53 protein-coding genes and 4 tRNA genes (2 of these 57 running past the window's edge) are annotated in these 57671 nt (G+C 42.2%); 27 read left to right on the top strand and 30 right to left on the bottom strand.

Features of this window, described 5'->3' with window-relative positions:
- From J4G44_RS04100 to J4G44_RS04055, 10 genes are all read left to right on the top strand, one after another.
- Positions 1–247: the 3' portion of a patatin-like phospholipase domain-containing protein gene (locus tag J4G44_RS04100; RefSeq protein WP_131261096.1), read on the top strand. The gene continues 833 nt to the left of window position 1, outside the view; the window shows 247 of its 1080 coding nt (coding positions 834–1080); its start codon lies beyond the left edge, outside the window; its stop codon occupies positions 245–247.
- 126 nt (positions 248–373) lie between these two features.
- A complete protein-coding gene (gene hisIE / locus J4G44_RS04095; RefSeq protein ID WP_004975893.1) occupies positions 374–1156 on the top strand; it encodes a bifunctional phosphoribosyl-AMP cyclohydrolase/phosphoribosyl-ATP diphosphatase HisIE in 783 nt (260 codons plus the stop codon).
- Between the two features lie 22 nt (positions 1157–1178).
- A complete protein-coding gene (locus tag J4G44_RS04090; RefSeq protein WP_004975892.1) occupies positions 1179–2681 on the top strand; it encodes a UvrD-helicase domain-containing protein in 1503 nt (500 codons plus the stop codon).
- 16 nt (positions 2682–2697) lie between these two features.
- On the top strand, positions 2698–4071 hold the full coding sequence (locus J4G44_RS04085) for an AAA family ATPase (RefSeq protein WP_154321107.1): 1374 nt from the start codon (positions 2698–2700) through the stop codon (positions 4069–4071).
- 607 nt (positions 4072–4678) lie between these two features.
- Complete coding sequence (locus tag J4G44_RS04080; RefSeq protein WP_096901338.1) at positions 4679–7516, top strand: monovalent cation/H+ antiporter subunit A; 2838 nt, start codon at positions 4679–4681, stop codon at positions 7514–7516.
- A 4-nt stretch (positions 7517–7520) separates the two neighbouring features.
- A complete protein-coding gene (locus J4G44_RS04075; protein ID WP_004975886.1) occupies positions 7521–7886 on the top strand; it encodes a Na+/H+ antiporter subunit C in 366 nt (121 codons plus the stop codon).
- Positions 7886–9694 (top strand): monovalent cation/H+ antiporter subunit D, encoded by a 1809-nt coding sequence (locus tag J4G44_RS04070; RefSeq protein WP_104852960.1) that lies wholly within the window; start codon positions 7886–7888, stop codon positions 9692–9694. The genes J4G44_RS04075 and J4G44_RS04070 overlap by 1 nt, the downstream gene beginning before the upstream one ends.
- Positions 9695–9696: 2 nt before the next feature.
- On the top strand, positions 9697–10230 hold the full coding sequence (locus J4G44_RS04065; protein WP_004975882.1) for a Na+/H+ antiporter subunit E: 534 nt from the start codon (positions 9697–9699) through the stop codon (positions 10228–10230).
- Positions 10227–10502, top strand: a complete 276-nt coding sequence (locus tag J4G44_RS04060; RefSeq protein WP_004975880.1) for a monovalent cation/H+ antiporter subunit F — start codon at positions 10227–10229, stop codon at positions 10500–10502. The genes J4G44_RS04065 and J4G44_RS04060 overlap by 4 nt, the downstream gene beginning before the upstream one ends.
- 11 nt (positions 10503–10513) lie before the next feature.
- Positions 10514–10912: a Na+/H+ antiporter subunit G gene (locus J4G44_RS04055; protein ID WP_004975877.1), complete on the top strand. Its 399-nt coding sequence runs from the start codon at positions 10514–10516 to the stop codon at positions 10910–10912.
- Positions 10913–11033: 121 nt separating this feature from the next.
- On the opposite strand, the gene J4G44_RS04050 is transcribed toward J4G44_RS04055, so the two are convergent.
- From J4G44_RS04050 to tpiA, 10 genes are all read right to left on the bottom strand, one after another.
- The gene (locus tag J4G44_RS04050) at positions 11034–11438 is read right to left on the bottom strand and encodes a ribosome-binding factor A (RefSeq protein WP_004975876.1); all 405 of its coding nucleotides are present in this window, start codon (positions 11436–11438) and stop codon (positions 11034–11036) included.
- Positions 11438–14164 (bottom strand): translation initiation factor IF-2, encoded by a 2727-nt coding sequence (infB, locus tag J4G44_RS04045; RefSeq protein ID WP_178866000.1) that lies wholly within the window; start codon positions 14162–14164, stop codon positions 11438–11440. Before infB ends, J4G44_RS04050 begins: the two co-directional genes overlap by 1 nt.
- A gap of 10 nt (positions 14165–14174) precedes the next feature.
- A complete protein-coding gene (gene nusA, locus J4G44_RS04040; RefSeq protein ID WP_154321110.1) occupies positions 14175–15659 on the bottom strand; it encodes a transcription termination factor NusA in 1485 nt (494 codons plus the stop codon).
- Between the two features lie 35 nt (positions 15660–15694).
- On the bottom strand, positions 15695–16219 hold the full coding sequence (gene rimP, locus J4G44_RS04035; RefSeq protein WP_004975871.1) for a ribosome maturation factor RimP: 525 nt from the start codon (positions 16217–16219) through the stop codon (positions 15695–15697).
- Between the two features lie 322 nt (positions 16220–16541).
- Positions 16542–16618, bottom strand: a tRNA-Met gene (locus tag J4G44_RS04030).
- A gap of 134 nt (positions 16619–16752) precedes the next feature.
- Positions 16753–16829, bottom strand: a tRNA-Met gene (locus tag J4G44_RS04025).
- Between the two features lie 77 nt (positions 16830–16906).
- A tRNA-Met gene (locus J4G44_RS04020) sits at positions 16907–16983 on the bottom strand.
- 49 nt (positions 16984–17032) lie between these two features.
- Positions 17033–17117 (bottom strand) — tRNA-Leu (locus J4G44_RS04015).
- 53 nt (positions 17118–17170) lie between these two features.
- The gene (gene secG / locus J4G44_RS04010) at positions 17171–17500 is read right to left on the bottom strand and encodes a preprotein translocase subunit SecG (protein ID WP_004975868.1); all 330 of its coding nucleotides are present in this window, start codon (positions 17498–17500) and stop codon (positions 17171–17173) included.
- 13 nt (positions 17501–17513) lie between these two features.
- Positions 17514–18305, bottom strand: a complete 792-nt coding sequence (gene tpiA, locus J4G44_RS04005; protein ID WP_019836081.1) for a triose-phosphate isomerase — start codon at positions 18303–18305, stop codon at positions 17514–17516.
- 277 nt (positions 18306–18582) lie between these two features.
- Between tpiA and pilB the strand changes: the two genes are divergently transcribed.
- From pilB to coaE, 4 genes are read left to right on the top strand one after another with little or no spacing between them, the layout of a single operon-like run.
- On the top strand, positions 18583–20295 hold the full coding sequence (gene pilB / locus J4G44_RS04000; RefSeq protein WP_179996326.1) for a type IV-A pilus assembly ATPase PilB: 1713 nt from the start codon (positions 18583–18585) through the stop codon (positions 20293–20295).
- Between the two features lie 30 nt (positions 20296–20325).
- Positions 20326–21552 (top strand): type II secretion system F family protein, encoded by a 1227-nt coding sequence (locus J4G44_RS03995; protein ID WP_004975864.1) that lies wholly within the window; start codon positions 20326–20328, stop codon positions 21550–21552.
- The gene (locus J4G44_RS13600; RefSeq protein WP_004975862.1) at positions 21552–22412 is read left to right on the top strand and encodes a prepilin peptidase; all 861 of its coding nucleotides are present in this window, start codon (positions 21552–21554) and stop codon (positions 22410–22412) included. Before J4G44_RS03995 ends, J4G44_RS13600 begins: the two co-directional genes overlap by 1 nt.
- Positions 22413–22421: 9 nt before the next feature.
- Positions 22422–23021 carry a dephospho-CoA kinase gene (gene coaE / locus J4G44_RS03985; RefSeq protein WP_004975860.1) on the top strand — a complete coding sequence of 200 codons (600 nt, stop codon included), beginning with the start codon at positions 22422–22424 and terminating at the stop codon, positions 23019–23021.
- A 5-nt stretch (positions 23022–23026) separates the two neighbouring features.
- On the opposite strand, the gene J4G44_RS03980 is transcribed toward coaE, so the two are convergent.
- The 3 genes from J4G44_RS03980 to ppnP all read right to left on the bottom strand — a co-directional run bounded on the left by J4G44_RS03980 (position 23027) and on the right by ppnP (position 25261).
- Entirely contained in the window at positions 23027–23905 is an 879-nt protein-coding gene (locus J4G44_RS03980) for a DMT family transporter (RefSeq protein ID WP_042068576.1), read from the bottom strand.
- A gap of 94 nt (positions 23906–23999) precedes the next feature.
- Positions 24000–24749: a 23S rRNA (guanosine(2251)-2'-O)-methyltransferase RlmB gene (rlmB, locus tag J4G44_RS03975; protein WP_004975856.1), complete on the bottom strand. Its 750-nt coding sequence runs from the start codon at positions 24747–24749 to the stop codon at positions 24000–24002.
- 188 nt (positions 24750–24937) lie between these two features.
- Positions 24938–25261: a pyrimidine/purine nucleoside phosphorylase gene (ppnP, locus tag J4G44_RS03970; RefSeq protein WP_004975854.1), complete on the bottom strand. Its 324-nt coding sequence runs from the start codon at positions 25259–25261 to the stop codon at positions 24938–24940.
- Positions 25262–25753: 492 nt separating this feature from the next.
- Between ppnP and recN the strand changes: the two genes are divergently transcribed.
- Positions 25754–27415 (top strand): DNA repair protein RecN, encoded by a 1662-nt coding sequence (gene recN, locus J4G44_RS03965; protein ID WP_004975853.1) that lies wholly within the window; start codon positions 25754–25756, stop codon positions 27413–27415.
- 61 nt (positions 27416–27476) lie between these two features.
- Here the strand turns inward: recN and J4G44_RS03960 are convergent, their stop codons facing one another.
- Genes J4G44_RS03960 through J4G44_RS03945 form a run of 4 tightly spaced genes read right to left on the bottom strand, consistent with a single transcriptional unit; the run spans position 27477 to position 30918 of the window.
- Positions 27477–28463: a CsgG/HfaB family protein gene (locus tag J4G44_RS03960; protein WP_004975851.1), complete on the bottom strand. Its 987-nt coding sequence runs from the start codon at positions 28461–28463 to the stop codon at positions 27477–27479.
- 56 nt (positions 28464–28519) lie between these two features.
- A complete protein-coding gene (gene lpoB, locus J4G44_RS03955; RefSeq protein WP_004975849.1) occupies positions 28520–29122 on the bottom strand; it encodes a penicillin-binding protein activator LpoB in 603 nt (200 codons plus the stop codon).
- A gap of 13 nt (positions 29123–29135) precedes the next feature.
- Complete coding sequence (locus J4G44_RS03950) at positions 29136–29537, bottom strand: DUF1425 domain-containing protein (protein ID WP_004975847.1); 402 nt, start codon at positions 29535–29537, stop codon at positions 29136–29138.
- Positions 29538–29553: 16 nt separating this feature from the next.
- The gene (locus J4G44_RS03945) at positions 29554–30918 is read right to left on the bottom strand and encodes a COG3014 family protein (protein WP_154321119.1); all 1365 of its coding nucleotides are present in this window, start codon (positions 30916–30918) and stop codon (positions 29554–29556) included.
- Positions 30919–31538: 620 nt separating this feature from the next.
- Between J4G44_RS03945 and J4G44_RS03940 the strand changes: the two genes are divergently transcribed.
- The 3 genes from J4G44_RS03940 to J4G44_RS03930 all read left to right on the top strand — a co-directional run bounded on the left by J4G44_RS03940 (position 31539) and on the right by J4G44_RS03930 (position 33462).
- Positions 31539–32093, top strand: a complete 555-nt coding sequence (locus J4G44_RS03940; protein WP_004975844.1) for a YqgE/AlgH family protein — start codon at positions 31539–31541, stop codon at positions 32091–32093.
- Positions 32086–32529, top strand: coding sequence for a Holliday junction resolvase RuvX (gene ruvX / locus J4G44_RS03935; protein WP_104852952.1), 444 nt, complete (start codon positions 32086–32088; stop codon positions 32527–32529). Before J4G44_RS03940 ends, ruvX begins: the two co-directional genes overlap by 8 nt.
- A 150-nt stretch (positions 32530–32679) precedes the next feature.
- Positions 32680–33462, top strand: coding sequence for an IclR family transcriptional regulator (locus J4G44_RS03930; protein WP_167845729.1), 783 nt, complete (start codon positions 32680–32682; stop codon positions 33460–33462).
- 89 nt (positions 33463–33551) lie between these two features.
- Here J4G44_RS03930 and J4G44_RS03925 read toward each other — a convergent pair whose 3' ends face one another.
- On the bottom strand, positions 33552–34169 hold the full coding sequence (locus J4G44_RS03925) for an alpha-ketoglutarate-dependent dioxygenase AlkB family protein (protein ID WP_179996325.1): 618 nt from the start codon (positions 34167–34169) through the stop codon (positions 33552–33554).
- Between the two features lie 142 nt (positions 34170–34311).
- On the opposite strand from J4G44_RS03925, the gene J4G44_RS03920 reads away from it, so the two are divergent.
- Positions 34312–36114, top strand: coding sequence for an ABC transporter ATP-binding protein (locus J4G44_RS03920; RefSeq protein WP_154321120.1), 1803 nt, complete (start codon positions 34312–34314; stop codon positions 36112–36114).
- A gap of 49 nt (positions 36115–36163) precedes the next feature.
- Here the strand turns inward: J4G44_RS03920 and pgsA are convergent, their stop codons facing one another.
- The 3 genes from pgsA to uvrC all read right to left on the bottom strand — a co-directional run bounded on the left by pgsA (position 36164) and on the right by uvrC (position 39675).
- A complete protein-coding gene (gene pgsA / locus J4G44_RS03915) occupies positions 36164–36751 on the bottom strand; it encodes a CDP-diacylglycerol--glycerol-3-phosphate 3-phosphatidyltransferase (protein WP_004975835.1) in 588 nt (195 codons plus the stop codon).
- Positions 36752–36856: 105 nt separating this feature from the next.
- Positions 36857–37651, bottom strand: coding sequence for a thioesterase family protein (locus tag J4G44_RS03910; RefSeq protein WP_096901351.1), 795 nt, complete (start codon positions 37649–37651; stop codon positions 36857–36859).
- Positions 37652–37875: 224 nt separating this feature from the next.
- Positions 37876–39675 (bottom strand): excinuclease ABC subunit UvrC, encoded by a 1800-nt coding sequence (gene uvrC / locus J4G44_RS03905; protein WP_207973873.1) that lies wholly within the window; start codon positions 39673–39675, stop codon positions 37876–37878.
- A 185-nt stretch (positions 39676–39860) separates the two neighbouring features.
- On the opposite strand from uvrC, the gene J4G44_RS03900 reads away from it, so the two are divergent.
- On the top strand, positions 39861–40925 hold the full coding sequence (locus tag J4G44_RS03900; protein ID WP_179988504.1) for an AAA family ATPase: 1065 nt from the start codon (positions 39861–39863) through the stop codon (positions 40923–40925).
- A gap of 90 nt (positions 40926–41015) precedes the next feature.
- On the opposite strand, the gene J4G44_RS03895 is transcribed toward J4G44_RS03900, so the two are convergent.
- Both J4G44_RS03895 and lpxO read right to left on the bottom strand, forming a co-directional pair.
- Positions 41016–41432, bottom strand: a complete 417-nt coding sequence (locus tag J4G44_RS03895) for a PH domain-containing protein (RefSeq protein ID WP_004975829.1) — start codon at positions 41430–41432, stop codon at positions 41016–41018.
- A gap of 114 nt (positions 41433–41546) precedes the next feature.
- On the bottom strand, positions 41547–42461 hold the full coding sequence (gene lpxO, locus J4G44_RS03890; protein WP_207973872.1) for a lipid A hydroxylase LpxO: 915 nt from the start codon (positions 42459–42461) through the stop codon (positions 41547–41549).
- Positions 42462–42945: 484 nt separating this feature from the next.
- Here lpxO and fadB point away from each other — a divergent pair, with 484 nt between their 5' ends.
- Both fadB and fadA read left to right on the top strand, forming a co-directional pair.
- Positions 42946–45099, top strand: a complete 2154-nt coding sequence (gene fadB, locus J4G44_RS03885; RefSeq protein WP_179993495.1) for a fatty acid oxidation complex subunit alpha FadB — start codon at positions 42946–42948, stop codon at positions 45097–45099.
- Between the two features lie 12 nt (positions 45100–45111).
- A complete protein-coding gene (gene fadA / locus J4G44_RS03880; protein WP_004975824.1) occupies positions 45112–46284 on the top strand; it encodes an acetyl-CoA C-acyltransferase FadA in 1173 nt (390 codons plus the stop codon).
- Between the two features lie 145 nt (positions 46285–46429).
- On the opposite strand, the gene J4G44_RS03875 is transcribed toward fadA, so the two are convergent.
- Positions 46430–46702, bottom strand: a complete 273-nt coding sequence (locus J4G44_RS03875; protein WP_004975814.1) for a hypothetical protein — start codon at positions 46700–46702, stop codon at positions 46430–46432.
- 108 nt (positions 46703–46810) lie between these two features.
- The gene (locus tag J4G44_RS03870) at positions 46811–47560 is read right to left on the bottom strand and encodes a hypothetical protein (RefSeq protein ID WP_104852942.1); all 750 of its coding nucleotides are present in this window, start codon (positions 47558–47560) and stop codon (positions 46811–46813) included.
- 253 nt (positions 47561–47813) lie between these two features.
- On the opposite strand from J4G44_RS03870, the gene J4G44_RS03865 reads away from it, so the two are divergent.
- The gene (locus tag J4G44_RS03865; RefSeq protein WP_004975810.1) at positions 47814–48515 is read left to right on the top strand and encodes a DsbA family oxidoreductase; all 702 of its coding nucleotides are present in this window, start codon (positions 47814–47816) and stop codon (positions 48513–48515) included.
- A 171-nt stretch (positions 48516–48686) separates the two neighbouring features.
- Here J4G44_RS03865 and J4G44_RS03860 read toward each other — a convergent pair whose 3' ends face one another.
- Complete coding sequence (locus J4G44_RS03860) at positions 48687–48887, bottom strand: dodecin family protein (protein WP_004975809.1); 201 nt, start codon at positions 48885–48887, stop codon at positions 48687–48689.
- A 374-nt stretch (positions 48888–49261) separates the two neighbouring features.
- Between J4G44_RS03860 and J4G44_RS03855 the strand changes: the two genes are divergently transcribed.
- From J4G44_RS03855 to J4G44_RS03840, 4 genes are all read left to right on the top strand, one after another.
- Positions 49262–49426 carry a hypothetical protein gene (locus tag J4G44_RS03855; protein WP_019836107.1) on the top strand — a complete coding sequence of 55 codons (165 nt, stop codon included), beginning with the start codon at positions 49262–49264 and terminating at the stop codon, positions 49424–49426.
- A gap of 327 nt (positions 49427–49753) precedes the next feature.
- A complete protein-coding gene (locus J4G44_RS03850; RefSeq protein ID WP_104852940.1) occupies positions 49754–49933 on the top strand; it encodes a hypothetical protein in 180 nt (59 codons plus the stop codon).
- Between the two features lie 10 nt (positions 49934–49943).
- A complete protein-coding gene (locus J4G44_RS03845) occupies positions 49944–51440 on the top strand; it encodes a hypothetical protein (protein WP_207973871.1) in 1497 nt (498 codons plus the stop codon).
- 94 nt (positions 51441–51534) lie between these two features.
- The gene (locus J4G44_RS03840; RefSeq protein WP_207973870.1) at positions 51535–52680 is read left to right on the top strand and encodes a hypothetical protein; all 1146 of its coding nucleotides are present in this window, start codon (positions 51535–51537) and stop codon (positions 52678–52680) included.
- A gap of 140 nt (positions 52681–52820) precedes the next feature.
- Here J4G44_RS03840 and htpG read toward each other — a convergent pair whose 3' ends face one another.
- From htpG to J4G44_RS03820, 4 genes are all read right to left on the bottom strand, one after another.
- Positions 52821–54737: a molecular chaperone HtpG gene (gene htpG / locus J4G44_RS03835; RefSeq protein WP_207973869.1), complete on the bottom strand. Its 1917-nt coding sequence runs from the start codon at positions 54735–54737 to the stop codon at positions 52821–52823.
- Positions 54738–54831: 94 nt separating this feature from the next.
- Entirely contained in the window at positions 54832–55176 is a 345-nt protein-coding gene (locus J4G44_RS03830; protein ID WP_136144750.1) for a lysozyme inhibitor LprI family protein, read from the bottom strand.
- Positions 55177–55347: 171 nt separating this feature from the next.
- Positions 55348–55959: an OmpW/AlkL family protein gene (locus J4G44_RS03825; RefSeq protein WP_207973868.1), complete on the bottom strand. Its 612-nt coding sequence runs from the start codon at positions 55957–55959 to the stop codon at positions 55348–55350.
- 573 nt (positions 55960–56532) lie between these two features.
- Positions 56533–57671 carry the 3' portion of a Na+/H+ antiporter family protein gene (locus J4G44_RS03820; RefSeq protein WP_207973867.1) on the bottom strand. Its footprint extends 238 nt past the window's final position, so the window shows 1139 of its 1377 coding nt (coding positions 239–1377); the start codon falls outside the window, past its right edge; the stop codon is at positions 56533–56535.

Genomic DNA, 57671 nt, shown 5'->3' with positions numbered 1-57671 from the left:
GAAGCATCGTAAAGCCAATCCTGAAAATCAGGCCCGGACACTCTTGCTATCACCTTCGGCAGAATATTTAAGCAGCTTGCCTTTAGGCCGTTTGCCCGATCGTAAAGACTTCACCTTAAAAGGTTTAGATCAGGCACAGCGCATTCGCTTATGGAAACAATCGGTGGCAGAAAGTCAGCGTTTGGGCGATGAATTTCTGGAAATGGTGGAAAAACAAAACTTCCCTCAATTTATGCAAACGCTTTGACAGTACAAATCTGGCAAGATAATTTAGGTAAATTGTCTTGAATCACGTACACTATAGGGACGATGCAAAATCGTGCGCTCAGAAAATAGCGTCCATACAATTTAAATTAATTTTGGTGAACAACTCATGAATAACTTGCAATGGCTCGATGAAGTAAAATTTAACGAACAAGGATTAGTGCCTGCCATTGCACAGCATCATCAAACAGGACGTGTGTTGATGGTGGCGTGGATGAACCGTGAAGCCTTGGCACTGACTGCCGAAAAAAATCAGGCGGTGTATTTTTCACGTTCACGCAATAAATTGTGGCACAAGGGTGAAGAATCTGGACACTTTCAAACTGTGCACGAGATTCGTCTGGACTGCGATGCCGATGTGATTATCCTGCAAATTGAACAACATGGTGGAATTGCTTGCCACACAGGGCGTGAATCTTGTTTCTATCGCAAACTCACCGCCAATGGTTGGGAAATTGTAGATGCACAGCTGAAAGACCCGAATCAAATTTATGGTGAACAAGCCGCCAATGCTCACACCTTAGCCATGAGCCAATCAAAGGCACAAGCTGAACAGGTTGAAGTTTTGGCTTATTTAGGGCAAATGATGAGCGAGCGCAAAACCGCTAATCCTGACTCATCTTATGTAGCCAAGCTATACCATAAAGGCTTGAATAAAATTTTGGAAAAAGTCGGTGAAGAAACCGTGGAAGCAATTATTGCCGCCAAAGATTTCAACACCGAAGCCAATGCCAACAACAAAAATGACCTGATTTATGAAGTGGCCGATTTATGGTTCCACAGCATTGTCATGTTGGGTTATTTCGATATTGAACCGCAAGTGGTACTGAATGAATTGGCTCGTCGTCAAGGTTTATCAGGCTTGGTTGAAAAAGCCAACCGTAGCCATTAACGCGAAAAGCCAACCCTGATCTGTGTCTGTAATCACCAAGCCTCGCCCGACCTATGAGCAAGCCACTGCTATAGATAATGCACGTCTGGGCAAATCTTTTAAAGTGATTGCCTATGCAGGTACAGGTAAAACCACGACCTTACAAATGATCAGTGATGCCATGCCAGAACGGCGTGGCATGTACTTGGCATTTAACAAAGCCATTGCCGCAGAAGCACAAAGTAAATTTCATCGTCAGGTCGATTGTCGTACATTTCACTCGCTTGCATATCGCAGCGTTCCACGTGGAGTCACCGACAAATTACGCCTACCCCGTTTAAGTCCAAGTTTTATTGCCAAAGAGTATCGTTTAGAACCGATTACCCTTAGACGTATGATGGGCGGACGCTATGAAAAATATGTGTTGATGCCAAGTCGTTTAGCCAGTTTGGTGGCCAATGCCGTGAGTCATTTCTGCTCGACCAGTTCGCAATACCCTGCCCCACGACATTTACAAGCACCCAGTTGGTTGCATCCAGATGACATCGACACCTTACAAAAGCATCTTTATCCTGCGGTAGAACGACGCTGGTTGGAGTCAATTGACCCGAATCATCAGGCAGGCATTGGACACGATATTTATCTGAAACTTTGGGCCTTGTCTGAACCCAACATTCCTGCCGATTATGTGCTGTTTGACGAAGCTCAAGATGCCGACCCGCTCATGCTGGGCATTTTACTCAAGCAACGTAATACTCAAGTGATTTATGTGGGCGATGCGCATCAGCAAATCTATGCTTGGCGTGGTGCAATCAATGCCATGCAGCAATTACCTTTGCCTGAATCACGACTGACCACATCGTTCCGTTTTGGTGAAGAAATTGCCCTGACCGCCAATGCCATTTTAGGTGGGCTGAATGAAACCGTGCCACTCTTGGGCAATCCAGAATTACATTCCAAAGTGGTCAACAAACCGCATACCAAAATGCGTGATGCGATTTTATGCCGTACCAACGCCCGTGCCATGGAACTGCTACTGGCAGGTTTAGTGCATGGCGATAAAGTCAGTCTGCAAGCCGACCATGTGCGCTTAAACCGTTTTGTGGATGCTGCCGCGATGCTCAAACAAGGCAAACGTGTGACCGACGTTCCAGAACTGGCATGGTTTAACTCTTGGCATGATGTACATGAATATTGTGAAACCAACGATGGCAGCGACATTAAACCTTTGGTCAAACTGGTGGATGATCATGGTACTAATCCACTCAAACGGGCGTTGGCAAAAATCACCCCAATTGACCAAGCCGACTATATTATTTCGACAGCGCATAAAGCCAAAGGTTTAGAATGGAATCGGGTACATATTGAAGACGACTACCAATTTAAACTGAACGACAAAGAGCATAAAATTAGCGATGAAGAATTAAGATTACTGTACGTGGCATGCACACGTGCTAAAGTCAGTTTAAATATTCATCATATTTACGATTTGGTACAACAACTGAAAATAAAAATGCCGACATCGTTACGCAAAGCGGTGGGGTAATTGCAGCAGGTGCGCTATGAAAATTACATCGGTTCATTTCAGACACATCACCCATTTTGCAGACCTAAAACTCGAACTCAATTATCACGACCTGCCCATTACGCTTATTTTGGCAGACCAAAGCGCGGGTAAAACCTCGCTGTTACGATTTAGTTATCAAGCACTGACTTGGTTTGCCGCTCGCTATAAAGACTTACGCACTGCGGGTTTGGTGATGCAAGATCAAGATATTTTGTTCAACCGCTTGCAAGCTAAAATTGATGTTTGTGTGGAAATTCCAGCAGAAATAGGCAGTTTGGCAGAATCAAGCAACACGCAAATTGAAAGCACCCAACATTGTGACTGGCAATTATATAAAACCCTGAATAGTAGCGGCGTAGGAGTAAGCAAAGCAGAAACCGCCAAGCTTGAAAAAATGGTGCAGCTCTATCAACACGCCATTAAACATGACCCGATGCAAGGTCTACCGCTGATTGCCTACTACCCTGCAGAACGCTTCGTGAATGAAGTTAATTTACTCAATAAAAATAATCCGCTGATTTTACAACCTGGACATGCCTACGAAATTGCTGCGATTCCATTCACGACATTTACTCGTTTTTTTGAATGGTTGCGGGAAATTTCCGATATTGAAAATGCCCAAAGTGCGCAGCTTTTACACAAGCTATATCAGCAACAACAAAGCGAACTCGCACAAACCCTGAATCAGTCCTTATTGCATGCCTATACCCAAATGCATGCACCGAGTTTACAAGCACTGAAAGATGCCTTACAAATCGTGCTGCCTGAAATTGAAGACCTATATCTACAACATCTGCCTAAATTACAACTCATGGTGCGCTGTCAGGGCAAAGATATGCTGTATCAGCAATTGTCGAACAGTCAGCGCAACTGGATTGCTCTGGTAGGCGATATTGTACGTCGCCTCTGTTTGCTAAACCCAAACAGTTTGTATCCGTGTCGCGAGGGAGATGGTATTTTGTTGATTGACCAGATTGATCATCAGCTCGATCAACAACAGGCCGCACAAATACTGACCCGTTTACATCAAGCTTTTCCGCGCTTACAAATTATTGCCACAGGCAACCGCAGCGAACTTTTGGAACAAGCGGAACGCTTTCAATGTTTAAAACTGGAACATCAACAGCTGCATCCCATCGCATGGCAAAGTTTACAACCGCAGTTTGCAGAAATTTATGCTGATGTGCTAGAAACCACTCACACGACAGAAGACGTCAGCCTACAAGAACAAAACCCAACACAATTAGGCACGGCTGAAATTTTGCAGCAGATTCAAAACCATTTAACTGCCGAACAAAAACAGGAATTGCTGCAACGCTTACAGCAATTGGATAGTGAGCCAACACCTGATCAATTGCCTGAATCTTAATTGCCGAAGTCTTTCAAGGCATACTTGGCCAAAAAGCAAGGAAATACTTTATCCCGCATATAACAGACGGTATATAATGACTTTGCTGTATGCAAAAAAAATTGATGTTGTTTTATTCATGTAATAAAATCAGATTAATTTTGAACTTTTATAGTAAAATCCGATTTTGCTGTAGTTTTTAAAGTTGCGCAATACAACTTTTTTTATACCTTGAATAGTGTCTATTGACCTTTCAAACACGGTGAATGCTGTAAAAATGCAGCAGATGCAGATCAACTTCATCCATAATTCAACTAGGTTGTAGATTGACGCATCTAAATATTTTTAACACAGCTTTAACCAAACCAAGCACAACCTTATTCGCTGCATCGTCAGCGAAAGATCAGCATATTTTTTGCTGCTTGAGCCGCCTAGCCATGTAAAATTATTTTTGCATGATCTTGTTTTGAGTTTAAGTTGCGACAATACGCTCATCAAAACAATAGACTACGTGTTTACTGACACGACTGATTGGCTTTCAAGATTGAATCTTTTGGATGGTGTGTTGCTGTCCTGTAATCCTTGGAAGATAAGATTCATCCTTTAGGTTTTCAACCTATTCACGACAATGGATATGAGTGTGCTACCGATTATTATATTGTTACCGTTAGTACTGGGCACAACCCTTGTCTCGTGGCTGAAACAATTTTCACGCGGGGTAACGGCTTTAGGGGCGATTGGCGTCAGTCTGAGCAGTCTTATTCTGCTCCTGACTCAAGCAAAAGCAGTCTTTAATGGCGAAACGATCATTCAAACATGGTCTTGGCTGCCACAGTTGGGGATTGATTTAAGCTTTCGTCTAGATGCGCTTGGTTTATTATTCTCCTTGCTGATCACGGGGATCGGCACACTCATTTTTATTTATGCCTATTATTATTTAAGTCCACAAAACTCGCTCAGTAAACTCTATGTTCTCCTCATGCTGTTTATGGCTGCCATGTTGGGAATTTCGCTCTCCAATAACCTGATTTTGTTGCTGACTTTTTGGGAACTGACCAGTATTTCCTCTTTCTTATTGGTGGGTTATTGGAGCAATTACGAGGCAGCACAACGCGGCTCACGTATGGCACTGACCATTACAGGCATGGGCGGACTCGCCATGCTCGGTGGTTTTGTGTTATTGGCGCAAATCACAGGCACCTATCAAATTGACCAAATCTTAATGATGACTGAACAAATTCAAAGTCATCATTTATTTGTACCAACTTTATTGCTGATTTTATTGGGTGCATTTACCAAAAGTGCGCAATTTCCGTTTCACTTCTGGCTACCCAATGCCATGGCTGCACCCACGCCTGTTTCTGCCTATCTACATTCGGCAACGATGGTCAAAGCAGGGATTTTCTTGCTGGCGCGCTTATTGCCAATTTTTGCAGGCGCAGCGTTATATCACAACCTAGTCACCTTTATTGGTCTATTTACCCTGTGTATGGCAGCATTCTTTGCCATTTTCAAAGAAGATTTAAAAGGCTTATTGGCGTATTCCACCATCAGTCATTTAGGTCTGATCATGTGCTTACTCGGCATTGGTTCACCGTTAGCAGTAGCTGCTGCAATTTTCCACATCATCAACCACGCCACCTTTAAAGCGGCCCTGTTTATGATTGCAGGAATTATCGACCACGAATCAGGCACACGTGATTTACGCAAACTTAGTGGCTTATGGCAACTATTACCCTTTACCGCCACCCTCACTATGATTACCGCGGCCTCTATGGCTGGCGTACCGTTGACCAACGGCTTTTTGTCCAAAGAAATGTTCTTCACTGAACTGGTAGCAAACTTATCTGGCCCTGTACTGTTGGTTTCTGCAATTGTTGCGACACTGGCGGGTATTTTTGCAGTGGCCTATTCAATACGTTTGGTACACGGCGTTTTCTTTGATGGTCCAATTGGTAAAGATGTCCCAAACAAAGAAGCTCACGAACCTCCGTTTGGCATGCGTGCACCCGCAACTTTATTGGCTGTTTTATGTATTTTAGTCGGCTTGATGCCTGCCTTATTGGTCGAGCATATTGTCAATAGCACGACTCGTGCCAGTACCCAACTGTCGCAGTTTGAAGGCACACATCTGGCAATTTGGCATGGCTTTAATCTTCCCCTGCTGATGAGTGTTATTGCACTGCTTGGCGGGATCATTTTCTATTTCTCGCTCGCCAAAGGTGGAAAAATCCGTGAAATTGACCTCGACCCACATTTAGGTCAATTCCAAGGCAAACTGCTGTTTGAATTATTCTTAAAACATTTGCTACAAGTTTCACGCAAAATCAAACGTAAAACCGAAAATGGTTCACTGCAAAGCTATTTGGTGTGGATCATTGCTTTTACGGTATTCATGGTCGCGCTACCATTATTCAATCAGGGATTAACAACTGGCACACGTGAACTCACACATGCGCCTATGATTGCCATTGTTTTATGGTTATTGCTGTTCTCTGCCTGCTGGATGATGCTGTGGTTCCACCATGAGCGCATCAAAGCTGTCTTAATCAGCGGTGCAGTTGGCTTGGTCGTCACCATGATGTTTGTCGGACTGTCTGCTCCCGACTTGGCACAAACTCAAATCACGGTTGATGTCGTCACCACTGTTTTATTGCTGATGAGTCTATCGCTGCTCCCACAATTGACCCCGTATGAATCTAGCCGTTCACGTCGTTGGCGAGATGCCTTCATTGCGATTGGTGGCGGCATTGGTATCGGCTGGATTGCGTGGCTGGTTATGACTCGCGACCACAATTCAATTTCATGGTTCTTTAATCAGCAATCCATTCCACTCGGTGGCGGAACCAACGTGGTCAACGTCATTTTGGTGGACTTCCGTGGTTTCGATACCTTTGGTGAAATTACCGTCTTGGGCATTGCTGCGATTGGTACGCTGTGTTTAATGGATGGTATGCGTGCGCACGGCACTATCATGACCCAAGGTTTAACCTATCGCTTTAATCCTTCACCGTTGATGCTGCGGATTACCGCCTCATGGATTTTACCTATCGCCCTTGTGGTCAGCCTGTATATTTTCTTGCGCGGTCATAACTTACCAGGCGGTGGCTTTATTGCGGGCTTAATTACCGCAATGGCGTTGATCATCCAATACATTGCGCTTGGTCAAGACCACACCGAACAAATGCTCAAAGCTAAATCTGGACGTTTATACGAAATCTGGATTGGCGTGGGTTTAAGTATTGCAGGTCTGACAGGACTTGCCGCATGGTTCTGGGGACGTCCATTCCTCACCAGCGCACATATTTATGTCAATCCTCCGATTATTGGTGAAATGCACCTCGCTTCGGCTGCCTTATTTGATGTAGGCGTGTATGTCACGGTGGTTGGTGCGGTAATGTTGATGATTTCTGTCTTGGGCGACTCACGTCACTCAGGCATGTCTGGCCCACTTCCAAAGGAGTAATGCAATGATTAGTATTGAGTTTTTAATTGCGTCTGCCATTGGAATGTTAGTCGCGACAGGGATTTATTTAATTTTACGTGCCCGTACCTTTCCTGTGGTTTTAGGTTTGGCGATGATTGGTTATGCCGTCAATATTTTCTTATTCAGCATGGGGCGTATTCAGCTCAATGCACCTGCAATTTTGACTGAAGCTTCAAAAGTCACCGACCCATTACCACAAGCCTTGGTGTTAACCGCAATTGTGATTGGCTTTGCCACCACTGCATTTATTGTGCAATTGGCGCTGCGTAGCCGTTATGAAACAGGGACAGACCACGTCGATGCCAAAGAAGAACATCCACTGCTTGACCCACGTGAGGATGAGCCATAATGACTGATTTCCTCCAATTTTGGCTACAGCATTCACCTATTTTTAGCATCCTGATTCCCACCTTTACCGCATTTATTTTAGTGCTATTAGGCAATCCGGGCTTTGGTTCACTCTCACATGACTGGCGCCAGCCATGGCGTCGTGGCATTAGCTATCTTTCTGCCACACTCGGTTTAGTCACTGCAATTAGCTATTTAATTCAAGTCAGCAGTGGGCAAATTATTATTTATAATTTGAGCGAATGGGCCGCCCCGTTTGGCATTATTTTAGTGCTAGATCAACTGTCTGCCCTCATGTTGGTACTGACTTATTCACTTGCCTTGCCATTACTGTGGTTTTCCAGCAAAAAATGGGATGAACGTGGTCGCTATTTTCATACCATGGTGCATTTCCTACTCATGGGACTTTGCGGTGCATTCCTCACAGGCGACTTATTTAACCTGTTCGTATTTTTTGAAATCTTGTTGCTCGCCTCGTATGTGTTGTTATTGCACGGTCAGGGCAAAGCACGTTTTCAACTCGGGATTCATTACGTCACCATCAACCTGTTGGCCTCTGCCCTGTTCCTAATTGGTTTGGGGATGATTTACGGCAGTGTCGGCAGTTTAAACATGACCGATGTGGCACGTCTTATTCCGCTACTCGATGCTGATGCACATAAAATTGCGGTGGCAGGTGGCTTACTGCTATTTGTGGTATTTGGTATTAAAGCCGCTATGCTTCCTGTCGGTTTCTGGCTTCCTAAAACCTATGCCGTGGCGACAACCCCTGTGGCAGCCTTATTCACCATCATGACCAAAGTGGGTGTGTATGCCATTTTGCGGGTTAATGGAACCGTATTTGATGATGCACTGAGCCATAAAATCCTACAAGACTGGTTGCTGCCGATTGGTCTAATTACCTCACTGTATGGGGTCATTGGCGCAATTGGTGCAGAGCGCTTACGTCGTTTTGTCGGTTTTATGGTGCTGTCTTCGATTGGTACGATCCTGATCGCCATTTCGATGCTGAACACACAGGCATGGTCAGCCGCACTGTATTACTTAGTACACAGTACCTTAATTGCAGCGGCTTTCTATTTGCTGTGTGGCTGGATTACCTCACAACGTGGCGCATTTAAAGATCACTTCAATATTGCCCCGCAAATGAAGCAACACAAAGTACTGGCAATCACATACTTCATGATTGCCTTAATGATGGCAGGTTTGCCACCGTTTAGTGGCTTTTTGGGCAAGGTCTTTATTTTGCAAGCCACCGCCAATATGGCACATCAAGGCTGGATTATTGGCATTATTCTCTTGGTCAGCTTGCTGAGTATTATTGCATTCACCCGTGTCGGCTTTATTTTATTTTGGCGCGCGACCAAACCTGAAGATGATGCGCAAACTGAAGCCTATTATGAATATCAGGCACTACCTGCGATTGCACCGCCCCGTAATGACCGTGTCATTTATTTTCTCCTAACGGGTTTAGTGCTGTACGTGGTATTTGCCAATCCAATTCAACAATATATGCTGAATACTGCACAGCAGATTCAACATAATGCGGCCTATGAAGCACTGATTCTGAAAAAAGACCGTGCTGCAAATGTGATTAGCGTACAACCTTATGATCCATTGTACTTACCTGAAACCAAGTACGGTGGCGAAGCAATTGACACCAATGCACATTTAATTCCCTATGTGATTGATCCAAACACCTTGGAAGGCGAGCATATTTCTGACTATAAACAACGTCAGATTCAACAGCAAAATCGTGAGGAAGCACAGCAACCTAGCGATACTCAACTCAAACCTGCGGAGCCCTAAACATGCAAAAAACGAGACCAAAAACTTCGTTTTGGGATAACCTGCTGCCACACCCGTTTGTATCTGTCTTGGTGGCACTGAGTTGGCTGATGTTGGCGCATAGTGTTTCTGCAGGGAATCTGTTGATGGCACTGGTCTTGGCGCTCTTGATTCCCAAACTGATCCAGCCCTTTATTGCGCGTACACCAGACATCAACTGGACTGCAGCCATTCGCTTATTCTTCGTGGTGGTCTGGGATATTATGATTTGTAATATTCGTGTCGCAAAACTGGTACTTGGCCCAACAGACCGTATGCAGCCAAAATGGTTCCGTGTCCCTCTCGAAACACAACACGAACAGGTCAACAGTATTTTGGCGATGATCATTACCACCACACCAGGCACGGTTACAGCAGGTATTGACCAAGACCGTGGCGATATTTTGGTGCATGCCTTAAACACTGCAGATGAAAGTGTAGATATTCAAGACATCAAAAATCGTTATGAAAAACCGCTGATTGAAATTTTTGGTGCACAGTCAGGAGAAAAGCAATGATGATTCTGCCTTATGCACTTGGAATCTGCATGGTTGCGATTACGCTGTCCATGTTTATGTGCCTATATCGCCTGATTATTGGCCCTTCAATTGTAGACCGCCTGTTGGCCTTGGATACCTTGTTTTTAAATGCGACCTGCTTGGTGGTGGTTCTGGGTATCTATTGGACCAGTACCTCATTATTTGAAGGTGCGTTATTGGTGGCGATGCTAGGCTTTGTGTCTACTGCAGCACTGGCGCGTTACTTCACCAGTGGTCATGTGATTGATTAAGGAGAATGAACATGCAATTACTCATGGAAATTTTAGTGTCATTCTTTTTAATTATTGGCGCATTTTTCATGTTGGTGGGCGGCATTGGCATGGTTCGCCTACCCGACTTATTTATGCGACTGCATGCCCCTACAAAATCCAGCACTTTAGGACTAGGCAGTTTCTTAATTGCAGCCATTATTTATGCGGCATTTGAAGGACGATTTGGCTTTGCAGAAGTATTAATCACCCTATTTGCGTTTATTACCGCGCCTGTTTCTGCCAATTTAATGGCACAGGCAGCACTGCATTTACGTTTACGTTCGATGAGTGGCAATGTGCCTGAAACCTTAGACCGTCCATTACCGTGGCAACGCCAACGTCGTAATTTACGTCGTTATGAAAAAAAGTCCCATGATGATTTGGTCTAGAATATTAGTCAGGCATTAAAAAAAGCATCGTATCCGATATAACCTTGCTTACATTGCAAAAGCTCAAACATGATAGACAAAAAAATGCCACCCGAAGGTGGCATTTTTTATCATCACTGATTTATTCTTCATCTTGCTTAGGTGCTGCAGGAGGTAAATCTTTTACCGCTTCTGCAATCAAACCAAACATATAGTTACCATAGGCATTGGTTTTATCGTAGTGAAAACGCAAACGCGGGGTAATACGTGTCTTAATACGACGGCTTAACTCATGGCGCAAGAAGCCTGATGCTTTATTCAACACATCCAAGGTTTCTTTATTTGCCGTTTCGCTTTGCTCATCGCCTAATTCACGTCCCATGACGGTCACGTACACTTCCGCATATCCTAAGTCTGGGCTCACCTTCACTGCAGAGATGGTCACAAGACCACCTAAGCGTGGATCTTTCAGCTCTTGGCGAATCAGTTCTGACAGCTCACGCTGTACTGTATCCGCCATACGCTTCAGACGTTGACTACCCGCCATTAAAGACTCCGTTTAATCAATTGAACATCGTACACTTCAATCTTATCAAGTGGTTTGATGTCTTTATAGCCTTTTACTGCAAGACCACATTCCATACCTGCGCGAACTTCTTCCACCACGTCTTTATAACGACGAAGTGACTCAAGCTCACCTTGGAATACCACCACATCATCACGTAATACGCGAATTGGTTTGTTACGGTGAAGTACGCCTTCAAGTACCATACAACCTGCAGCTGCACCGAACTTACTTGAGTGGAACACTTCACGCACTTCTGCAACACCCAAAATAGTTTCACGGTGTTCAGGTGCAAGCTTACCGCTCATCGCATCTTTCACATCATCAATTAATTGATAGATGATGCTGTAGTAACGAATGTCAATACCATCGGCATCGGCTTTTTGACGCGCAGTATTGTCAGCACGTACGTTAAAGCCCAGTAATACAGCTTCTGAAGATTCTGCAAGCGTAACGTCAGACTCAGTGATCGCACCTACGCCTGAACCAATCACACGTACACGTACTTCATCGGTAGACAACTCGCCCAATGCAACAATCAAGGCTTCCAAAGTACCTCGTACATCGGTCTTCAATACCACATTGACAAATGGAACGTCTTTTTTGCCCATTGATGCCATGATGTTTTCAAGACGCATTGCGCTTTGACGCTCAAGACGTTTTTGACGCTCACGATCCATACGCGCATCGGCAACTTCACGTGCTTTCTTCTCGTCATTTACAACAAGAACTTCGTCACCTGCCATTGGCGCTTCAGGTAAACCTAAAATTTCAACTGGAATTGAAGGACCTGCAGATTTAATACGCTTACCGTTTTCATCAGTCATGGCACGTACGCGACCATAAGATGAACCTGCAAGTACCAAGTCACCTACATTCAAAGTACCGTTTTGTACCAGAATTGACGTCACTGCACCGCGACCTTTATCTACACGCGCTTCAATCACCACACCTTGCGCTGCACCTTCTTCAGATGCTTTCAATTCCATCATTTCTGCTTGAATTGAAATTAAGTCAAGAAGTTCATCAATACCTTGACCTGAATGCGCCGAAACCATTGCAACAGGTACGTCACCGCCCCATTGTTCAGGTACGATTTCTTTGGTGGTCAATTCATTCAATACGCGGTCTGGATCAGCCGATTCTTTGTCCATTTTGTTAATGGCAACAATAATTGGCGTACCCGCTGCACGCGCATGGTCAATGGCTTCTGCAGTTTGTGGCATCACACCATCATCTGCCGCAACGACCAATACCACGATATCTGTCGCTTTCGCACCACGTGAACGCATTGCAGTAAACGCTGCGTGTCCCGGTGTATCTAAGAAGGTGATAATGCCTTTATCGGTTTGTACGTGGTATGCACCAATGTGCTGGGTAATACCACCCGCTTCGCCTGCAGCCACTTTGGCACGACGAATACGGTCAAGTAATGATGTCTTACCATGGTCAACGTGACCCATGATGGTCACCACTGGTGGACGTGTCGTTTGAACACCACGTGCCTCTTCAGCAGCTTCAAGTAAGTTATCTTCAGCTTGCGTATCAGATACTAGAACTGGGTTGTGGCCCATTTCCTCAACTACAAGTGCTGCAACTTCTTGCTCAATCGCTTGGTTTTGCGTAACTAACTCACCCATTTTCATGAGTGATTTAATAACTTCGCGTACTTTAACTGCCATTTTTGCAGCCAAGTCCGCAACCACAATCGTTGCACCAATTTCAACATCATAAACTTGTTTTTTAACTGGTTTTTCAAAGCCGTGCTTGTTGGCTTGGCTCGTTTTCAAACCGCGTTTATGTGAGTTTTGGCTGAAAGACTGTTCTTCCTGACCACGACGACCACCTTTTTTCGGTGAACGTGTATTGGTGGTGCTGGTACCACGCTTGATTTCACGGTCTTCTTTGGCAAATGAATCTTCATAAGCCTGACCCACAAGACCAGCCGCCAATGGAGAATCATCTACCACACGAATGGTAGCGGTTGCATCTTCATTTGAGTATTTAGATGCCATCTGACGCATTTGCTCAAGCGTACGTTGCTGCGCTTCTTCAGCAGCTTTACGACGTGCTGCTTCTTCAGTCGCTTTCAACTGAGCTGCTTGCGCTTCACGCGCTTTCTTTTGCTCAGGTGTTTCAGTGACTTTCACTGCTTGCTTCACAATTGGCTTGTTGGTTGACTTACGTTTCACCACAACCGCAGCTTTTGCAACTTCTTGCTTGGCTGTTTCTTGCTTGGCTGCTGCACGCATTGCATCTAAAGCTTGTTTCGCTTTTGCGGCACCTGCTTGAGGCGCGTCTGCTTTCGCTTTGCTCTTTTCTGCCACGTCACGTGCTTGCTGTTCTGCTTGCGCTTTTTCAGCTGCTTCCGCCTGTGCTTTTGCCAGTGCTTCCGCTTTAATCTGTTCAGGATCTGGCTTTACAAATGTATGCTTCTTGCGAACTTCTACATTAATCGTTTTCGCTTTGCCCGAAGTACTTGCCACTTTAGCGGTACTGGTGGTTTTACGTTTCAACGTGATTTGTCCTGCTTTACCCTCTTGACCGTGAACCTTTTTTAAATGGTTCACTAGGGTACTTTGTTGTTCCGTGGAAATAATATCGTCAGCGTTACGCTGTGGTAAACCTGCGTCACGAACCTGTTCCAGGAGTTTCTCAACTGGACGACCTACACTGAGCGCTAACTCTTTAATCGACTTGTCCGTCATATATTACCTCCTAGTTAAACCATGATTCGCGCGCTTTCATAATCAATTGACCCGCTTTTTCTGTACCTAAACCTTCTATATCTTCGATATCGTCAGTCGCTTGGTCAGCTAAATCATCAACTGTAATGACACCACGAGCGGCAAGCGCATAAGCGATCTCTTGTGTCATGCCTTCCATTGCTAGAAGTTCTTCACTCGGATCTTGGATATTTTCTTGCTGTTGCAATGCTTCTGCCAAAGCCACTTCTTTGGCACGGCCTTGTAACATTTCAACAAGTTCTTCATCTAAATCAATTTCGTCAAATGTTTCCGCAGGAACATACGCAATTTCTTCTAATGAAGTGAAGCCCATTTCTACCAATGCCATCGCCAAATCTTCAGCAATGTCTAGACGTGAAACAAACAAGTCCAAGTATTGTTGCGCTTCATTTTGCTGACGTGCGTGATACTCTTCTTCAAGCATCATGTTCAGCTTGTAACCTGTGAGTTCAGAGGCTAAACGTACGTTTTGACCTTGTGAACCAATTGCACGTGCCAACTGATCGCTGGTTGCGAAAATAATGTCGGCAGTACGTTCTTCTTCATCAATCACAATACCCGATACATCGGCTGGCTCTAAAGCACTGGCGATATATTGTGCTGGATCATCAGACCACACCACAACATCAATACGCTCACCATTTAACTCTTGCTGTACCGCTTGGATACGTGTACCACGCATACCAATACATGCACCTACAGGGTCAATACGATGGTCGTTGGTTTTTACTGCAATTTTTGCACGTACACCTGGCTGACGCGCTGCTGCTTTAATTTCGATGATTTCTTCAGAAATTTCTGGAATTTCTTTTTTCATCAATGCAATCAGCATTTCAGGCTTGGCACGTGACAACAACAATTGTGCACCACGACCTTCACGGTTCACGCTGTACAAAATTGCATTCACACGCTGCTTAGGACGCAAAATTTCTTTGGCGATCATTTCTTCACGCGCCAAATATGCTTCTGCATTGTCGCCCAAATCAATAATAAAGCCATCTTTGGTTTGCTTTTTCACTTCACCGTAAATCAGCTCGCCTACTTTGGCTTCATAAGCATCTGCAACCAATGCGCGTTCTGCTTCACGAATTTTTTGCACAATCACTTGCTTGGCAATTTGCGCAGCAATACGACCGAAGTCAATTGACTCAACTTCAAGTTCGCGAATATCGCCAATTGACCACTTTGCAGGGTCTACATCAGAAATTGCATCTTGGCATGCAGGCATTTCATGATCTTCATCTGCCACCACTTCCCACTGACGGAAAGTGCTGTAGTCACCTGTTTTACGATCAATTTCCACACGTAAACGTGCTTCTTCTGAGTTTGTGCCTTCGTAGAATTTCTTTTTCGTCGCAGCAACAAGAGCCTGTTCAAGCGCCTCAAAAATTGCCTCACGACTTACACCTTTTTCGTTACTAACCGTTTCAACGACGGTAAGAATTTCACGTGCCATAAGTCACCTATTCGTTCAGATTCTTATTAATTTGATTAATCTTGGTAAATCAGGTTTGCTTTATCAATATTGTGACTGTCAATCTCCAATACCTGCTGTTTTTCCACTTCGACCTGAATGGTTTCATTTTCCAGATCTACAGCAACCAATTTCGCTTGAAATTTACGACGGTTTTCTACAGCACTGATTAAACGTAACGCAATGGTTTGCCCAATATATGCAGGCAATTGCTCTAATTGGAAAAATGGACGATCCCAACCCGGAGAGGATACTTCAAGTGCATATTCACCTGAAATTGGATCATGCACATCAAGCATTGCACCAACTTGCTGGGTTACACGTACACAATCTTGCACACCAATACCACGACCTTGCTCTAATTCGCCATCTTCATTTAAGACAGGTTCTGCATTTTCATCGACAGCTTTGTCGATATAAATACGTAACAAAGAACGCTTACCTTGTGGAATAAACTCGATTCCCCAAAGATCCACATCACATGCTTGCACTGCTGGCGCAATTAAGTCCTGAAGTGCTTGAGTTTTATTTGATAGCTTCATTTACTCTCGTCATTCTGCTGCGGTTCAATGGTCTTATTTGACCACTACACATTCATACAAACTATAGTAGTAGTGAAACATGACACTTTGACTTTAGGCCGCGCACGGCTTGTATCGACACTACACGATAGCCAATAAAAAAGGGCGTAATCGCCCCTATTCTTGCACAGTAAAACCAATATCCACTGTGCAAAAAGGCCCACCTAGTTGTGAGCCTCTTTAGAAACTTGGTTGCGGGGATTAGACTAAATCTAACCATCTTTGCTAGTTTATTATGCTGAATTCAATCAACTAAAACTAACGTACCACACCATTAGAAACTTGGTAGCGGGAGCTGGATTTGAACCAACGACCTTCGGGTTATGAGCCCGACGAGCTACCAGACTGCTCCATCCCGCATCAACGTGCAAAAATTATATACAAATATGAATAAGTTTTCAATCAAACTTAGCATTTTTGCCTGACTTAAGTTGCACCTTAGTCAGTATAAAGCGTAAAACTCATATTAGAGCATAATCACACTTTTAAAATATTGGTAGCGGGAGCTGGATTTGAACCAACGACCTTCGGGTTATGAGCCCGACGAGCTACCAGACTGCTCCATCCCGCAACAACATGTAAATACTTATCTCAACCTAAAATAATTTAAGTTGCCTACGCTTAATTCACGATAAGCTTAGGATTGATTGGTAGCGGGAGCTGGATTTGAACCAACGACCTTCGGGTTATGAGCCCGACGAGCTACCAGACTGCTCCATCCCGCATCAACAGATTTGCTGCTTAACACCAACTTATGTTTTCTGGATTATAAGTTGGTGCGGAAGGGGGGACTTGAACCCCCACGCCCGAAAGCACTACCACCTCAAGGTAGCGTGTCTACCAATTCCACCACCACCGCAGCTGTGACGCATTCTAGTCGCATCATGCGAAAAAAGAAAGTGCTAAATAAAATTATTCAGCGCTTTTAGGCGCAGTTGGTGAAGTTTCAGGCGATACAGGCTGTGCAGGTGCAGTCGTTTGTACAGTCTGCAAACTATATGCGCCTGTGGTTTGTTTCTTGGCAAACACCGCTAAAGTTAAACTGGTTGCAAAAAACAAGGCTGTTAAAATTGCCGTTAAACGGGTTAAAAAGTTGCCTGAACCTGACGCACCAAATACGGTTGCCGCACCACCGCCACCAAAAGAAGCGCCTGCATCTGCACCTTTACCATGCTGAACCAAAATTAGTCCAATCATTAAAATGGCTAAGATAATATGTACTACCAGCACAAATGTTTGCATGCTGAACTCCTCATTATTGTGTATTTGCAAAGGCTTGCGCAATTTGATGGAACGATGCCGCATTTAAGGATGCACCACCGACCAAAGCACCATTAATGTCTGGGCAGGCTGCTAACTCTACGGCATTTTCTGGTTTTACACTACCACCATATAAAATCGGTAGAGTCACCGCATAAGCGGTGATTTGGCTTAAACCTTCACGGATTTTTGCATGCATGGTTTGCGCATCTTCAGGTGATGCGGTCTTGCCTGTACCAATTGCCCAAATAGGTTCATACGCAATCACTATCTGTTGCCATTGCTCAGCGTCAACCACAGCAGCAATATCACAAATTTGTTGCAAAACAACTTGCTCTGCCTGACCGCTTTCACGTTGTTGCAGACTTTCACCCACACAATAAATAACTGTCAAACCTGCCTGCAAGGCATTTTTAACTTTTTCATTCAAAATGCTTGGTGTGTCTGCAAAAAGTTCACGACGTTCTGAATGCCCAACCAATACATAATCAATTTGACTGTCTTTTAGCAATTCTGCACTGACTTCGCCTGTATATGCACCCAAACCCGCAATACGGGAAAGGTCTTGTGCAACGGTATAGACAGGACGTACTGCTTCGCTCAATGCAGCTTGAATTTGAGTTAAAGCCAAAGTGACAGGTGCAATCCCCAAATGACACTTTTCAGCCTCTACAGGGCTGTCTTGTAATAATGTTTTAAATTCAGAAATAAGTTGCTGAGCATCGGCATGTATCGGATTCATCTTCCAATTGCCAACCACCCAAGGCTTAATCGTCGTAGCCGACATAGAATAACCTGCAAAAACAATTCATTTAATCGCGCACATTCTACACGCAAATCACATTTCTGCTGAGTTTTTTGTACAAGCTTTGCATCAAACTGCTGCATGAAGTATCTTTTCATGGCAGGACTTACAATTTTTTTAGCAGATTAATGTAACTGGTTCATGCTTTTAGGCGATACTTAGGTGGTGACAGCACTTTCAGATATGGTATTTTTGTGCAACAAAAGTATAATTTTAAGATACCAATTATAAACAATCTTGATTTTGAGGACGTTGGGGAATGTCAGTACAACAAGCTACACCTAGATTTACAGGTTTTATTCGACGTTTGGTCGAAGATGGGCTCGTTTCTGCTGAAAATATGCAAACTGCCATTAAAGCCGCACAAAAAGATAATGTTGATATTGTTCCCTATCTCATTCAAAACCTAAATATCGCGCCTTTAATCATTGCTGAAAAAATTTCTAATGAGTTTGGCGAACCTATTTTTGATTTAAGCGTGTATGACTCTGCGCTCATCGTGCGTGAAGGCATTGATGAAAAGCTTTTCAGCAAATATAACCTTTTACCTATTTTTAAGCGCAATCACCTGCTTTACGTTGCGACCAGTAACCCGACCAATATCGAAGCAATGGATGCCATTCGTTTCAACAGTAAAATGAATATTGAAGCCATTGTGGTCGAACACGATAAATTGGTAAAACTGATTGAACAAAACTTTGCGAGTGAGTCTGCTTTTGAATTTGAAGATGATGACTTCGATCTCAACTTTGAAGATGGTAACAGCGAACCAGAACAAGCTGCAGAAGATGAACCGCAGGGTGATGAATCCCCAATTGTTAAATACATCAACAAATTACTGATTGATGCAATTCGCATGGGTGCTTCGGACTTACACTTTGAACCGTATGAAAAAACCTATCGAGTGCGTTACCGTGTCGATGGTGTATTACGTCAAATTGCCACCCCACCCTTACAGTTAGCTAACCGCTTGGCATCACGTTTAAAAGTGATGTCCCAAATGGACATTTCTGAAAAGCGTGTCCCGCAAGATGGTCGTATTAAATTAAAACTATCTAAAAACAAGTCCATCGACTTCCGTGTGAACTCGTTGCCAACATTGTTCGGTGAAAAAATCGTACTGCGTATTCTTGACCCATCTAGCGCGATGCTTGGGATTGACGCTTTGGGCTATGAACCAGAACAAAAAGAATTGTTCATGGAAGCCTTAGAAAAACCGCAAGGCATGTTACTGATTACAGGCCCAACGGGTTCGGGTAAAACGGTATCGCTATATACAGGCTTAAATATCTTAAACAGAGAAGATACCAACATTTCCACCGCCGAAGACCCTGTGGAAATTAACTTAGAAGGCATCAATCAGGTTAACGTCAACAATAAAGTAGGCTTAACCTTCGCTGCCGCCCTGAAATCTTTCTTACGTCAAGACCCTGATATTGTCATGGTGGGTGAGATTCGTGACCTTGAAACTGCAGAAATTGCAATTAAAGCAGCCCAAACAGGTCACATGGTTTTATCTACCCTCCACACCAACAGTGCGCCAGAAACTTTAACGCGTTTACGCAATATGGGCGTTCCTTCCTTCAACATCGCAACTTCGGTAAACCTCGTCATTGCACAGCGTTTGGCACGACGCCTATGCCCGCATTGCAAAGCTCCTTCCGATATTCCAAAACAAAGCTTATTGGAAATGGGCTTTACTGAAGCCGATTTGAGCAATCCAGAATTTCAGGTCTATCAACCTGTAGGCTGTTCTGAATGCCGTGAAGGTTATAAAGGACGTGTTGGTGTTTATGAAGTGATGAAAGTCACACCAGAAATTTCTAGAATTATTATGGAGGATGGTAATGCCATCCAAATTGCTGATGCGTCAGCAAAATCGGGGTTTAACAATCTGCGTCGTTCGGGGTTACTTAAGGTCATGCAGGGGGTGACTTCATTGCAAGAAGTCAATCGTGTGACCAGTGAATAGTTGTAAAATTTAAAATAAGGATAAATACGCATGGCTGTCAAAAAAGCACAGATGATGCCCACCTTCGTTTATGAAGGGATTGACCGCAAAGGGGCTAAGTTAAAAGGGGAAATTCCAGCGCGTAATATGGCCTTGGCAAAGGTCACATTGCGTAAACAAGGGATTACCATCAAGACGATTCGCCAAAAGAAAAAGAATATTCTTGAAGGCTTAATGAAAAAACGGGTGTCGACCTTAGACATCACTATTTTCACGCGTCAGCTTGCCACTATGATGAAAGCAGGTGTGCCTTTGGTACAAAGCTTTGAGATTGTTGCCGAAGGTCTTGAAAACCCCGCCATGCGTGAAGTGGTTTTAGGCATTAAAGGTGAAGTGGAAGGCGGGAATACCTTTGCTGGCGCATTGCGTAAATATCCTCAATATTTTGACAACCTATTTTGTTCTTTGGTCGAATCTGGTGAACAATCGGGTGCCCTAGAAACCATGCTAGATCGTGTCGCGATCTATAAAGAAAAGAGTGAGTTACTCAAACAAAAAATTAAAAAAGCCATGAAATACCCTGCAACGGTCATTGTGGTGGCCGTGATTGTGACCATTATTTTGATGGTGAAAGTCGTACCTGTGTTTGAAGAGTTGTTTAGCTCTTTTGGTGCGGACTTGCCTGCCTTCACTAAAATGGTGGTGAACATGTCACAATGGATGCAGAAATACTGGTTTATTCTGATTATTGTGATTGGGGTCATCATTGCAGGTTTCTTGGAAACTAAAAAACGCAGTAAAAAATTCCGTGACTTCTTAGACAAAGCGGCACTGAAAGCGCCTATTTTTGGTGACTTGGTCTATAAAGCGATTATTGCACGTTATAGCCGTACTTTAGCCACTACTTTTGCTGCTGGTGTACCCTTAATTGATGCCTTGGAATCTACCGCTGGGGCAACCAATAATGTGGTCTATGAAGAAGCCGTGATGAAAATTCGTGATGATGTTGCGACAGGTCAACAGCTACAATTCGCCATGCGTGTCACCAATAAATTCCCGTCTATGGCAGTGCAAATGGTCGCCATTGGTGAAGAATCAGGTGCGCTAGATGCCATGCTAGATAAAGTCGCAACCCACTATGAAAACGAAGTCGACAACGCAGTAGATGGCTTAACCTCAATGATGGAGCCGTTGATTATGTCTGTCTTGGGTATTTTAGTGGGTGGTTTAGTTGTCGCCATGTACCTTCCAATCTTCCAAATGGGTTCTGTGGTTTAATGCAAGAATTAATCGCGTACTTTATCCAAAATCCAACTGCGCTCTATATCGCAGTTGGACTTTTTAGTTTATGTATTGGCAGTTTTTTGAATGTGGTGATTTACCGCACCCCAAAAATGATGGAACAGGAGTGGCGTAATGACTGCCAAATGTTATTACATCCTGAACAAGCCATTATTGATGAAAGTAAAATCACCCTGAGCAAACCTGCATCGACCTGCCCCAAATGTCACAACCCAATTCGTTGGTATCAAAATATTCCTGTGCTGAGTTGGTTGGTATTACGCGGTAAATGTAGCAACTGCCAAAACCTGATCAGCGTACGTTATCCAATGATTGAAGTATTAACCGCTGTTTGCGCCCTGATTGTGCTTGCGGTATTTGGCCCAACTGTACAAATGCTGTTTGGTTTGCTGCTCACTTATACCTTGATTGCACTCACCTTCATTGATTTTGATACACAACTCTTGCCAGACCGTTACACCCTGCCTTTGGCTGCACTGGGTTTGGCAGTCAACAGCTATGCCATCTATACCTCACCGACATCGGCAATTTGGGGTTATGTAATTGGCTTCCTATGTCTATGGGTGGTGTATTACCTGTTTAAAATCGTCACAGGCAAAGAAGGCATGGGCTATGGTGACTTCAAGCTCCTTGCCGCTTTAGGTGCATGGATGGGGCCGATGATGTTACCCCTGATTGTGCTGCTATCGTCCTTAGTTGGGGCTATTATTGGCATTATTCTGTTAAAAGTGCGTAAAGAAAACCAACCCTTTGCATTTGGTCCGTATATCGCCATTGCGGGCTGGATTGCCTTTTTATGGGGCGAGCAAATCATGAAAGTATATTTGGGACAATAAGGACAGCACATGCGTTTTGTTTTGGGTCTAACAGGAGGAATTGGCAGTGGCAAGTCTGCAGCCAGTGCGTGGTTCGAGACCCAAGGCATTGTTGTGGTCGATGCGGATGTTGTTGCACGTGAAGTGGTTGAAAAAGGACAGCCTACCTTAAAGCAAATTCAACAACACTTTGGCGATTGGGTTTTACTTGAAAATGGCGAACTAGATCGTCGCGCATTACGTGAACACATTTTCAAAGAACCAAGTGCACGACAAGCACTTGAAAAAATCACCCACCCTGCAATTCGTGAATCGATTATTCAACAATTAGATACTGCCGACAGTCCCTATGTGGTTTTGGTTTCACCACTCTTGTTTGAAACCAATCAACATCAATTGACCCGACATACATTATTGATTGATGCTACTGAAGCCCTACAAATTCACCGTGCTTCACAACGTGATGGTCAAACGGTTGAGCAAATTCATAAAATTATTCAAGCACAAATGCCACGTGCTGAAAAACAACGCCTAGCCGATGACATTGTGCTAAATGATGGGCATTTAGATCATTTGTATAGCAAACTTGAAGTATTGCATCAGCAGTATTTAAAGCGAGCGATGCAGTAAGCAAATTAATCTGACTGTTGTTTTTGCTGTTCAAGTTGAGCTTTTAAGCTGTCAGGTCGGGCCCACCAACGCCAAGGTTGCAAAGCACCAATCCCCATACCCACCAAGCCACATAAAATTGCTAAACTCAAAGGTTCACCCAATAAAGGGACAGCAAGAATCGCAGCGATAAACGGCGCCAAGGTCACAATACTGCCAGTTTTGAATGCTCCCAAACGCTTAATTGCCTCGACATAGCTAAGTGTTGCGATGATCACCACAAACACTCCATGAAAAATAGTTTGCAGCAATAAATGAATCGGTTCAGGTGTGCTGAGTTGTTTCGGGAAAAACAGTACGTAAATCGGGACATAGACGATTGCCGACCAAATTGCGACACCCGCCATAGCATGCCAAGCGGAAAGCTTCCATTGTCTTAATAAAACCGTAAACACACCCCACCAAATAGCGCTGATAAAAAACAGTCCATCCCCAAGTCCAAAGGCAACACCTGTTTCTTGATACATCAGCGCACTCATACCCGCAATGGCGGTCAGCATAATTACAATACTGATCCATGTATGGCGGTCAAAAGGCACTCGAAATAACATCCAAGCAGCAATGGCGGTACAAACAGGAATACAGCCATTCAAAAAAATGGCAGCATGCGCAGCAGGTACATAATGAAAAGCACTATACGCAGTCAGGCAATAGCCCACTCCACCAATCATTGCCAAAATAAAAGGCTCTTTTTTCCATAAAAATGCCGTATCTTTTTTCCAGATAAGAATCGGCATTAAAATACAAAAAGCCAAAGCAAAGCGTAAGGCGGTAATATCCCAAGCACTGATCTGCCATTGTGCATTCAGCCGAGCAGTTAGGGTAAAACCACCCCAAATGCACATGGTAACAAGCACCAAAGCATAACCTTGCTTTTGGGGAGATAGACGAATCACGGTGTTGAAAGCATCAATAAAATAGCAAATACAAAATCAGCAATTAAGCCTGACGCTGACGACAAGCTTCATACAAGGCCATACCTGTTGCAACACTGACATTCAGACTTTGCAGATTTCCTGCCATTGGAATAAATACGGTTTGATCACATTGTGACTGGGTAATTGGGCGTAAACCTGTATCTTCTGCGCCCATCACCACGCATACTGCTGTGCCTGTAAAGTCAAATTGCTGAATTGGCAAAGCTTTTTCATCCAGCATCGTACCCACCACGCGCACATTAAACTCTTGTTTCAAATGCGCCAAAGTACGTGCCAAATTGGTCACTTGGATAAATTTGACTTTTTCTGCACCACCTGCAGCTACTTTGCGTGCAGTTGGGGTCAAACTTGCTGAACGATCACGCGGCACAATCACGGCAGTAACCCCCATCGCAGCGGCAGTACGGATACACGCACCCAAGTTATGCGGGTCGGTGACTTGATCGAGCGCCAAAAGTAAAGGCTTGCTATCAGCCTGCAACAAGGCATCCAAGTCTTTTTCATTCAGAGTTGGATGTGGGCGTACTGCAGCCACCACTCCTTGGTGAAAAGGCAAACCTGCCAGTTTTTCCAAGCTGTCACGGCTGGCTTTTTGCACACTAATGCCAAATGGTTCGGCAAGTTCTAAAATCTTTTGTAAACGCTGATCATCACGCCCTTTTAAGGTAAAAAGAGTTAAGACGCGCTCTGGCTCAAGCTCCAATAATGACTCCACCGAGTGAACGCCATAATAATATTCAGGTTTTGCCATGAACGACCTCTAATTAATGCACCAATAAACCAGCGAAAACGAAAAATCCTGCAAAGCTGACTTTACAGGATTTCAATAAGATCTAGTTTAACCGATTCGGGTGAAAATTTCTTGATTCAATTCCGCTTGATTGGGTGCTCAAGCAGGAGAGAAATGAAATCTTAATTCAATACCCTATTATCGGCTGATTAGCCTTCTAAGTGGCACACGTAATCGAGCACTTCATCGGTTTCGATGCTGAAACGGCTATTGCCAGGCACATAGAACGATTGACCCGCGCGGAATAATTCACTTTCTTCGCTATCGGCAATTTTGACACGACATTCACCTGAAATAATTTCCATACGTTCAGGTACATGCGTTTCGAAAGTCAAGGCTTGTTCAGTCGGTAAAATTACCCCTAAGGTTTTTTTGGTACCGTCTTCAAATTGCACCGTGTGACTGATGCATTGCCCACCAAAATAGACATTCGACTTTTTCACAACTGATACATGATCAAACTGAGCTGACATGCGTATTCTCCAGGTAACGCGTTTTTATATTTTTGACTGATGTAGTTTAATTCTGTCCTCAGAACTAATCAATCTGTGTTTACAGTGGGCTTTGCGTAAATTGAACAATGTTTCAATACGCAGCATGCAACACGCTGACAGCACAGTCTAAGCCAATGCCAGAGGCATGCAAAGTACTCTGCTCTAGATTCTTCCCCACTAAAGTGCTAAATCTGAATGTGAAACAGATCACAAATAGTATGTGTATCATTTAAGTTCCACCATATCAAGCAGCACCGAAAACTCCCCAAGTGAATATACTGCAATTTGATGACTATCAAATGAAATGGTCAACGAGTCTTGCGTTTTATATAGGATGCTTATCGGGTACATTTTTTGTTGTTTGTGCTGCAATTTAAGCTAGAATTAAACAGACGAAAATAACAGCCTTGTTATGGCATTTCCAAAACTTAACTCTCTTTCACTGACACTTTTCGCAGCTTGGATGCGTTTATGCTGACTCATTTAACACTGATTAACTTTGCCCTTGCCGACCACTTAGCACTGGATATTGAAACAGGTTTTAACGTTCTGACAGGGGAAACAGGTGCAGGTAAATCCTTACTTTTAGATGCGCTCTCTGCCTGTTTAGGTGAACGTACCGATACCAATTATGTACGTTTTGGCTCAGATAAAGCCGATGTGACCGCGAGTTTCAGTTATCAGGACAATAGCCCTGAAGCACAATGGCTAAAAGAACATGAATTAGATGATGAGTCTGGTGAAATCCATTTACGTCGGGTAATTTTTGCCACAGGGCGCAGCAAAGCATGGATTAATGGTCGTCCAAGCAGTTTGGCAGAGCTGAAAGAAATTGGACGCTTACTGGTACAGTTATACAGTCAGCACAGTCAGCAACAATTGCTCGAACCGCCTTATCCAAAACACTGGCTTGATCGTTATTATAATTTTTATGCCCCTGCCCAAGCAGTACGTGATGCTTACAGTACATGGCAAAAAAATATCCGACAGCATCAGGCAGCGCTGGATGCACAGGCAACCCGCAAGCAACGCATCGAAACCCTGAACTTACAGCTCGAAGAACTCGAAGAACTGGTACAAATCGATTATAAGGAGATTGAACAAGAGTTTGATCGCCTAAGCCATCATGAACATATCATGCAGGACTGCAGTTATAGCTTAAATGCCTTAGACGAAGCCGAGCAAAACATCACTCAGGAAATTGCTTCGATTATTCGCCGCTTGGAATCGCATGCGGGACGAAGTGAACAATTATCAGAAATTTATAACTCATTGTTAAATGCGCAAAGTGAATTAGATGATGCGACAGCCAATTTACGTCAGTTTATTGATCGTCAAAGCTTTGACCCTGAACGCATGGAAGAACTGAATCAAAAATTAGAAGTCTTTCATCGTTTAGCGCGTAAATACCGCACACAACCTGAATTATTAAAACAAGAATTTGATACTTGGCAAACTGAGCTCACTGCTTTACATGAACTTGAAGACCCTGAAACTTTGGCAGAACAAGTCGAAGTGGCACATCAGGACTTTTTAGCCAAAGCACAACATTTAGATGACATCCGTCGTGAAGCAGCCGCACCACTTGCCAAACAACTGACCGAGCAAGTCAAACAGTTGGCACTGCCTGAGGCACATTTTGAATTTAAGTTTGAACCTTTAGAGCAGGTTTCTGCGGAGGGGTTAAGTTTTATTCAATTATTGTTTACCGCCAACAAAGGTATTCCTGCACAGCCATTGGCACGCGTGGCTTCTGGTGGTGAATTATCGCGGATTGCCTTGGTTATGCAAGTCATGAATGCCGAAAAAACCGAAGCCGAAGTCTTGGTTTTTGATGAAATTGATGTCGGGATTAGTGGTGGTACCGCAGAAATTGTGGGGCGCTTACTCGCAGGTTTGGCGCAACACGTTCAAATTTTATGTATTACCCACCAAGCACAAGTGGCAGCACAGTCTGATCAACACCTTTTAGTGAAAAAGCGTCAGACCGATCCTGCCAGCAGTACCATTGTTGAATTAGAAGAAGATGCGCGTATTTTAGAATTGGCACGCATGACAGGCGGTGTTGAAATTAATGACACTACCTTGCAACACGCCAAACAATTACGCCAATTGAAGTTTCAACAGGCTTAAAAAATAAATCCCCTGATTTTCAGGGGGATTTATTTAGGTCTAAAACAAGCTTAATCATTATTTACCATTTCACAGGTTGGTCACTTGAACCAGGTGTCATTTCATAACCTGGAGAGGTATCATAAAATTGACTGCTAGAAGATTGCACAGGTTGTAGTTTAAGACCCTGTAAAATTTCAGGATTTAAACTTTGGGCAATCTTATCTGCAGTACTATCATTTAAACTATTATTTAAAAGATTCTGTGTCATCAAGTTCGATAAGGTACGATTAAAAGTCCCTGCCGCAACTACCTTACTGGTATTCGCTTCAATCACTCGCCACGTTAAACGCACCTGCTCTGCACCAGCATTTAACCCATACATTTGTTGACCGCTAGCAACTGACAAATCGTTAATACGCCCCACGAGTAAATAATCAGCACCTACTTTTTGACCAATACGCGCTAACTCATGCGGTGCACCATCCCAATACAGGAAGTCATTTTCAAATTGCATTTCATCTATGTAATGACGATCAACAACACTTAACTGCCCTGACTGTGCCAAATAAGTACCTAAAGTATCTGATAATTCTTGACTAAACTCAGAAGCAGAAGCACCGCTGGCTAAGCGGTTATTTTTTTCTGCCATTTGAAATGGCAAGACTGCAATACGGCGCATGTGTTGATCTTGTACAGTAGATTCAAACTTCACCACATGTGCGCGAACTTTAGCGCGATAATTATTTTTAGCACCAGAAACACTCAAGACCTGAAACTTGGTGACAGAACCCGAACCTTGATTGGCTACACTAAATACAGGTGAAACTTTACCCGTATATGTCCAGCCCTGATTATTTACAGATAAAGAAACTGTTTCTTCATAATTCATTTGTGACGATACCGAAGCACCATTCACCGATTGAACTGCAATCAATAATGCCTCAGAAATAGCTTGGTGTTGTGTTGGACCACTACCCGTTGCCTCTTTAATCACTTCTTTAATCGCAGCAAAAGCAGGACTGCACAGTAATCCAGATAATAAGCCTGCAAATAATATTTTTTTCATGTTCTATTCTTCAACAGCAACTGCGCTTATCACAGCGCAGTTGCTTTCAGATTAAATTAAAGACCAAAAGTTGAGCGCTTTGCTGCCTTACGGATTTCTTTTTCGCCTGTCCACTCTACAATGCCAGTTTGTAAGTTCTGCAATTTAAATGTGAACTTGTAATACACATCGCTCTTACCACCTGCATTTTTTACAATACTAGATAGATTGCCATTGAGCATATATTCAGCACCGATATGTCCACCAGTACGCACTGCAGTCGCTTGATTGACCATGCCGCTTTGCTTTTGATAGGCAAGTTGCTGCGCCATCGCATTGACAGATTTCATATCTACAAAACGAAACTTCCCTGAATTAATTAATTTGTTCTGAATCGTATCTGTAATAGATTCTGTATCGATATGTTCTTGTGTCTTGTTATGAATACGATCAAGCACAATGACTGGACGACGAGTTTGCGTCATTTGCACCACAGGTGGGAAGGTCAGCATATCATCCACCATCTTTGCAGCAATCATTTGTAGATCTGTCGATCCAAAATCTTTCGTTAAAGTTTCTACAGCTTGAGCATCACCATAACTCACTGCACTACCCGTTGTTGCACAACCTGTTGCCAAAACAGAAGTTGCTACCACAGCCATGATTAACTTTGCATTCATTGCTCTATCTCGCTTATTTCTTTAAATACACAACAACATCTACAGCCGATGGATTTGGTGCTAAAGATTGCACGCCCTTCACCTCTCGACCCGTTAACTGAATTGGTTTCCAAATCGCACCTTCAGGGTTCACTTCTGCCCCATGTGCATCGACCCATACGATTTTGTAGCTAAAATCTTTGTTATTGAAACGGCGGTTTTTAATGGCAATTGATGCCTTTTTTAAGTCGCCTGCCATAGACATTCCCACACGCTCAACAAATACCTCAGTGGTTAAGACTGGGTTATTGGTAATGGTGCGAATACTTACTTCGTTATTCGCATCTGTCTGTGTAGACAAAGCATTAGGGGCTGTACATCCAACCATCGCCGCAGCACTAAGACCGAGTAATGCGAGTTTTAACTGATTTTTCATAAAGTTCTCTTCAAAATTATTGGCGTGGAATACTACTTACACTTGCTGTAATTTTGTCATTTACATGATGTGCATAAACAAATACTGTCTCATTGGCTTTTACATCTAACTTCACAGAGGAGCTTGACAAATTACCTGACGATAACTGTAAGTTGTGTATCCCTGGCGTTAAGTTCAGACGTGCAATTTGCGTATTACTTGGCAAAGTTGTCCAAGCTCGTAAATCTGCTCGCTCGGTTGCCATATTGAGCACGTTACCTGCCAATTGCCCTAAAACACCAAATTGGTTACCAAGCTCTTTTTGAGCAGCATATTTGGCTGTGGCACGAATCACTTGGGTTGTTAAAGTTCCAACGACTTTTTCTTTTAAGTCTTTAACAGCCAATGCACCAATATCACTAATCACATAACTGTCTTGCAAAACTCGGTTATTCAGCTTCACTTTCAGGCTTTTGGGTGCAACATAAGTGCTAGGTTCATAAGTCGCAAAAGCAATGTTGATAATGCCGCCTGGAGTCGGAATATCTAACTTATTTTCAATTTTCTGTGGAACGATACCTTGTTCAATAAATACAATAACAGGCACACTACTATTACTTTGTTTTGCAACCAATTGATCTAAACGCTTTACATCTTTAGCAATCTGCTCATCAGGCTGTAACTCATAAGCTTTTTTGTAATCCACCAAAGCATCGTTGTATTCGCCTAAGGTTTCCCACAAGTTAGCTGCCATATAAAAAGCATAAGCATTTTGATAAGTATTCTTAATCTTGCCCGCAATTGGATCTAAGCCAACAAATGCCTCATCTAAAACATGCAATGCGGCATTTGAAGATGTATTTGCTTTTGTATTTTTCTCTTTTTTCTTTTCAAACTCAGCCTGATGTGCCAGTTCAATTTCACGCTGAATGCCCTGTGCAACACGCATTTCTACTGCAGCAGCCTCAAGATTTTTTAAAAAAATATAATTTTTCGCTTGAGAAATATGCGCCAATACCTGTTCATGAGGTGGCACCAAATAAGGTACCACCGAATCATTACTCACCATAGAAAGTGCCTTAAATCCGACCCGACTCAGACTAATTTTTGCACGACTTTTTTGTTTATCTAGAAATTCAAAAGCCTGCTTATAATGATTCAAACTTTCTTCATACTGATGATTGACTTGTAATAAACGTGCCTGCTCCAGTAAATATAGTACGCCGTCTTTTGAATCTACTTTATCTTTAAATTTAGCAACTAAATCTTCAGATAAATGATTATTCAAATGACTGCGAAACAAATTACCTTCATCATTATAAGTTCCAAAAATTGCTGCTTGAGAAAAAACTGAAGCTGAAAAAACAGCAGCAAACAAACTTCCCTTTATTAAATAATTCATATTAAACCATCAAAAAAAGCTATAAAAGATGAAAATTTCACCATCTTACAAACAATTATTTTTTGTTTCAATATGTATTTTATGTATATTTATTGAAACATATCAAGCTATAAAAAACACAAATTTTACACTAAAGCACAAAACTTACAAAAGAAATAAATAGACTTATAGATTTTTTATATTAAAAAACCACTATTCATTAGACAAACTTAATATTTAATAAAAGAGAATATAAATGCAATCAAACTGCCTATTTTGCAATTAAAAAACAGAAATCACATTCGTTAAAATTAAAAGTAGATTAAAAAATATACACTAAAACATTTAAACAAACCCACATCACAAAGATAATAAAGCAATCAATTATTATGTTCCTATATCTTCAACTTTGTAACTAAATAGATAAATTTAATGACATCATTTTTTCTAAATTTTAAATTTATTCTTTTATTTATCCTTTGTCTCACTTTTACCAAAGCAAAGTTGTCATCACAGTGGTTTTATGGGATAAGTACAGCTAAGAAATGTATATTTGCATGATTTGGCTGTAACTCGTTTACGTTTCCAAGTCGGTTTACAGTTCTGTTTGCCACCACCTCAGATTAAGGAGAATTGCTTAGGTGACTAAACAATATCTGACGCATCGCTGTCTCATAGCCCCGCCCGATATGAATGATGAGTTTTTTGCAAACACCGTCATCTATTTGGCACGTCATGATGAAGACGGTGCGCAAGGCATTATTATCAACCGTCCATCGGGTATCCAAATCAAAGAATTACTCAATGATTTAGATATAGACGCAGATAATGTGCATCCTCACGAAGTTCTACAAGGTGGTCCATTACGACCTGAGGCAGGTTTTGTTTTACACACAGGGCAGCCAACTTGGCATTCATCTATCGCTGTTGGTGAAAATGTCTGTATCACCACCTCTAAAGATATTTTAGATGCGATTGCCCACAACGAAGGCGTTGGACGTTACCAAATTGCCTTGGGCTATGCCAGTTGGGGCAAACAGCAACTGGAACAAGAAATTGCCCGTGGCGATTGGCTCATTTGTGAATCGGACATGGACTTGATTTTCAATTTACCTTATGACGACCGTTGGGATGCCGCTTATCGTAAAATGGGCGTAGATCCAACATGGTTATCTTCAGAGATTGGTCATGCCTGAAACAACACAAGCCCAAACTATCATGGCATTTGACTTCGGTACGCAAAAAATGGGCATGGCTGTGGGGCAGGCACTAATTGAAAGTGCGACCCCACTCGCCCTCTTCCCCATGAAAGATGGCATTCCACAATGGGAAAACTTGCTGAAAATCATCAAGCAACATCAGCCACAATTATTTCTAGTGGGCTTACCTTTAAATATGGATGATAGCGAGTCGGAACTGTCTACCCGTGCACGTAAGTTTGCCAGACGCTTACGCCATCAAAGCAATATCAACACCCTAATGGTCGATGAACGCCTAACCACACGTGAAGCACGTGATGAGCTTGATCATTATCAAGCCCAAGGGCGTGGCAAAAAGCTCGCAGCCGACAGTCTTGCCGCAGCACTATTGATTGAAAGCTGGTATCGTGAGCCTCACGGCATTCAGCCTTAAATCCTGTTTCTGAATAGATAACAACGATAAACGAAAGAATTGGGATATTGATCGTTAGAATGCCTAAGATCATCTTTAAAAAGTCTATTGGTCTGGCGATTTTTTGATATAAAGTGACACCATCCTTTTGGTGTGAATGGGTAAATCCGCATGGCACTGTCTAGCTTTGGCAAGATTCTCACAGTCTTAGACTTATTTTCAACCGCACGTCCTGTCATTAATGTAGATACCATTAGTGAGGAACTTGGTTTATCTAAGCCTACCAGTTACCGCTATTTAAAAGAGTTGGTTTCAGCAGAGTTGTTGCAGCGCATGAGTGGCACATCGGGAGATTACACCCTTGGGCCAAAAATTGCGGTATTGGATTTTATCTCTCGCACGACCGATCCTTTGGTCACCATCAGTATTCCGTTTATGAAAAAAATTGCGGAACGTACAGAGTTTTGCTGTTTATTGACCCAACTCAATCAAGATTCCTGCATTGATGTGCATCACGAAATCTTTAAAGATACGCCTTTGCTGTCTTATGGTCGCGGCTGCCCACGTCCTGTTTATGTCGGCTCATCGCCAAAAATTATTATGGCGCATCTGCCTAAAGCTAAAATTTTAGACTATTACCAGCGTTTTTCTACCGAATTGGCACAAGTCAATTTTGCACAAGATGAAGATGACTTTTTGCAGCAAATGCGCAAAATCAAAAAACAAGGCTATTATTTTTCTAACGGCGAACTCGATGCAGAAATTGCAGGCTTATCTGTACCGATTCGTTTTTCATCTAAAGATGCACCTTATGCATTGACGCTGCTGGCATCTAAAAACCGTTTTGAATTTGTCAATTTGCAAAAACTGATTGAAATTTTGCAGGATAATGCAGAACAAATTGAAAAACAGGTGGAAGTACTGAATACCAGTTTTAGTATAGAACTCACTTAAAGATTTAGGTTATTGATACCTTAAAGCACTGAATTTAAATACAATTAAAATTTATTCCTGAATAAGGATTTAGAGTGCTAAATCAAGTTTTATTCAATAGCCGTGTGAAAATAGCGAAAGGTCAGATTAATTCTGGGTTGTATAATTCTATTGGACTTCATTAAGGCATGTTTCCAATAGTGTTGTGTCGTGCCACGCATGACCAACAACTGACCGCTGTGCAACAGTAGCTCAACCTTGTTGGCGCGGTGTTTATGCTGAAAACAAAATTTACGGGTTGCCCCCAAACTCAAAGATGCAATGACAGCGTGTCTGCCTAAATTCGGCTCATCATCACTGTGCCAACCCAAGCCCTGCGTACCATCTTGATATAAATTGGCCAAACATGAATTAAAGGGATGCCCGACCCATTGTTCAATTTGCTGTTTCAATCGCCACAAAGCAGGCTGCCATAGCAGTGCCTGCTTAACTGCTCCCGAATAACGATATTGATACTGCTCATCGCCATACCATACCACTTGGCGCTGTGTCCGATAATACTGACCAAAGAGCAGACCTTCATCAGGCTGCCATGCCAAATGTTGCAGAAAATACTGCAAATAACGCTCACTATGCTCCGCACTCAGCACCAAACCATAGTCCTGCACAATGCCGTCATAAGGCAGTACGTTGTCACAACGCTCAGGTGCAAACAATTCTAGATTCATGGTCATTCCTATGCTGAATAGCTTATTGTTTAATCTAAAACAAGGATCAGGACTGCTCACAAAATGACACAGCTTTTTGGCTTGTGAGTCGTGAAGTTCATCCTTAGACTTAAAATCATCGTTCTTATAACAATAATAGCTTATGAATTTATGGCATTTATTTCAAAAATTGCGTCCCTTCGTTCGACCTTATCAGCTCTTGGTGATTGCTACCTTAGTTTTAACGCTCATCGGCTCATTAACAGCTCAAGTCAATGCACTAACTTTACAATACGCTGTTGACCGTATTAACGCCTTAATTGAGGCAGGACAAGGTCTGTCTGCAGGCTGGCACATTTTAATCACCATTTCAGCCATTTTGCTGGGTAAAGAAATCATCAATGCCTTTGTGCAGTTTGGACAGAAGTTTTATGGTGAAAAACTACGCATTTTTGTGTCACAAGATTTGGCACAGGGCATTATTGAGAAATTTTTGCGTTATCGACTGGCCTTTTTTAATCAGGACAACAACCAAGCAGGTAAATTACAAACACGTATAGATCGTGGCATTGGTTCGCTCACCCGCTTAGTGCAAATTTTCTTTATTGATATTTTGCCACTCTTTACCAGTGCAATTGTGGCTTTGGGCTTAATGTATTATGCCAATTTTTATGTGGGCTTGGTCGCGACACTCATTGTGCCTATTTATTTTTGGCTGACCTATCAGCAGGCACAAAAACTAGGAAGCTGGCGACGTAATTTACGTGATGGACGTGAGAAAAAAAGCCAAGGGATTCTCAGCATCATCAACTCAATTACCGTGATTAAATCATTTAACAGAGAAAGCATCGAAGCAGAAAAACAACTCACCCTGCAGAAAAAACTGACCCACAATCAAATGCAGACCCGCCAAACCAGTTTTTTATTTGATGGTTTAAAAAGCTTTATTGAACAAATTGGCGTGGTGCTGATTATTATTTTAACTGCTTATTTTGTGTTAGATAGACAAATGAGCATCGGCATGATCATGTATCACGTGTTGCTGTTTGGCAATGTTTCTGCCCCAATTCGCTCATTGCATCGTATTTATGATGAAGTCAATGATGCAATGATCTATTCAGAAAGCTTCTTTCAAATTTTGGAAGCCGAGCATGAAATTGAGCCAAGTGGTACGCTTAAACCAGTTATTCGAGGGCAGTTTGATCTGCAACAGGTAAACTTTTTTTATCCGAATGGACATCATGCACTCAAAGACATTCAAATGCAGATTCAGCCCAATAAAATTACCGCATTGGTGGGATTGTCGGGAGCAGGAAAATCTACCCTGATCAGTTTATTAGATAAATTCTATGAACCACAACAGGGAACAATTCAGCTCGATGGGATTGATATTAACCACATCGACACTCAATATTTGCGTGACCATATCGGCTTGGTTTTGCAAAAAAATCATATTTTCCAAGGCTCTATTTTTGAAAATATTCGTTATGGCAAAACTGATGCAAGCTTGGAAGATGTGATTCTGGCAGCCCAAAAAGCCTCTATTCACGAACAAATTTTGCAATTGCCTCAGGCTTATGACGCAGATGCCCTCATGCTTTCAGGCGGTCAACAACAACGGATTGCCCTTGCACGTATGTTCCTGAAAAATCCACCTATTATTTTTTTAGATGAACCGACTGCTAGTCTGGATGCCATTGCAACCGAACAAATCAAACAAAGCCTCGATGAAATTAAACAAGGGCGTACGGTCATCATCATTTCACATAGCTTATCGCAAATTATTGATGCCGATTACACCTATGTCATGAAAGATGGCAGGATTGCGGAACATGGCGAACATGATGCGCTTTATCATCAAAATGGTGTTTATAAAGAAATTTTTGATGCGATGGCAAAAAGTTTAAATATTGAAAAAATTGCCAAAACTTATGAGGATGATGCCGAGGAAGAAACCCATAGTTAATCAAAAAGTGCTTCAATCAGAAGCACTTTTTAATGAAGAATCACGATATTTAAGGTTGTTTCAAATATGGCCATGCCGCTTTTAAATAAATAAACATCGACCAAAGCGTTAGAATTACAGCAGTATAGAGCAACAAATAAGCCACCATTTCCAATGGTTGCCAGTTCAATAAGAACACTGAAATCGCAATCATTTGGAATGCTGTTTTATATTTCCCCACTGTAGACACCGCCACACTGGTACGTGCGCCGAGTTCAGCCATCCACTCTCGTAAGGCAGATACGGTAATTTCACGGGAAATAATTACAATCGCGGCAAAAGCCATAGAAATAGTCGGTTGCCATTGCACTAAAACAATCAATGCCGCAGCGACCATAAGTTTATCGGCCACAGGGTCTAAAAAGCGCCCAAATGCAGAGGTCTGATTCAAAGTACGTGCCAAATAGCCATCAAACCAGTCGGTCACAGCAGCAATCACAAAAATAGACGTCAAAATAATATGACGCGTCATGCCACCATCATAACCATTTACGCCCATTGCAGGCGGCCAATACGCCACCAACAAAAAAACAGGAATCAAGGCGATTCGAGCCAAAGTTAATATATTTGGAATGTTCAGGATACGACCTGTTGTCATAGACACCGCCAATGTTTCCCCTCTTTACGCTGCATATTCACAAGTTTTTTGAGGATTTGTCATCGTGAATAGGCTTCACTTTATACGAAATGCTAGTAGGTGTCACTAGGCAAACACGGTGATGGTCTGTCGGGCAATCGCTATTAGCCGATCCTGATCATCCCATAAGTGCGCATATTCTGTGGCATAACCACCGCTAGCATGATCGGTAAAAACTTTATATTTCATCCAATCTTGCAGCTGATTTTGCAAAGGATTGACATAGGTCACATGCCAAGTCAGTGAACTGGCAGGAGCGAGCTGCTCAAACATCGGCAGTACTCCAGGCGGCCACATATCAAAAGCCACCATCAAATCGGCAATGGTCATGGCACGATTCGTATGCTGTTTTGGGTTAAAACGCATCCAGCCTGCAAAATCAGGTTTATGACTAGCAGTAAACGGATATTGTCCTTCAGACCAAACCAAATCCATCTGCTGAAAACATTCAGGTGCTAAAGGATGATGCTGTGTAACAGGCAATTCCGTTGCAGGTGGAAAATTGGGCGCAGTACGTTCTTGTTGCACCACAATGCTGGATTCACGTGCCGCACCAAAACTGGCAATTAAAATGCTTTGTACTGCATCATCCTGCCATAAACGAACTTCGACACTGGTCACAGATTTGCCTTCACGCAGAATTTCCGCCGTGAGCCGTGCCCGACCTTGTTGCACAGGTCCGACAAACGTGACACTGCTGCTTAGCAAGCGCTTTTTCGGATCGGCAATACAAAGCTGGGCTTTTTGCATCATCAAACCTGCCACCAATCCACCATAAATAGTGCGCCCCTGTAACCACCCAAGCGGGATGTCTATCCATTCTTGCTCGGCAATGGCTTGATAGGTCTGTAGCAACGACATAGCTATTCCTTAAACAATGTTGTGGTTGATATTACAGGGTTTCGATCTGATGTGAATGTTCAATGACGACAGAGTCAATGCACTTTTTTGCTATTTACCTTTGTAGAAAATACTGCTTTTTATGCAGTAAATAGGGTCTGTTGACAATTCGTCTATGTTTGCGACGTGAGAGATATATCTCGCAAGATTTTTAGCTAATATAAGGCATGAGGCAGGAAATTTAGTCATTCATGCAGCACTTTATAAATCGTACGCGCCATTACTTCACCCAGTCCGGGTACTAAAGTCAACTCTTTTTCAGAAGCTTTCAGGACACCTTGTATGCCACCAAAATGGGTGAGTAAATCACGACGACGTTTTGGCCCTAAGCCCGGAATCACTTCAAGTATTGATGAGCCACGTTTTTTATCGCGCTTGGCACGGTGCTTGGTAATTGCAAATCGGTGTGCTTCATCACGTACCTGCTGAATCAAATGCAGCGCCTTATGATCTTCAGGCAGCTGAATTTTGCTGCCATCGGTAAAATGTAGCGTTTCTAGACCAGGTTTGCGTCCTTCGCCTTTGGACACCCCAATCATAAAGGCATCCAATCCTAACTCCTGCATGACCTCCATCGCCATATTCAACTGCCCTTTACCGCCATCAATCAGCAATAAATCGGGCAGCATGGCTTTTTTATAACGGCGCGTTAAAGCTTGGCGCATGGCAGCATAGTCATCTCCAGCCTGAATATCCTGAATTGAAAATTGTCGATAATCACGTTTGCGAATACCACCACTGTCAAATACCACGCAAGATGCCACAGTGTCTTCGCCCATAGTGTGCGAAATATCAAAACATTCAATCCGATCAATCGGGCGTCCAACCACTTGCTCTAACTGATGAAAACGCTCATTTAATTCAAAGTGATTGGCGAGTTTACCTTTAATGGCATGCTGCACATTCATTTGTGCCAATTCTTGCCACTCGGCACGGGTTTCACGCACTTTATGTTTAATTTGAATTTTTTTATCGAAGTGTTGCTGTAAGGCTTGTTCCAACTCTTTGCAATCTGCCACTTCCACATTAACAATCAATTCCGCTGGAATTTCATCGGCCACCTGAAAGTAAAAGTTGGCAATAAAATCGGCCAACATTTGCCCCAAATCATCGCCCAACATATCAGGAAAATAGCTTTTACCGCCCAGCATTTTGCCATTGCGCACATGCATAATTTGCACACAGGTCACACCTGCCTGATAAGCAATTGCGATAATATCGGCTTCGCCTTTGAGTTTATAAATGGCTTGCTGTGCCTGCACATCACGCAACAAAGCCATACGGTCACGGTAAAAGACTGCTTTTTCAAATTCCAACGCTTCGGCTGCAGCTTCCATTTTGGCAATCAATTGCTGATTCAGTTCTTTACTATCGCCCTGTAAAAATCGAATCGAATTATGAACATCTTCTTTATATTCTTCGGGCGAAATCAATCCTACACACGGTGCCGAACAGCGTTTGATCTGATATTGCAAACACGGACGCTGCCGTTGAGCAAAATAACTGTTTTCACACTGCCGCACATTAAACAGTTTTTGTAACACCACCAAAGTATCGCGGGCATTGTACGCACTCGGATAAGGCCCAAAAAACTTGCCTATCTGATGCTTGCCTTTGCCGCGTCCACTGGCAATACGCGGATAAGGCTGATCTGCCGACACAAAAATATAAACATAGGACTTATCATCGCGCAGCATAATATTGTACGGTGGACGATGCAGCTTAATCAGATTTTGTTCAAGCAATAACGCTTCAGTTTCGGAACGCACCACCAAAGTTTCAATATCATAAATACGCGCCACTAAAGCCTGCGTTTTAGGATGCTCGATGGTTTTGACAAAATAACTCGACACTCGGTTTTTTAAATTTTTGGCTTTGCCGACATATAACAACTCCCCGTCTTTACCCAACATACGGTAAACCCCTGGCAATTGGGTCATATTTGCCAAAATTTTCTCGATATGCTCACCTGCGTTTGGGTTCACGAGTCATCCTATTCTTGCTACATTCTTTACATGATGTGCTGCTTTATCTGATTTTTTCAAGCTTTATCCTGTGGCATAGCGCATGATCTATCCACTAAAACGATCAGCTCAGTGCTAAAAACGATCAGTCGGCAACACAAGATTTGCTATGCTCAGGCATCTTGTCAGCAGAAGGAAAGTGCAGGATGACGACCGCACCACACGGCATACCGACCATTCAATCCGCAACGTCCCAGCCGATCAGTACACATCAGTATGTATCCGCCAAAGACCGTTTGATTGGCAAGCCGCGCTTTCATTTTGAACCTACACAAGTCATGCAATTGTTACGTCAACGGATTATTGGACAAGATGCAGCGCTGAATGAAATCGAAAAAATGCTGTATGTGGTCAAGGCCGATTTCTCCAGCACAGAGCGACCACTTTCAGTGACTTTAATGCTTGGCCCGACAGGTGTTGGCAAGACCGAAACGGTGCGCCTGATTGCCGAAGCCATTTATGGTCGCCCCGATGCCTTCTGCCGCATTGATATGAATACCTTGGCGCAGGAACACTATGCGGCTGCACTCACAGGCGCGCCTCCTGGCTATGTCGGCTCTAAAGAAGGCCATAGTTTATTTGATGAAACTGCGATTGCAGGTTCGCACACCCGCCCAGGCATTATGCTGTTTGATGAACTGGAAAAAGCCTCAAGCGAAGTGATACGTGGCTTAATGAATGTGCTAGATACAGGCAAACTGACCCTGACTGCAGGCACCAAAACCATCGACTTTCGCAATTGCATGATTTTTATGACCAGCAATGTGGGTGCTCAAGCCGCACAACAATACTTAGATAAATTGAATCTGTTGCCGCAAAAAGTACAACAACTGTGCTTAAAACGCATGCCCACACAACGGATCATTGAAAAAGTCATGCAGCGTAAATTTGACCCTGAATTTTTAAATCGGATTGACCGTAGTTTGCATTATCAAGCGGTATCTGCTGATGCCCTGCCGCAATTGGTTGAAATTGAATTGGAAAAGTTAAACCATCGCCTGCAGCATCAACAGCGCCAAGTCGAACTCACTGCAGCAGCTAAAGCCTATTTTTATCAGGGGCATGATATTCGTTACGGCGCGCGGCATTTGGGGCGTAAAATTCGTACTGAACTTGAACCCATTTTAGCTTTATATTTTTTAAAGTATCCTGAAAAATCGGAAATATGTGTAGATTGCAGTGCAAATCAATTGCACCTCAAAATAGAATAAGCCCGCGACTTATGCTGCGTGAATCTTGAGAATGCCGCTCTGCTCATCCTCAAAGTTTTGATGCTTATTTTTGCTTAAAAAGCCTAGGGATTAGTCGGTAATTTCCATTCCCAAGGCTTGACTAAATTTGGTCTGATCTTTAGGTGAAACCAATACAAATTTTGGCTGCCCCGCTTGAAGATAATCAATTTTTAAACGCTTCAGCGACAAAGCAGGTGACGCTACAGAATTATTGGTTTTAGATATTTTTTGAATACTGTCGCGCGGAATATCCCATTTTAAAAACATGCAACGGATCTGCAAGCGTTCTGCATCGACCTGATAGCGCGTATTGAACACAGGCCACCACAACACAAAAATGGTAATGAAATACACCCCTGTGTGCACAGGAAATGCTGGCATCGTGCCTTTGGCGTACATGGTCAGCAATAACTGAATCAATAGACCAGACATACAAATCACAAAAGCCAAAACCCACCAATCTTTTTTAGAACGAAACGTTTGCATAAAAATTCCCCTATTTGCTTCATTCTATACATAAAAATAGGCGGGAATTAAAGTGCGTTGCTGAAATTGCTCAAAAATGTCATAAAAAAACGCCCCGAAAGGCGTTGCGATACTTTAAAACACATAAGGGCGAATAAAAATTAAGAAGAAAATCCCGAGCATTAAAAACCATTTTAAGAAATAGTACACACGACTATTTTTAGCTTTTAAAGCCTTGGCTTTTAAACGCACTTGATAGACATAGCCAAAGACTTTATTTAAGCCACCCGTCTGATCGCCTGCTTCATTCGGAGAGCTTGCTGCGGTCATCACATTTTTGCCAAACCAGTGATTAAACTTTTGCATCCAGCGAGATTTTAACGGACGCTCGACATCGGCAAAGAAAATAATACGGTTTTGAGAAGTGCCATTTTCAGCATAGTGAATATAGGTTTCATCAAACACCACACTTTCACCATCACGCCATGAATACCGCTCACCATCGACATCAATAAAACAACGGTCATCATTTGGTGTCATCAATCCCAAGTGGTAACGCAATGAACCTGCATACGGGTCGCGATGACGCACTAAACGACTGTCGGGCGCTAGTTCAGTAAACATCGCCGCCTTAATGCTAGGCAAAGTTTTTAATAATGCTGTGGTTTTTGGACATAATTCTGCGGCAGATGGATGCGCGGAGTCATACCATTTTAAATAAAAACGCTTCCAGCCTGTTTTAAAGAATGAGTTAAATCCCAAATCATCGTAGCTACTTGAAGCTTTAATACCACCCTGTTCATACAAAGCTTTGGCTTCATCACGAATCATTTCCCAATTGTCATCCAAAACCTTTAAATCTTGAAAGTGCTGGGTGTCGATATACGGTTGATTTGGTACTTTAGAAAACAAATACATTAAATAGTTGATCGGTGCGAGGATGGTAGAATGGTCAAAAAACTGACGATAAAAACTATGACGCACCTTGCCGCGCTGTTGAATATACAGCGCTGAAGCGATAAAAATCGCCAGAATAATCCACTTCAACATAGAACAACCCAAATTGCTGAAAACAGCTAAAATTCAAAATGTCGCATATTCTACTCAATTTCAGCGCATAAAGTCATAGCAGAAAATAGAACACAGCATTGCAAGTCGCTGTCCAAACCTATCGACTTCATGCTTTAAAACTTATCATCAAAACAAGGGATTGACTTTTCTGTCCCAAACAACCTACTGATAACATCTATTTATCAAGCTTTTCTAAATCGAAAATGCAATACAACCTGATTAAAAATAAAAGAGAAAACAATCACTTTCATCTTTCTTTAAACATAGGATTTTAAAATCGGGTCAAAAAGCAATTCCGAGCTATGAGAAAAATCATGACCCTTGCGTCACGGCTTGATACAACTTGCTATATTTTTTTTCGATATAGTTATCGTAAGATTAGCGAGGCATATATGTGTGCAGGACTATCGCACACGCTTCATAACATCAACTTAGAAGTCCTCCAAAATAAAGGAGATCAGGCATGATCCACGCTGGCAATGCCATTACCGTCCAAATGCTTTCGGACGGAATTGCAGAATTCCGCTTTGACTTACAAGGTGAGTCGGTCAACAAATTTAACCGTGCAACGATTGAAGACTTTAAAGCTGCGATTGAGGCTGTTAAAGCAAACAATGAAGTGAAAGGTTTAATCGTCACTTCTGCAAAATCAACCTTTATCGTGGGTGCAGACATCACCGAATTTGGCGCAAACTTCGCTCAAGGCGAACAAGCTATTGTGGATTGGGCATTGCCTGTTCACGACATCTTCAATGCTTTTGAAGATTTAGAAATTCCTAAAGTTGCTGCAATCAATGGTATGGCATTGGGCGGTGGCTTTGAAATGTGTTTGGTATGTGACTACCGTGTCATGTCAGACCAAGCACAGGTAGGCTTACCAGAAATCAAACTCGGTATTTTCCCGGGCTTTGGTGGTACGGTTCGTTTAAGCCGCGTTATTGGTATCGACAATGCGGTTGAATGGATGGCAATGGCTAACCCTAAACGTCCTGATGCTGCACTTAAAGACGGTGCTGTAGATGCTGTAGTTGCTGCAGATCAATTACAAGCGGCTGCGCTTGATTTGGTTAAACAAGCCATTGCAGGTCGTTTGGACTGGAAAGCAAAACGCCAAGAAAAATTAGACCCAGTGAAATTGAACCCACTTGAACAAATGATGGCGTTCAACACTGCAAAAGGTGCGGTATTAGCCAAAGCGAATCCTGCACAATACCCTGCACCAAAACTCATGCTTGATTCTTTACAAGCAGGTGCAAGCTTGCCACGTAATGACGCACTCAAAGCGGAAGCGGAAGGCTTTGCTAAAGCTGCGGTAACGCCACAAGCAGGTGCATTGATTGGTTTGTTCATCAACGACCAAGTGGTGAAGAAGACCTCGAAAAAATATGAAAAAGGTGCGCATCCTGTTAACCAAGCGGCTGTACTCGGCGCGGGTATCATGGGTGGTGGTATTGCTTACCAAGCGGCAAGCAAAGGCACACCAATTATCATGAAAGACATTGGCAATCCACAATTGGCATTGGGGATGTCTGAAGCAAACAAATTGCTGACCAAGCAAGTTGAACGTAAAAAAATGACACCTGCCAAAATGGGTGAAACTTTGGCACGTATCCGCCCAACTTTAAGCTATGACGAGTTTAAAGAAGTAGATATCGTGATTGAAGCCGTGACTGAAAATCCGAAAGTCAAAGGCATTGTGTTGGCTGAAACTGAAAAATCAGTACGTGAAAACACCATTATCGCGTCAAACACATCAACCATTTCGATTACACGTTTGGCAGAAAACCTACAACGTCCAGAAAACTTTGTCGGCATGCACTTCTTTAACCCAGTGCACATGATGCCATTGGTAGAAGTGATTCGTGGTGAAAAAACTTCACCTGAAGCGATTGCAACCACTGTGGTGCTTGCTCAGAAAATGGGTAAAACACCAATCGTAGTGAATGACTGCCCAGGCTTCTTGGTGAACCGCGTATTGTTCCCTTACTTTGGTGCATTCGACTTGTTACTTAAAGATGGCGCAGACTTCCAGCAAGTTGACAAAGTCATGGAAAAATTCGGCTGGCCAATGGGTCCTGCTTACCTGATGGATGTTGTTGGTATCGACACGGGCGTTCACGGTGCAGAAGTCATGGCAGAAGGTTTCCCAGACCGCATGAAGCCAGACTATAAAGGCTCAATCCAAGTCATGTACGAAAACAAACGTCTTGGTCAAAAGAATGACGTAGGTTTCTACAAATATGAATTGGATCGTAAAGGCAAAAAAGCCAAAGTGGTCGACCCAACTGCGTATGAGCTTGTAGCATCTGTCGCAACATCTGAAAAGCGCGAATTTGATGCACAAGAAATCATTGACCGTATGATGTTGGCTTTCTGTAATGAAACAGTACGTTGCTTAGAAGACAACATCGTGGCGACACCATCTGAAGCAGATATGGCGATGATTATGGGTGTAGGTTTCCCTCCATTCCGTGGTGGCCCATGCCGTTATATCGACCAAACAGGTGTTGCTGAATACGTTGCGCTTTGCGACAAATATGCACACTTAGGAAAAGCTTATGAAGCGCCACAAATGTTGCGTGACATGGCTGCTAACAACAAAAAATTCTACGGTTAAGGAGCAACGTGAATGGCTACTTTAAATCCACGTGACGTTGTCATCGTTGATGGCGTACGTTCTGCAATGGGTAAAACCAAAAACGGTATGTTCCGCAATGTACGTGCTGACAGTCTATCGGCTGAATTGGTTCGTGCTTTAGTTGCTCGTAACCAGTTTGATGTCAACGAAGTTGAAGATGTGATCTGGGGCTGTGTTAACCAAACCCTAGAACAAGGTATGAACATTGGTCGTAATATTGCTTTATTGGCTGATCTTCCAAAAACAGTAGCGGGTCAAACTGTGAACCGTCTGTGTGGTTCTTCAATGCAAGCGATCCACACCGCTGCGGCACAAATTGCAACCAATCAGGGTGATATTTTCATCATTGGTGGTGTAGAGCACATGGGCCACGTGGGCATGATGCACGGTATCGACATCAACCCTGCTGCATCGAAGCACTATGCCAAAGCCTCAAACATGATGGGCTTAACTGCTGAAATGTTGGGTCGCATGAACGGTATTTCTCGTGAAGAGCAAGATGCCTTTGGTGTGGAATCACACCGTCGTGCATGGGCTGCAACGCAAGAAGGCCGTTTTAAAAACGAAATCATTGGCATTGAAGGTCATGATGCAAACGGCTTTAAACAACTATGCGACATCGACGAAGTGATTCGTCCAGATGCTAACCTTGAAGCATTCCAAGCTTTACGTCCTGTATTTGATCCGAAAGGCGGTACAGTCACTGCGGCGACATCTTCAGCATTGTCTGATGGTGCTTCTGCTATGTTGCTTATGTCTGCTGAACGTGCACAAGCATTAGGTTTGAAACCACGTGCGGTGATTCGCTCTATGGCCGTTGCAGGCTGTGATGCAGCAATCATGGGTTATGGCCCAGTACCTGCAACGCAAAAAGCACTTAAACGTGCGGGCTTGTCAATTGCAGACATTCAAACCTTTGAATTAAACGAAGCGTTTGCTGCACAAGGTCTATCTGTTCTAAAAGGCTTAGGCATTTATGATCAGCAAGATCGTGTGAACTTGAACGGTGGTGCAATTGCACTCGGTCACCCATTGGGTTGTTCAGGTGCGCGTATCACCACCACGTTATTGAACGTGATGGAACAACAAGACACGCAAATTGGTCTTGCGACCATGTGTATCGGTCTTGGTCAAGGTATCGCGACAATTATTGAGCGTGTGTAAAAAGTCTTCGTAATAAAAAAATCCTCGCATCATGCGGGGATTTTTTATTTTGTTGTTTTGAGCTGTTCTAATTTTTAAATTTTATTCTTTTGCATTGTTATCTTGAAGACTAGATGGCTGATCAGTTGTGATTTACCTGCACGGCTTAAACCAACAACTCCCCCATCAACCATGTCATATAGCGTTCTTTATCCATAAAGTCTGGGGCGCTGCCTGTATCCAAGCAATAATATTGTTGATTAAATTCAATCACAATTTGTTCAGTCTGATGCCAATCTTCAACCAAACGAAAGTGCTGATTAAAGAAGTAACGGTTCTTGCCCCAATTATTTAAATTTTCGAGTTTCGGGTAGTTTTTATTTTCTAAGAATTGCAAATACAGTTGTTGAATATCATCAAAGACTTGAATGCTGTTCATATTGGACCTGCCTAGCTGAGCAATTAAATCAACAGGCACAGTTTAGGCAAGAGATTTGAACGGCAGATGACATTCTTTTGACAATTTGATGTAAGGATTTGCCAGACCTTACAACTTGCTTTCCAGTGCCCGCTGATGCTGCTGAGTGATCTCTTGCATTTGCGTATTGAGCTGCACCATCTCTTGATATACCGCATTAAATTCTTTCAAGGCTGCATCTTCATAGAACATGAAGGTATTGTTTTTGAGCTCCCATTTATTGTTTTTTAAAATTGCAAACAACACATACGCCTTACCCAAATTTTTCTTTTCCAATTCAAATAATGCGTGTCCTTGGTCATTATGGCGGCTTTCTAGCAAAGATTCTGCTAAATGACGGCGCAAATTATGATTGATTTCAAGATTCTCAATCTGCTCCAAAGCCATCGCTTCATGCTGTTCTAAATGTTCCTGATACAGCTCTACCATGGCACGTACTTGCACCAACATGGCTTCGGTATCGGCATAGTCTTGTTTTTTATCTGCAGCAAGTCGTTGAGGATCTAAAAACTGATCCCAATTCAAGGCTTTTAATTCACGTAAATAGCTATTGCGCGCTTCGGCACTTTGCACCATGTGACTCAAGACAAAACTCGCCATAATTTGATAGTCGCCATCTAAACGATTATCTTTTAAGTCAATTTGAATCGGCTTAGACCAATCCTGTGCCTGTACAAAAATTTGTTCGGCTTTTTCATAAATCACATTTTGATAAGCATGCAATTGAGTGACTTGTTTTTGCTGCTGTTGATATTGATAAAACATCCCGCCAAAAATCAGCAGCGTTGCACATCCTATAATTAGCACTATACGTCGCATGCGTGCCCTCTTATTTTTTAGTATTTGCAATATCTTAGCGTGAAGCCTGTCACATTTGTATAGCATTTTATGCTTATTTTCTAATGCAGCCATTAGAATATAGTGAAATAAATCAATTCATTTATGCCTTTATATGATTCTGTATCCATGACGCTATTTGATCAGATGCTCAAAAATAAGTTTAGCATCGCTTTATGCTTTAAATTTTATGTAACATCCCCATCTTAGTAAAAAACAGAATTTGAGATTGTTCATGCGCGTTGATATTTGGTCAGATATTGTTTGCCCGTTTTGCTATATCGGCAAAAAACGTTTAGAGGCTGCTGCTGAAGAAGCAGGTGTAGAATTAGAAGTGCATTGGCACAGCTTTGAACTTGATCCAGATGCGCCACCGCGTCAGGAAGTGTCCAATTCAGAGCGTTTGGCACAAAAATATGGGCGCAGCCTTGCCGAAGTAGAAGACATGCAGCGTAATATTGCCGAAATGGCAAAAGCTGAAGGCATTGACTTTCAATGGGAAAATGCCAATTCAGGCAATACCTTTAATGCCCATCGTTTGGTGCATTTGGCGCAAAGTAAAGGCTTGGGCAGCGAAGCCAAAGAGGCTTTTTTCTATAGCTATATGACTCAAGGTTTGGCAATTGGCGAGCGTGAAACACTGGAAGATGTTGCATCACGTATTGGGCTGAATCCTGTAGAAGTGGATGATGTTCTAGATTCTGACGAATATGCCGACTTTGTAAAATTTGACCAAGAAGTTGCACGTGAACAATTAAACGTCACTGGCGTACCGTTCTTCGTATTTGATCAGCGTATTGCTTTAGCAGGTGCACAGCCACGTGAAGTCTTTGTGCAAGTTCTGCAAAAAGCCCTTGAAACAGCAAGCGAGCTAGAGCTTGAAGATGCAGCAAGCTGCGATGCAGAACAATGCGATGTGTCTGAACCCAAAGCTTAAGATTGAAATACAGACAAGGCTGAATAGTGTTCTTCCGGCTAATTAGACGCACAAAAAAATCCCATTACGGGATTTTTTGTGCTTTTAAAATGGGTCAAAGTTCCAGCTTTGCCCCGCAACCATGCTTCGGTTAGTTGTCATCTTACTATGCTTCGTTAATGAAGCGAGGTGTTATTCAACCAAGAAGCTGATTTTTAAATTGACCCGATACTCCGTGATTTGATTGTCTTTAACCACCACTTTTTGTTCGTTAATCCACGCCCCTTGGACATTTTTAATTGTTTCTGTCACTTTAGCGATTCCAGTCTGAATCGCGTCTTCAAAACTTTTTGTACTGCTTGAATTAACTTCAACTACTTTTGCAATTGCCATGATTTTCTCACTGTCCTTTATCGTTATTGGAATTCCATCATAGATTAAAAAAACCGCATTTTTAGACTGTTTAACCAATCACAGCCAAAACATTACATGATTTCACACTGTCAAAAATTGTCACCATTCACCCTCATTTCAGACTTATCCAAATACAAATTTTGCAGACATCTCAACCATTTAAGCCTACACAAAAAACTAGAGCTAAAACTCTAATATATTGTTTTATATTGCTATTTTTAAAATAATTGCCGAAATGATCATTTTGTAAATTTTAAACTTTGTTATGATTCATGTGAATTTTTTATTTCGTTTGATCTCCCTACGATGTCTATTCTTCTGCCTAGACATTAACACTTTGGATGGATATTCCCATGAATATGTTTAAATCTGTTTTGATGGTTTCACTTTTAGCAATTGCTGCAAATGTATCTGCTCAAATTGTGCATGTACCTGATTTTCCAACTCAAAAAGTGAATACAGAATCGGCTGCATCTGAAGCTGTTGTAAATGAACCAACTTCGCAAAAGGCAGCTTAAGTTACGCGTTTTATCCACTAATTTTAGCTGTATTAATCTCTCCCATTTCTCTCCCCAAACAGCAGTCTAAAGCAGGCTGCTGTTTGTTTTTCTAATGCTAAATTTGCTTTAAATCGTCCATGCAACATCTAAAAACTGTGTTCTACCCAATTGCTAATACTTTTTTGGCACTGCGATTTAAATTTTTTTGATTATTTTTCATATAAAAAGCGCATTTTTTTTCAATAATGTCTAAAAAAGCACAAAAGCTGACAATTTTTAGCATGTATTTTTTAATTAAATCCATATAATTAAAGTGATTTTTTTTCATTGCTATAGCAGATGCCTATGCAACAACTTCAAGCACTTATACAAAGAAAAATTCCACCTCAAGCGATTGAGGTCAACCATTTAATAGAATTAGCCAAACACTATCCTCAACCACAATCGGCAGAATATAAATTGATTGAATTGGCTCTGAATATTGTCTTGGCAGATTATTTGGAAAAAGCACAACAACATATTTAAGTATGCATCAATGAATACACTAGAAAAATCACTGTTGATTAAAGAATTACACGACTTGATTGATGCTTTAACGCATAAAAGACTCAGTCTGTATGAAACAGCCAAAGCCAAAGCACGCATTAAAGAAATTTTTATGCTGTGCGATAAACCGATTTTTCAAAAACAGTTGCTCACATTTAAAGCCTCACAAAATCCAATTCAAACTGCGGTAACTTTTGCAGAACAAAGTTTATATGCACAATCTTTTCGTGGCGTATTTACACAACTTGAAGCACTTGAAACAGCACTTTATCAACAGCCTGAAGCAGGTTGGGCGATTTTGTATCAACCGAGAGCAGGTTGGCAAATTTGGTTAATTCCTGCTGCAGACCGCACTGCTCTGCTAAGCGAATTTCAAGATTTAGAGCAGGTCTATCGCTGGATGTTGGAACAGCAGCAACAGTATCACTGCCTTCAAACCGATGCAGAACTGAAACAAGCTGCAGTTCTAGAAGCTGCGCAAACTCAGCCAGTCTTTGCCACTGTAGACCCAGAAGAAAATAAAGCTGTAGATTCGCCAATTCAATTTGAATTCATTACAGACCACATCGCTACAGAAGAAGTTGCCTCGTCTGATACTCAAGTTGTGGACGTGGCTAAAGATGAACTTACAATTGAACCGACAGCAGACCAAACGATCATTTCCAACGCAATACTGAATACAACTCAGCCTGATGCAACGACAATAGATACTGCCCAGATGACGGCTGGCACGCAAAAACCAAGCGTCAACCCAGCTTATAATCTATTGTTAAGCCAATATAGTTGCCCCATTTCTGCGCTCAATCTTAGCCAAAATGAGTCAGCACAGTTGTATCGGGTCTTTTTGCCTGAAGCGCCAGAAGTCACGCAATATGCCGATGTGTTGGTGCATTTGTCTGATCCCGAAGAAGATCAGCAACAGGTGTTGGCGCGTGCGGTATATTTGGCAGAACAAACCAATACGCAAGGACGCTTTATTAAATATGTGGTACTGCTTGGCGCATTAGATCAAATGCAAGCGATTCGTTTGACTCAAAACTTTTGCCAACAGTTTGAACATGAAATTGCAGCAATACGTGAAATTTCTTGGGAAAAATTACAAGAACATTTATTTGATTTCGATCAGCTTTTTCAATGCTATAGTCATGATGCTCAAATCGTGTGGCAGCAAGAGCATTATTTTCCTTTCATTCCGATACAGCACATTCAAACTACTAAGTTTATTCAGTTTGAAGAAAGTGAAGCACAGAGTCATACCCCTTTGATTTTACTGAAAGAACGACAAAAAATTCGTGTGATTCATGGTCAAAAGCGCTTACAACTGTCCCGTACTGAACAAGCTGTACCGCACATTTTATTAGATCGACAACAAGGTATTAGTTGGCAAATGATTCAAAAAGTCATCTCCCAATTACAGCAACCGATTGATGCTTTGCAGTTATGCCAAGCACTTCAAATGTATCAAGAAAAAGAGGTTTCTGCCTAAAAACTGCCGTTTATATTATGATTTTGTAGCCAAGTCTTGCTTTTATCTCATAGATTTTCAACACTAACAAAAATGGCTTAAAGATCAGTAAATAATGTCAAGAATAAAGCACACATCGCCTTTTATATTAAGCTGTCTCTTAAGTGGGGTCGCAGGCACCACTTTTGCACAAGAATCAACTCAAGCAGTGGATCAAGCCCATACGCCACTGCCACCTTATGAATTGCCTGTCGCTCCGCCAAGTGCAGCAGATAAAAACGGTTTTTATTACACGATTCCACGTTGGATTGATGCTACACCGACGGTGTTACCCGAACAATCCAATGAATCCATTGTACCTCCCACCGCAGAAACGGAACATTTAACTTGGTTCGATCAACGTCAAAAAAATATTCGCAACTGGGCAGATAAAACAGCACATAAACTGGATAACTGGTTTGGTGAACCAAGTCCTGAACAGCCTGCCTCAGCCACTTTGCGGGTTTTGGTCGATAGCAGTTGGGATAAGCATAATGAATATGAAGTCAAACCTCGTATTCGCGGGAAAATCAAACTGCCTACGCTTGAAAATAAACTCAGTGTGGTCTTTGGTGATGACTCGCTCGATAACGAATTGCAAAATAACGTCGCCATTACCAACGAAAACCCAGCGCATGATGCAGACAAAACTGTAGACAGCAAACGTAGCCGTGAAGACAACAGTTCTCTGGCATTACGTTGGTCGAACTTTGCCGAGCGTCTACCTTTTGAAACAGATGTCGATTTAGGGGTACGTTCTGGCGATGATATTTATCTGCGTTTAAAAGCCTCTAAAGACTGGACTTTGGAAAATGATTTCTCTTTTCATGCCGAACAAATTTATCGTTATGGCATCGACAGTGAAAATTATCTCAGAACCAACTTGGAGTTCACGCACGCACGCCCCAATCAGGCTTTCTTGTCCAATCAATTTAGCCTGACCTATGCCGATGAACAAGATGATGATTTGGTTTGGGACAACTACACCTTTAGACAACATCAATTCTTTGCAGGCAACCGCTTTAACTATGGCATTTATACAGGCGGTTATTATCACGATGATGACTTACGTTTAAATCGTTGGGGGCCATTTGTCTCTTGGCGTCAACCATTTTTACGTGAATGGTTCTTTATTCAGGGCGATGTCAATTATTTAAATGATGATCGCGCAGATCGTAATCATTATCTCGGTGCTTTAGTGCGTTTAGAAGCCATTTTCTAAACAGGTAACATCTACAATCAAGCCAAATTAAAAAACCAAGTCTTGCGAACAGGACTTGGTTTTTTTGCAAGATGATCTTGCAAGATGACGATGCATTATTTGTACAACGCATCATCGATCATGTTCATGCGAAAGCAGACTTACTTTAACAGTAAGCTATTAATACGTTTCACATATTCCGCTGGGTCTTCAGGCAAGCCACCTTCAGCAATCACAGCTTGATCAAAAATCACATGCGCCAAATCATCAAATTGATTGGAGTCCTGTAATTTTTTCACCAAAGGATGCTCTGGGTTGATTTCCAAAATTGGCTTCATATCAGGTACAGCTTGCCCTGCATCCTTCAACATACGAATCAATTGTGGTGACAGTTCACCTTCACCTGTTACCAAACAAGCAGGGGAATCAACCAAACGTGTAGTCACACGCACTTCTTTGGTTTTACCGCTTAAAGATGCAGACAATTGCTCAACCACAGGTTTAAATTGTTCTGCAGCCGCGTCTAAAGCTTTCTTCTCTTCAGCATCTTGTAGATCGCCTAAATCAACCGCACCTTTAGATACGTTTTGCATTGGCGTGCCATCAAACTCCTGCACAAAGTTCATCGCCCACTCGTCTACGCGTTCTGCCATCAACAACACTTCAATGCCTTTTTTCTTAAACAACTCCAACTGTGGAGAATGCTTTGCTGCGTTCAAGTTGTCTGCCGTAACGTAGTAAATGGCTTTCTGACCTTCTTTCATTCGCGCTTTATAGTCCGCCAATGAGGTACTGATGTCATCATTACTTGAAGTAGCGTAGCGTAATAATTTCAGGATACGTTCACGGTTGCCAAAGTCTTCGCCTAAGCCTTCTTTTAAAACTGAACCAAATTCTTGATAGAATTGCTTAAATTTTTCTTGGTCTTTTTCATCTTCAGACTTGGCTAAATTGTCCAACATGGTCAACACACGACGGGTATTGCCTTCGCGGATGGTTTTCACATCACGGCTTTCTTGCAATAACTCACGGCTCACGTTCAATGGCAAATCGGCGCTGTCCACCACACCTTGTACAAAACGTAGATAGTTCGGGATCAGGTTGTCTGCCTCATCCATAATAAATACGCGCTTCACATACAATTTAATCCCCGCTTTGGCTTCACGAGTAAAAATGTTGTGCGGTGCTTTACTTGGCACATACAACAACTGGGTGTATTCAGTACTGCCTTCAACACGGTTATGCGCCCATGCCAATGGTGCGTCAAAATCGTGGCTGAGGTTTTTATAAAACTCAATGTACTGTTCTTCACTAATTTCGTTTTTATTGCGCGTCCACAACGCACTGGCCGAGTTAATTGCTTCCCACTCATCAGTTTTCACATACTGACCTGCTTTCGGTGTTTCACCTTCAGCTGCTTCTTCTTGCTGCCATACTTCTTTCTGCATTTGAATTGGCAAACTGATGTGATCAGAGTATTTATTGATGATCTGCTTAACTTTGTAGCTTTCTAAATAATCCAGCGCATCTTCACGCAAGTGCAGAATAATATCGGTACCCCGTTCTGCTTTGTGAATTTGCTCGACATCAAACTCGCCAGTACCCGTGCTGCTCCAACGCACGGCTTCATCTGCAGCCAATCCTGCACGGCGTGATTCCACAGTAATTTTATCCGCCACGATAAAACCTGAATAAAAACCCACACCAAATTGACCAATCAATTGCGCATCGGCTTTTTGATCGCCTGTCAATTTCGACATAAAATCTTTGGTGCCCGATTTGGCAATGGTACCCAAATGCTCAATCGCATCCTGCTGACTTAAACCAATGCCATTGTCTGAAATGGTCAGGGTTTTCTTGTCTTGATCTAAGCGGATACGCACACGTAAATCTGGATCATTTTCATAATATTCAGGATGGTTGATGCCTTCAAAACGTAATTTGTCGCAGGCATCCGATGCGTTAGAAATCAGTTCACGCAAGAAAATTTCAGGGTTGGAATAAAGAGAATGGGTCACCAAATGTAATAACTGCGCCACTTCGGCTTGGAAACTGTGTTTTTGGCTGTGCTCGCTCATTCATCACTCCTTAAATTCATAAACATGGTTATTGTTGGATGTGTTAATGAATTGGAGTGATTGCCTAATTTTTCAAGCCTAAACCCAGAAAAATTTAAAAAGGTGCACGTTGATAGACCTGATTTAAATGATCCTCTAATTTCTGCTGACGCAAATTATACACTTGGGTTAAACAATCGACGGAAGCGCCACAACGATCACGCAACTCTAACCAGCGAAATTGTTCATCACGAATTTGTGAACGCGTCCCCATGGCGACCAAACGGCTGACGATACGATAGGTGGTTGCCATTTTCACATCGGCATCATTAACCGCACGATGTTCACAAATGGCATACTCCGTTTGTGTTTTGGCTTTCTCACAAGAAAAACTCGCCGCATGCCCCGCGACACTCAGCATTAAACCAACACCCACAAGCCAACCGTATTTTATCAACATGAATTAATTCCTTCTTTATCATTCTTTACTTTATCGTTCAGACTGTAAATGAACATGGCACATGCACTCAATTTTTTCATTCGATACATTTGTTATTTTTTGCAATAAAAAACCCCATCATAAAGATGGGGTTGCGCTGATTTTTATTATTATAAAGAGCTACATTTATAATTAGAATTTGTAGCTATAACCGATGGTGTACACCATTGGATCGATGTCTAAATCGATTTTTTTAACTGTAGTGCCACCCGCTTTAACAGTCACTTCAGGACTCAATTGTGTATAACGAGCATCAAAGAATACGCCCCAGTTTTTTGCATCGGCTGGCTGGAAGTTAAAACCGATTTGACCTGCAAAACCAAAATCCTCTTTCACTTTTACATCTAAATCAGCTAAATTACCTGATGTTTTTTCATCCCAAGCAACAAATGCGGTACCACCTACACCAATGTATGGTGTAAAACGGGTTGAATTTTTAAAGTGATATTTAGCAGTTAACGTTGGTGGTAAATGCTTAATTTTAATTTTATTCTCACCCTCGTGAGCTACATCATGGCTAATTGGTGTCGCCAACAATAACTCAGCAGAGATATTGTCATTAAAGAAATATTCTACTGAAGGTGTAAATGCATATTCATGATCTGCTTCAAAATGACCAAGATCTGGATCTGTAGTATCTTGAGTTGGAGAAATTACAGAACCACCAACTTTAACTTGCCATTGACCTGCCATAGCAGAAGCAGACATTCCCATTAATGCAATTAGAGCAACTTGCTTTAACATTTCAAAACCACCTTTAGAATAAAAATCTTAACGCTTAATTAATATTAAACATGACCACTATTAATATGCAACACATATTAAACATAATATTTTAATTATTTTATAAGCTATTCATTATTATATAAATTTATTTTAAATAGACCAAATTACTTGGTTTTAAAACCCGAGTTAATTAATAGAGTTTATATTATTATTTCCCGACTATATTACTCAATTTTATTTAAAAAATATATTAAAAGGTTTATTTAAAATACATCTTATATTTATTTAAAAATTAAAACAAATTTATTTTAAATAGATTAATTCACTCGGGTTTTATATTTTCAAAAAACAAAAAACCAATAAAAATTATTTAAATTAAATAAAGAGAATTAAAATCATCTTCATTCTAATATTAGAAGTTGATGACAACGAAAAATGGATCATTTTGTTAGAGAGTTTGAATTTTGTATTGGGTTTCAATCGGCAGATGTAAGGATGAACTTGAGGAAGATTCTTCTTGTCGTTTTAGCACGATGCTGCAACGTGCCCAGCCTATTCTGAACACGTGTGCTTACAAGTTTTGGTGATGATTTACAGCACCATCGCTGCAATCCAGCCAAAAATAATCAGTGGAATATTAAAGTGAATAAAAGTCGGTACCACACTGTCTTTCATGTGGTCGTGCTGCCCATCCATATTTAAACCCGAAGTTGGCCCCAAGGTTGAATCCGATGCTGGAGAACCCGCATCTCCTAAGGCTGCTGCTGTACCAATAATCGCAATGGTTGCTGCAGGGCTAAAACCGAACTGCAAACATAAAGGCACATAAATAATCGCTAAAATAGGCACGGTAGAGAAAGATGAGCCAATCCCCAAGGTGATTAACAAACCAATCAATAACATTAAAAATGCAGCCAAAGCTTTGCTATTGCCAATCCATTCCACCGACGCTTCTACCAAAGCAGGCACTTGATTAGTCGCTTCAATCACTGAAGCGAAACCTTGTGCAGCAATCATAATAAAGCCGATGAGTGCCATCATACGCATACCTGTAATGATCACATCATCTGCTTCTTTCCATTTGAAAATTCCCGCACAGCTTAAAATGGCAACACCCACCAAACCTGCCAGAATCATCGAATCTGAATACAATTGCACCGCCAAGGTTGCAATAATCGCAAACACTGCCATCCACAAGGTAAATTTTGCAATCTGAGGCGCTTGTAGGGTTGGCGCGGCGGTATTTGCATTGAGCTCACTCGAAATGCTTTGAGTACGTGCTACCTGCACATCTAGATAGTGTCGTGGCTTGCGATAACTTACAAATAACGCAAACAATAGACCAATAAACATCCCAAATACAGGAATAAACATAGCAGAAGGAATATCTTCATTTTGAATGGCAAAACCATACGGAGCACCAAAGGTGTTGATATTGTGCGCCAAAATATCATTCAGAAAGATTGCACCGAAACCCACAGGAACAAACATATAGGTGGCAACCAAACCAAAAGTCAGCAAACAAACCACTGCACGACGGTCTAGGTTTAAATGATTGAAAACACTTAATAAAGGTGGAATCAATACAGGAATAAATGCAATATGTACAGGGATTAAGTTTTGTGAGAAGACCGCTGCCAAAGCTACAGTAAAATAAATCAGATATTTAACGCGGTTCTGTACCTTAGTATTACTGCTACCTGTTAAAGTGCGAATCAGTTTGTAGGCCA

This window comes from Acinetobacter towneri (genome assembly GCF_017498585.1).
Classification (GTDB): domain Bacteria; phylum Pseudomonadota; class Gammaproteobacteria; order Pseudomonadales; family Moraxellaceae; genus Acinetobacter; species Acinetobacter towneri.
The sequence above is the reverse complement of the archived record's forward strand: the minus strand, read 5'-3'. Positions and strand labels throughout refer to the sequence as shown.

Coding starts and splice junctions, on each gene's coding strand:
- hisIE (WP_004975893.1), top strand. CDS start 374: ATGAATAACTTGCAATGGCTCGATGAAGTAAAATTTAACGAACAAGGA.
- J4G44_RS04085 (WP_154321107.1), top strand. CDS start 2,698: ATGAAAATTACATCGGTTCATTTCAGACACATCACCCATTTTGCAGAC.
- J4G44_RS04080 (WP_096901338.1), top strand. CDS start 4,679: ATGGATATGAGTGTGCTACCGATTATTATATTGTTACCGTTAGTACTG.
- J4G44_RS04075 (WP_004975886.1), top strand. CDS start 7,521: ATGATTAGTATTGAGTTTTTAATTGCGTCTGCCATTGGAATGTTAGTC.
- J4G44_RS04070 (WP_104852960.1), top strand. CDS start 7,886: ATGACTGATTTCCTCCAATTTTGGCTACAGCATTCACCTATTTTTAGC.
- J4G44_RS04065 (WP_004975882.1), top strand. CDS start 9,697: ATGCAAAAAACGAGACCAAAAACTTCGTTTTGGGATAACCTGCTGCCA.
- J4G44_RS04060 (WP_004975880.1), top strand. CDS start 10,227: ATGATGATTCTGCCTTATGCACTTGGAATCTGCATGGTTGCGATTACG.
- J4G44_RS04055 (WP_004975877.1), top strand. CDS start 10,514: ATGCAATTACTCATGGAAATTTTAGTGTCATTCTTTTTAATTATTGGC.
- J4G44_RS04050 (WP_004975876.1), bottom strand. CDS start 11,438: ATGGCGGGTAGTCAACGTCTGAAGCGTATGGCGGATACAGTACAGCGT.
- infB (WP_178866000.1), bottom strand. CDS start 14,164: ATGACGGACAAGTCGATTAAAGAGTTAGCGCTCAGTGTAGGTCGTCCA.
- nusA (WP_154321110.1), bottom strand. CDS start 15,659: ATGGCACGTGAAATTCTTACCGTCGTTGAAACGGTTAGTAACGAAAAA.
- rimP (WP_004975871.1), bottom strand. CDS start 16,219: ATGAAGCTATCAAATAAAACTCAAGCACTTCAGGACTTAATTGCGCCA.
- secG (WP_004975868.1), bottom strand. CDS start 17,500: ATGCAAACATTTGTGCTGGTAGTACATATTATCTTAGCCATTTTAATG.
- tpiA (WP_019836081.1), bottom strand. CDS start 18,305: ATGTCGGCTACGACGATTAAGCCTTGGGTGGTTGGCAATTGGAAGATG.
- pilB (WP_179996326.1), top strand. CDS start 18,583: ATGTCAGTACAACAAGCTACACCTAGATTTACAGGTTTTATTCGACGT.
- J4G44_RS03995 (WP_004975864.1), top strand. CDS start 20,326: ATGGCTGTCAAAAAAGCACAGATGATGCCCACCTTCGTTTATGAAGGG.
- J4G44_RS13600 (WP_004975862.1), top strand. CDS start 21,552: ATGCAAGAATTAATCGCGTACTTTATCCAAAATCCAACTGCGCTCTAT.
- coaE (WP_004975860.1), top strand. CDS start 22,422: ATGCGTTTTGTTTTGGGTCTAACAGGAGGAATTGGCAGTGGCAAGTCT.
- J4G44_RS03980 (WP_042068576.1), bottom strand. CDS start 23,905: ATGTGCATTTGGGGTGGTTTTACCCTAACTGCTCGGCTGAATGCACAA.
- rlmB (WP_004975856.1), bottom strand. CDS start 24,749: ATGGCAAAACCTGAATATTATTATGGCGTTCACTCGGTGGAGTCATTA.
- ppnP (WP_004975854.1), bottom strand. CDS start 25,261: ATGTCAGCTCAGTTTGATCATGTATCAGTTGTGAAAAAGTCGAATGTC.
- recN (WP_004975853.1), top strand. CDS start 25,754: ATGCTGACTCATTTAACACTGATTAACTTTGCCCTTGCCGACCACTTA.
- J4G44_RS03960 (WP_004975851.1), bottom strand. CDS start 28,463: ATGAAAAAAATATTATTTGCAGGCTTATTATCTGGATTACTGTGCAGT.
- lpoB (WP_004975849.1), bottom strand. CDS start 29,122: ATGAATGCAAAGTTAATCATGGCTGTGGTAGCAACTTCTGTTTTGGCA.
- J4G44_RS03950 (WP_004975847.1), bottom strand. CDS start 29,537: ATGAAAAATCAGTTAAAACTCGCATTACTCGGTCTTAGTGCTGCGGCG.
- J4G44_RS03945 (WP_154321119.1), bottom strand. CDS start 30,918: ATGAATTATTTAATAAAGGGAAGTTTGTTTGCTGCTGTTTTTTCAGCT.
- ruvX (WP_104852952.1), top strand. CDS start 32,086: ATGCCTGAAACAACACAAGCCCAAACTATCATGGCATTTGACTTCGGT.
- J4G44_RS03930 (WP_167845729.1), top strand. CDS start 32,680: ATGGCACTGTCTAGCTTTGGCAAGATTCTCACAGTCTTAGACTTATTT.
- J4G44_RS03925 (WP_179996325.1), bottom strand. CDS start 34,169: ATGAATCTAGAATTGTTTGCACCTGAGCGTTGTGACAACGTACTGCCT.
- J4G44_RS03920 (WP_154321120.1), top strand. CDS start 34,312: ATGAATTTATGGCATTTATTTCAAAAATTGCGTCCCTTCGTTCGACCT.
- pgsA (WP_004975835.1), bottom strand. CDS start 36,751: ATGACAACAGGTCGTATCCTGAACATTCCAAATATATTAACTTTGGCT.
- J4G44_RS03910 (WP_096901351.1), bottom strand. CDS start 37,651: ATGTCGTTGCTACAGACCTATCAAGCCATTGCCGAGCAAGAATGGATA.
- J4G44_RS03900 (WP_179988504.1), top strand. CDS start 39,861: ATGACGACCGCACCACACGGCATACCGACCATTCAATCCGCAACGTCC.
- J4G44_RS03895 (WP_004975829.1), bottom strand. CDS start 41,432: ATGCAAACGTTTCGTTCTAAAAAAGATTGGTGGGTTTTGGCTTTTGTG.
- lpxO (WP_207973872.1), bottom strand. CDS start 42,461: ATGTTGAAGTGGATTATTCTGGCGATTTTTATCGCTTCAGCGCTGTAT.
- fadB (WP_179993495.1), top strand. CDS start 42,946: ATGATCCACGCTGGCAATGCCATTACCGTCCAAATGCTTTCGGACGGA.
- fadA (WP_004975824.1), top strand. CDS start 45,112: ATGGCTACTTTAAATCCACGTGACGTTGTCATCGTTGATGGCGTACGT.
- J4G44_RS03875 (WP_004975814.1), bottom strand. CDS start 46,702: ATGAACAGCATTCAAGTCTTTGATGATATTCAACAACTGTATTTGCAA.
- J4G44_RS03870 (WP_104852942.1), bottom strand. CDS start 47,560: ATGCGACGTATAGTGCTAATTATAGGATGTGCAACGCTGCTGATTTTT.
- J4G44_RS03865 (WP_004975810.1), top strand. CDS start 47,814: ATGCGCGTTGATATTTGGTCAGATATTGTTTGCCCGTTTTGCTATATC.
- J4G44_RS03860 (WP_004975809.1), bottom strand. CDS start 48,887: ATGGCAATTGCAAAAGTAGTTGAAGTTAATTCAAGCAGTACAAAAAGT.
- J4G44_RS03855 (WP_019836107.1), top strand. CDS start 49,262: ATGAATATGTTTAAATCTGTTTTGATGGTTTCACTTTTAGCAATTGCT.
- J4G44_RS03850 (WP_104852940.1), top strand. CDS start 49,754: ATGCAACAACTTCAAGCACTTATACAAAGAAAAATTCCACCTCAAGCG.
- J4G44_RS03845 (WP_207973871.1), top strand. CDS start 49,944: ATGAATACACTAGAAAAATCACTGTTGATTAAAGAATTACACGACTTG.
- J4G44_RS03840 (WP_207973870.1), top strand. CDS start 51,535: ATGTCAAGAATAAAGCACACATCGCCTTTTATATTAAGCTGTCTCTTA.
- htpG (WP_207973869.1), bottom strand. CDS start 54,737: ATGAGCGAGCACAGCCAAAAACACAGTTTCCAAGCCGAAGTGGCGCAG.
- J4G44_RS03830 (WP_136144750.1), bottom strand. CDS start 55,176: ATGTTGATAAAATACGGTTGGCTTGTGGGTGTTGGTTTAATGCTGAGT.
- J4G44_RS03825 (WP_207973868.1), bottom strand. CDS start 55,959: ATGTTAAAGCAAGTTGCTCTAATTGCATTAATGGGAATGTCTGCTTCT.